Raw genomic sequence first — 57,671 nt, forward strand, 5'->3', positions numbered from 1 at the left:
TCCTTATCTACAAAAATATCTTTAAGAGATTGACATATCTTTGCTCTGATACTAAATTCAATATCATGTTCAAAGCAATAATCAATAATACTGGCTTGATAGCCTGCTGCGTCTATTCTAAGTTTTTTGATGTTAGTGCCTTTAGGTAATGCGTCTTGAGAGATTTTGATAAAGTCAAGGTTGTCTTTTGCTGGTGATACATTACCCGCCCTAAAGTTAGTGGCAACAATCTGCCCTGTTTGGGCGATATGTCCTATTATTGGCATATAGCCCTTGTGTTTCTTATAAGTCCACTGAGCATCAGCTTTATTGGCAATGACTTCACTGGCATCAATATCAAGGGTGATGTTTTTGCAATGATTAAGCGTGGCTTTAAGCACAGTTTTATTGACCTTTTGTAAGGCTTTGATTCCTTGGTTGTCTTCACCTAAACGCCGAAGCCAAATGCCAATAGCCTGTGGGGTTGGCACGCTTTGATTGGTGATTAAGCGTAGCGCCTTGTCTTTGGCAATGTGGGTAGTATCATCTAAGCACTGACCACCTTCATGTTGACTTAATATCAAGGTATTGATAAAAGTGGAGGCTTTGAGTGCACAATTGCTACCAAGGGCTGGGAAGTGTTGATCAATGGTATTAGACAAACTCAATGTGTTAATGGTATGTGCAGTAGCAAGTAATCCAATGCGAGCGGTTAAAAGTTCGTTGGTAGAGGACAGTTTGTAGTTTAAAATTTTCATAAACGCAGTAAGGTTTGGTTGTGTATAAAAGGGATGTGGTTGTCTTTTGTGTTTTCACCCAATGGGTGAAGCGGTTTTTTGGTTGAAATCATTATACCAGTTGGGGTTTGTGTGTTTTTTTGATTTCTATTTTTGGATTAGGGAAATAAAGAAAACGCAGCAAAAGTGTTTCAATTGCTGATTACTTAGGCTATGATGTGCTGGTGGTTAATTATTTAACAGGTGAATCCATAAATGGTAGGTATCAAGGATGTTTGGGTTCTCTTAAAACGAGACTATCATGACATTTTCCATCACTTCTCAGATAATATCTACATTGAGCGCTTCTGGCAAAGATCTATCTAAATACACACCAGTCTATTGGTGGATTAATCACTAATGTAGATGACTATATTGATTTTTACAACNATTTAACAGGTGAATCCATAAATGGTAGGTATCAAGGATGTTTGGGTTCTCTTAAAACGAGACTATCATGACATTTTCCATCACTTCTCAGATAATATCTACATTGAGCGCTTCTGGCAAAGATCTATCTAAATACACACCAGTCTATTGGTGGATTAATCACTAATGTAGATGACTATATTGATTTTTACAACTACAGAAGATTCCATCAGGCCCTAGATTGTTTTATAATGTCTAGTTTGTTTATCTTGTTATTTTTTTGCTATGAATAATCAACAAATTGATTGCGGATGCGATACAACACCACAACCTCTACTTTCTATTGATGAGGCTTTAGAATTGTTGATTAATTCTGTTCAAATTACCAATAGCACTCAGTTGTTAGAACTTCACAATGCATTAAATAAAATTCTAGCTGTTGATGTGCAAGCTAGTATTTGTGTCCCTGGTTTTGACAATTCTGCCATGGATGGTTACGCCATTAATCTTCAAGAAGAACAAATAAATATATCAGGTGGAACGACATTTAAAATCACCGACCGTATTCCTGCAGGCAGCACTGGAAATACACTAGCATCAGGTTGTGCGGCACGACTATTTACGGGTGCACCTATACCAAAAGGCGCCAATACAGTGGTTATGCAAGAAGAATGTGAGTTGATTGAAAACGAATCAAGAATTGAAATTTATCAACCTATTACGCTCAATGAAAATATTAGACCAATGGGCAATGATATTCAATCTGGTGATGTTATTTTATCCAGAGGAAAACAACTGCAACCACAAGACATTGCATTAGCAGCTTCTGTGGGTGTAGGAAAGCTCAAAGTATTTAATAAAATTAAAGTAGGTGTGTTTTTCACAGGCGATGAGCTCATTGAACCTGGAAAATCCCTAAAACAGGGGCAAATTTTTAACTCTAATCGTTATGCACTAGTGGCATTATTAGATAAGCTTGATTGCGAAGTGATTAATTTAGGTAGTATTAAAGATACACTTGGTGCCACTTGTCAAGCACTAGAAAAACTAAAATCTAGTTGTGATTTAATCATAACCACGGGTGGTGTTTCTGTTGGTGAAGAGGACCATGTTAAGCCTGCTGTAGAAAAATTAGGCCAACTAGATTTATGGCGCATTAAAATGAAGCCAGGCAAACCTTTAGCTTTTGGTAGTATTGGCAATTGTGCCTTTATTGGTTTGCCTGGTAATCCAGTCTCAGTGATGGTAACTTTTTTACTTCTTGCCCGACCTTTTATCAAAAAGATGCAAGGTGCAAGTAATTATTTGAATACTACCTTTAAGGTTGCAGCAAATTTTGATTGGCATAAAGCTAAACTTAGGCGTGAGTTTGTGCGCGTACGCCTTGACCGTACAGTTATTCCTATGCAGGTCAATCAATACCCAAAACAAGGATCAGATGTTTTAAGTTCTATGGTTTGGGCAGATGGACTGGTCGAAATACCAGAAAAAAGAACTTTTAAACAGGGTGAAATTTTAAATTTTTATCCACTCAATGAGATGATGCTATGAACAAATTAACCCATGTAAATAACAAAGGTGAAGCCAATATGGTGGATGTATCCGATAAAGACAACACCACGCGTATTGCTAAAGCAAGCGCTAAAGTGTTAATGAAATCAGAGACCTTGCAAAAAATTAAAGATAATGATTTTAAAAAAGGAGATGTGCTATCAGTTGCAAGAATTGCTGGCATTATGGCAGCGAAGCAAACCCACCATCTTATTCCAATGTGTCACAGCCTTAACCTTTCAAAAATTAGTGTAGATTTTGAATTCATTGAAAATGGTGTTCAAATTACCACACTGGCTAAGCTAAACGCTCAAACGGGTGTAGAAATGGAAGCACTAACTGCCGCAAGTGTTGCAGCACTTACGATTTATGATATGTGCAAAGCGCTAGAGCGCTTTATCAAAATTACAGACATCCAGTTATTGGAAAAAGAAGGTGGTAAATCCGGTCATTGGACAAGCGATACACAAGCGGCCCTCCCTCTGTGAAAAAACTTAAAAATGCCTAAATTAATTGACAAATTTGGTAGAGAGATTACCTATTTAAGGCTCTCGGTTACTGAGCATTGTAATTACCGATGTTTTTATTGCCGTGATGATGAGCATGTGCCAAATTGCAAACGAGAGGATATTTTAAGTTACGAAGACATTGAAAGGATTGTTCAGATTTTTGCCGAATTAGGGGTCACTAAAGTCCGATTAACAGGTGGAGAACCTTTGTTACGAAGAGGTATTGTTAAAATTGCCAGACTCATCAGTCATGTTGATGGTATTGACGACCTGCCTTTATCTACTAATGCACATTTGTTAGAAAAATTTGCTAAAAAATTGCATCAAAATGGGGTTAACAGGGTGAATATTTCTATTGATTCACTCATCCCTGAAAGGTTTAAAAAAATTACCCGTGGTGGTGATGTAACCGAAGTTATTAAAGGCATTGATGCTGCCATACAAGCAGACATGAATCCAGTCAAAATTAATGTGGTGGCAATGCGTGGTGTGAATGATGATGAAATTGAATCAATGGTTGATTTTGCCATTACCAAAGGTATTGATGTGCGTTTTATTGAAACTATGCCAATTGGATCAGTAGGTATAGAAGCGCTTGAACAGCATATTAGCGAAAAAGATATTTTTGCTAAACTCAATAAACATCTTGGTAGTAGATTAAACCCTATTAACGCTAGCAGAACAGATGGTCCTGCACATAATTTTAAAATTAAAGGTACAAATTCTACCGTGGGTATTATTAGTGCTGTATCTAACCATTTTTGCCAAACTTGTAATCGTGTTAGGTTGACTGCTAAGGGGGATTTAATTTTATGTTTAGGTCAAGAAGATGCAATCTCATTAAAAGATGCAGTGCGTTCAGATTTAACCAATGATGAAATTAAGAATATGATTGTCAATACAATCCATAAAAAACCTGAAAAGCACGAATTTAACACTGTTGTTGATAATATTAGCAACCAACAAATGGTGGAAATTGGTGGATAAATATTTAAGTTGGACTAACAAATGAAGATTTATTATTTTGCTTCGCTTAAAGAAGCTTTAAAAATTCCCAGTGAAGAAATAATATTGAACGCTGATATTACAGTAGCGCAATTAAGAAAAAAATTGGTTGACAAGCACGGTGAATACCATTTTCCAGACAATATTCTTTGTGCGGTTAATCAAGAAATTGCCAATGATGATATTGTTATCGATGAAGCAGATGAAGTGGCTTTTTATCCGCCCGTAACAGGAGGGTAAATCAGCGATTTAGTGGATTATAAATAATCTTCAAATGGATTTTTATCTCTAAAACTACCCACTGCAATAGCGACGACAAGCAATATTAAAGAATTGAAGAAAATAGGCATAATAACAAATACATAGCCTAACTGATGTATTGCTTCGCCACCAATAATAGCGGTTACTGCTGTTGCGCCACCAGGTGGGTGCATACATTTTAAAAAGTGCATAGCAACAAATGCTAGTGGAATAGCAATTGAGGTTGCCAATAGGGCGTTAGTAATCAAATAAAAACAACTAACGCCAACAATAGCAGAAACGCCGTGCCCAACAATTAAGTTTAGCGGGTGAGAAGTTGCAGCATGTGGTGCGCCAAATATTAATATTGCTGAGGCACCTGCTGAAGCAATAATTAAGGGGGAATTAGCACTTTGTAGAATAACATTGGAAAAAAATCCAGTTGCAATAACAGCTATAAATACTCCAATCGCTGAAATTAATAATTCTTTATTATTCACCACCCTCCCCCTTAGTAGTTTAACAATCTATATGTTGTTTTAACCTGTACTCCAGCCTCTTGGGCGTCTCATTCCAGCAATCTTACAAGTTTGCTTGACATAGCCGTAAGGAAACATTTTAAATAATTTAGTTTTTGCTACTTTTTTATCAACCCCCAAATCAACCCCCATTTGTTTCGCTGTATGTCGAACATCAGGTGCTGCTCCGTGCTCATTGTAGTAAACCCTCATAAAGTCAAATATAGGCCAATACTCATCAGTTAGTGTTATATTTTCTGATTTGGCTAACTCTAAGGCTACCTCTTTATCCCAGTTTTCTGGGTGAACCAAATAGCCTTCAGCGTCTAGTTCTATTTCTTTATTATTAATATTCATAATAGTATAAATTTTATTGTATTTTTATATTCATCGCACTAGGGTCTTTAAAATCAAATCCTTTTATATCTGCATCAGCAGCAAGCACATTAATATATTCCTTAATACCAGAAGTGCTAGATTGGTTCTGCAAATACTCTCTAATGTGCTCTTCTACCATTATAAATGACAAAATTTCATTTCGCTCCTTATCTAAAAATTTAACTTTATTGTTGTCATAATAACGCTGACAAGACTCTATACTCGCTATAGGAATGATGACATTATCACTGATCAACTGGTTAATCTTTTCTTCTTCATTAGCATCATTTTTTTTAATACCAGCTTCTTGTAGTAATAACTGCTGAACCACCAAGGCTTGCGCTGCTTTAAAAATAACCTCTTCTATATTTGAAGCATCTGTTTGATATTGCATTTCTTGAAATACATCATCATCGCTAATTTCTACATCATTAATTTTAATAGGCATAAGTAGCTACCTTTTTCTAACTATCTGGTAATTTGTGCGTGTTAGATATTGTACTGGCACACTCCAGATATGCACCAACCTGGTAAATGGAAAAATAACAAAAAGTGTCATGCCTAATACTAAATGCAATTTAAATACCCAAGCCTCAGCTACAATAAAATCAGCAGCACCCGTTCTAAATGTTACAACATGTTGCGCCCAATTTGCTAAGGCAATCATTGAGCTACCATCTAAATGTTGTGCTGAATAAGGAATAGTTAATAAACCTAATAATAATTGTGCGAATAAAAAAAGCAGGATGAAAGTATCGCTAAATTTAGAGGTTTTACTAATACGCTTATCAAACAAACGCCTGTTTAATAAAATCAATATGCCAATCAAGCACATTGTGCCAAAAATACCACCAGCAGTCATTGCCATTATTTGCTTAGTACCAGCACTCATAAATGGGTGATACACCCATTCTGGGGTTAATAAACCAACAAAGTGACCAAAAAATAGTAGAATAATGCCAATATGGAATAAATTACTGCCTAATAACATACCTTTTTTTCGTAGTAGTTGTGACGAGTCTGCTTTCCAAGTATATTGGTCCCTGTCATAACGCAATGCACTACCAGCAATAAATATTGTCATCGCAATATAAGGATAGTAACCGAAAAAAAACTGTTCTAAAAAAGTATTCATAATATATCTCCTAGTGTGTTAGTGTAGCACTGGTCTCACAAGTGCCACATTCTGATGATTCTCCGCCAAAGGCTTCTTGCTCTTGCCATAACTCATCTAATTCTTCTAGTGTTTCTGGCTCTTTGGGGCTATTTTGTATTGCTTCTGCTACTTTAAATTTATTTACTTTAGCATTAGATAACGCCTCTAATGCAGAAAAAATAACATGGTAAGGTGATTCATTTTTTTTCAGTTGACCACCAATTAAAGCAATAATATCAATCGTATCACCTAATGACTCTATGGCTTCTTTATCATCGCATAAAGATAAATACTCTAAAAACACAGGCAAATAATCAGGTAATTCCTTCTTACCAACAAACAAATTTTTCCTTGCATACATCTGTGCTAAATCAACCATAGCAGGTCCACGGTCGCGTGATTCGCCATGAATATGCTCAAATAAATTTAAACAATGTGCACGACTTCTGTCAAAAGTTGATACAAAGCGTTCTTGTAATTCTAAGAAATCTTTATTTTTGTAATCTTCTATAAAAGACAATAATTCTTTTAAAGTTTTTTTAGATAATAAAGATTCCTGTTTTAAAGCCTCAGCCAACTCATCAATATTTTTATAGACATTGATATCTGGATAAGACAGCAAAACAGCTAAAACTTTAAGTGTTTTCATGGAACTTTCCCATTCATAGTGTTGGCATGTGTTTTTCCACCAAACAAAGTGGCTGTAGTAGAGCCCTCAGAACAACCATTACCAAAGCTAAATCCACAAGAAGAACGAATATCAAAAGCAATTTCATTATCAAAAGGTGTCTCACCCGCATATTCCTTGTGGTTAGTGGGGATAACGAATCTATCTTCATAAGCAGCAAGCGCCATAGTTCTATACATATCATTAACCATATCTTCTGTTAAACCCACTTCATCCAACACTTCTGTCAGGACAACATTATCAACACGTTTTGCGCGCATAAAATTACGCATTGCAATCATACGCTTTAATGCAAAAATAATAGGCTCATCATCGCCTGCAGTCAACATATTGGCTAAATAGCGAATTGGAATACGTAATTCTTCAACATTCGGAATAGGGCCTCGATGGTCAATCACACCTTTTTCAACCGCATTTTGAATTGGCGATAAAGGTGGCACATACCAAACCATAGGCAATGTTCTATATTCAGGATGTAATGGGAATGCCACCTTCCAGTCAATTGCCATTTTATAAACTGGAGAGTTTTTAGCCGCTTCAATCCAACTCTCAGGCACACCATCTTTTTTAGCTTGTGCTTGTACAGCTTCATCATTTGGGTCTAAGAAAATTTTTAATTGAGCCTCATATAGATCTTTCTCATCGTTCATATTTGCCATTTCTTCAATTTTGTCCGCATCATAAAGAATAACACCCAATGAACGAATTCTGCCAACACAGGTTTCAGAACAAACAGTTGGCTCTCCAGATTCTATTCTTGGGTAACAGAATGTGCATTTTTCTGATTTTCCAGATTGCCAGTTGTAATAGATTTTTTTATAAGGACAAGCGCTCACGCACATTCTCCAACCACGACATTTGTCTTGGTCAATTAAAACAATACCGTCTTCTTCGCGTTTATAGATAGCACCAGATGGACATGCTGCCACACAAGCCGGATTAAGACAATGCTCGCATAGGCGTGGCAAATACATCATAAATGTATTCTCAAATTGTCCATAAATCTCTTTTTCTATGGTTTTAAAGTTGTAATCTTTTGAGCGTTTTTCAAATTCACCACCCAGAATTTCCTCCCAGTTAGGTCCCCATTCTGGTTTTTCCATAACTTCTCCAGTAATCATAGAATGTGGTCTTGCTACCGGTGGCGTTGGCATTTCAGGTGCATTTTGTAGGTGTGCATAATTAAAGGTAAATGGCTCGTAATAATCATCAATTTCAGGTAAATCAGGATTGGCAAATATTTTTGCTAGCAATCTAAATTTACCGCCAATCTTAGGCTGTAATTTACCATTTTTAGAAACCCAGCCACCATTCCATTTATCTTGATTTTCCCAATCAACAGGATAGCCAATGCCAGGTTTTGTTTCTACATTATTAAACCAAGCATATTCCACACCTTGACGTGAAGTCCATACATTTTTACAAGTGACTGAACATGTATGACAACCAATACATTTGTCCAGATTTAGAACCATTCCTATTTGCGCTCTTATTTTCATAATTGACCTCCTGTTACTGGTTCATCTTTCCAGTCTACTTTATCCATTTTTCGTACAACAACAAACTCATCACGATTAGAGCCTACGGTGCCGTAATAGTTAAATCCATAAGACAATTGCGCATAACCACCAATCATATGTGTTGGCTTAGTGATGGCTCTGGTGACTGAATTATGAATACCCCCTCTAAAACCTGATTTTTCTGCCACTGGTGTGGTGGTAATTTTTTCTTGAGCGTGATACATCATTGACATGCCTTCTGGCACTCTTTGTGATACAACTGCTCTAGCAGCAATTGTGCCATTCACATTGTACAGTTCAATCCAATCATTATCCTCTACACCAATTTTCTTGGCGTCAATCTCACTTATCCATACTACTGGACCACCACGATTAAGAGTAAGCATCAATAAATTATCAGAATAAGTTGAGTGAATGCCCCATTTTTGGTGTGGTGTAATCCAATTCAAAACAACTTGAGAGCGTCCATCGTTATTCTCATTGATAATAGGTGCAATTGTTTTGGTATTAATAGGCGGCTTGTAAGTACATAAATTCTCACCAAAATCTACCATCCATTTGTGGTCTTGGTAGAATTGTTGTCTACCTGTAAGTGTTCTCCAAGGAATATATTCGTGCACATTTGTGTACCCTGCATTGTAACTCACATGCTCATCTTCAAGTCCTGACCAAGTCGGTGATGAGATGATTTTTCTAGGCTGTGCCTGCACATCTCTAAATCTAATCTTTTCATCTTCTTTTGGTTTTGCTAGATGTGTATGGTCTCTACCTGTTATTTTTCCTAGTGCCTCCCAAGCTTTAACGGCCACTTGCCCGTTGGTTTCTGGTGCAAGAGATAAAATAACTTCGGTTGCATCAATATCAGTTTCGATTTTAGGTAGCCCCTTAGAGACGCCCTCCTCTCTAACAACACGATTTAAATCAGCAAGCAAGGACACTTCATCTTCGGTGTTCCAGGCAATACCCTTACCACCATTACCTATCTTAGACATTAATGGACCGAGTGAAGTAAACTTCTTATAGGTATCCGGATAATTTCTTTCAACCTCAATAAAGTTTGGCATAGTCTTACCAGGAATTGCTTCACATTCGTCATCAAACCAAGCTTTAACATCCGTTGCTTGTGCCATCTCTGCTGGCGTATCATGCAAAATAGGCAAGGCAACCACATCTTTTTCTTTGCCTAAATGCCCTGGGCAAAGTTCTGAGAATTTCTTGGCTAAGCCTTTATAAATATCCCAATCACTTCTTGATTCCCAAGCAGGATCCACTGCTTTAGAGAGTGGATGGATAAAGGGGTGCATATCTGAGGTATTTAAGTCGTTCTTTTCATACCATGTCGCTGATGGCAGAACAATATCTGAATACAAACAGGTGGTTGACATTCTAAAGTCTAGCGTTACAAATAAATCAACCTTACCTTCTGCGCCATCACGCCATTTAACCTCAGAGGGTTTTTTATCTGTTTCATTGCCTAATACTGCATTTTGCGTACCCAGTAAATGCTTTAATAAATACTCATGTCCTTTACCACTAGAGCCTAATAAATTAGAGCGCCAAATAAACATATTATGAGGGAAGTTTTTTGGATTATCAGGGTCCTCACAAGAGAACTTAAGCTCCTTAGATTTAAGTTGCTTAACAATATAATCTTTAACATCCATGCCTGCTTTTTCCGCTTGCTTGGTAATTTCTAATGGATTTTCTTCAAATTGTGGCGCTGAAGGCAACCAACCCATTTTTTCACTACGAACATTACAATCTATCATGGAATAATTACCCCATTCTTTCTTGTCAGCCAGTGGCGATAAAATATCATCAACCTCAAGTTTCTCGTAGCGCCATTGGCTAGAGTGATTATAAAAGAAGGAAGTTCCGTTCATATGGCGAGGTGGCCGATGCCAATCCAAGCCAAATGCTAAGGGTTGCCATCCTGTTTGTGGACGAAGTTTTTCTTGCCCCACATAATGTGCCCAGCCACCGCCAGATTTACCGATACAACCACACATCATCAACATATTGATAATGCCACGATAAATCATATCCATGTGATACCAATGATTAACAGCAGCACCTAAAATAACCATTGATTTACCTTGCGTTTTATCCGCATTTTCTGAGAATTCTCTAGCAATACGAATGGTTTGCTCACGCGGAACACCTGTCACCTTTTCATTCCATGCTGGCGTATAAGGCACATTATCATCAAATGAAATCGCAACATTATCACCGCCCAACCCTTGGTCAACACTATAATTTGCCATCATTAAGTCAAATACTGTTGCCACTTTAACTTCTGATCCATCAGATAATTTAAACTTCTTAATTGGCACATTTCTCATCAAAATAGAATCATGCTCTGTACTGGTAAATATTTCTTGCTCATGCTCTTGATTGTTAAAATACGGGAAACCAACAGAGACAATTTCATCATTATCATCTTTAAGTGTGGTTTTCGGATCAATATCTACACCATTCATGGCGTTTTTATTTTCAATATTCCACTTTCCAGAGCCGTCCCATCTAGAACCAATTGTTCCCGTTGGCACAACCATTTTATTGGTAGTACTATCAATCAATAGTGGCTTCCATTCGGTATTATTTTTTTCACCTAAGCTATCATCAATATCTGAAGCTCTCAGTGTTCTGCCAGCTGCAAGCACACCTTGTTTTTCTTCTAACATGACCAAGAATGGCATATCCGTATATTGCTTGATATAGCTGGTAAAGTATTCACTCTTATTGTTAAGGTGATACTCTTTTAAAATAACATGACCCATTGTCATTGCCAAAGCAGCATCTGTGCCTTGAGTTGGACTCATCCACTCATCAGAAAGCTTGGCGACCTCACTAAAGTCTGGTGTTACTGCAATTGTTTTAGTGCCGTTATAACGCGTTTCTGTAAAGAAGTGTGCATCTGGTGTACGGGTTTGAGGCACATTAGAACCCCACGCCATAATGTAAGAAGAGTTATACCAGTCAGCACTCTCTGGTACATCAGTTTGTTCGCCCCAAGTTTGCGGAGATGATGGTGGCAGGTCGCAATACCAATCGTAGAAACTTAAACAAGTGCCACCAATGAGTGATAAATAACGAGAACCTGCTGCATAAGACACCATTGACATCGCAGGAATTGGAGAAAAACCAACCACCCTATCTGGACCATAAGTTTTTGCAGTATAGATATTAGAGGCTGCAATAATTTCATTAACTTCATCCCAGTCAGCACGAATCATGCCACCTAATCCACGAACTTTCTTGTATTCCTGCGATTTTTCTTTATCCTCCATAATAGACTTCCAGGCATTAACTGGGTCACTGTGTTGTTCTTTAGCGCTACGCCAAATGCGCAATAATCTAGAACGAATTAAAGGATATTTAAGACGAGTAGCACTGTACAGATACCACGAATAGGTTGCACCTCTTTGGCAGCCTCTAGGCTCATGGTCTGGCAAATCTGGACGTGTTCGCGGATAATTCGTTTGCTGCGTTTCCCAAGTTACCAATCCATTTTTTACATAAATTTTCCAACTACATGAACCTGTGCAATTTACACCATGGGTTGAACGCACAACTTTATCATGTGCCCAGCGATTACGATAAGCTCTTTCCCAATCCCTATTCTCATGCACTAACTTACCATGTCCATCAGAAAACTCTTCAGGTTTTGTCTTGGTAAAAAAAGATACTCTATCTAATAAATGACTCATTTTCTCTCTCCTATAAATTGCTTTTTATTAACTAACCTATAAAATTATGGGTTGTGGAATTCAGCATTCTTACGCAAATAAAACCACCAATTAATAACCATACATATACCGTAAAATACTGCAAAACCATACAGTGCATTTTCAGGTGTTGTTAGTTTAATTTGCTCACCAAATACTTTAGGAATGATGAATGCACCATAAGCGGCTACTGCAGATGTCCAACCTAGAACTGGACCAGCCTGCTCTTTGTTAAACACTTGAGAAATTGTTCTAAAAGTAGAGCCGTTACCTAAACCTGTCATTGCGAATAACACCACAAATAATATTAAAAATGGCCAGAAGAATTCTTCTGGTGTTGCACTGGCATAAGCTTGCTTCATAAAGTAAGCAACACCTAATGCGGATAACACCATCACACCAGAGATGATCTGTGTTACCTTTGCACCGCCAATCTTATCGGCAATCATGCCACCAAGAGGTCTAATAAGCGCACCAACAAAAGCACCCATCCAAGCGTAAGTGAGCGCTGAAGGTCCATTCGGATTGACAGCATTATGCGTCATAACACCATCAACCATAATATGTTGAAAACCAAAAATAACTTTGATAGATAAAGCTAGCGTCGCAGCATAGCCAATAAAAGATCCAAATGTCATTACATAAATAATCGTCATCGCCCAAGTATGCTTGTTTTCAAAAATTTTATATTGACGCTTTAAACCTTCTTTATAATCAACACCTAAAGGTAAAAACTTTAATAAAAACACTGTTAAGGCAATAATAATAGGCAATGCCACCCATTTACTTACCATTAGTCCAGAACCATAAGCGACTTCAGGCAACATTAACCACAAACCAAAAGCCGCAGTTGCGAGACCTAAAATTAACATCACAATAATTTTAATAAACGCACCTAAAGTTGATCCAATCTTAGGAGAAACATGCTCCTCGGTAATATTATTCATACCTAACCAAGAGGCAATAGCAAGTGGAATTAAAATAATCAACCAAACATAACCTGCATTTTGCAAATAGGTATCAGTGCCGGCAGAAATCTTGCCAATCAAAGTACCTGAGGAGATTTGCAATTCTGTTGGATTACCCAACACTGCAAGGGTCATCACTAATGGAATCACAATTTGCATAGTGGTTACACCGAAGTTACCTAAACCAGCATTCATACCTAACGAATAACCTTGAATTTTCTTTGGAAAAAAGAATGAAATATTAGACATTGAAGAGGCAAAATTACCACCACCAAAACCAGATAATAAAGCTAAAACTTGGAATGTCCAAAATGGTGTATCAGGGTTTGATAAAGCCATACCTAAACCCAGTGCTGGCAATATCAAAAGTGAAGTGGTCAAGAAAATGGTGTTTCTACCACCTGCTAAACGAATAAAGAAGGTTGATGGAATCCTTAAAGTGGCACCAGACAAACCTGCAATCGCCGCTAAAGTAAATAGCTGAGATTTATCAAAACCACCGTAACCCGTATTTAACATTTGCACCGTGATAATGCCCCACATTAACCATACAGCAAAACCTGATAATAAACTTGGAATAGATATCCATAAATTACGATTGGCAATTGCCTTGCCTGTGCTTTCCCACTCAGATGAATCATCTGGGTTCCAGTTTTTTATATCTTGAGACATCACGGACTCCTTTATTTAAAAATTATTTATTTGATATTGCTGCTGCAATATTTTTTGCCTTTTGTTCTTTGCCAAATGTAAAGTACATCCAAACCAAAGAAACTGCTGTTGCACCATACAACAACATAAATATCACACTATTAATACCTATATAGTCAATCAACATACCAAACATAATAGGCAGTAAGAAGCCGCCCATGCCACCAGCCAAACCAACAATGCCAGAAACTACACCCATATTGTCAGAATATTCATCTGATAAGAATTTAAATACAGATGCCTTGCCAAAACCCCAAGCGATACCAAGCACAAACAAAAAAGTAGTAAACACCCAAACATTTAAGCTTAAATCAAACATTGCTTCGCCTGTGGTTGTTTTAATAACTAAAGAAGTTTGTGGGTAAGATAAGAAAAATAAACAAATCAATGAAGTCCACATCACCCACCAGGTTACTTTATAAGCGCCATATTTATCCGAAAACCATCCACCCAACGCACGAATAACACCTGAAGGCAATACAAAAACTGCCGCTAGCAATGCTGCAGTGGTTAGTTTAAACCCATACTCATTAATGTAATACTTTGTCATCCATAAGGACAGGGCGACAAAACCACCAAATACCAAAGAATAATACTGCATATATTTCCAAAGTTTTGGATCATTCAATGCTTTTAATTGATCTTTCATAGTAACTGTTGAGGCAACTTTATGTTTTGGGTCTTCATAAGTAAACATCCAATACATAATGACAACGACAATCATAGCGACTGCATAAATCTTCGGCACTGCTTGCCAACCATAAGCCACTACCAACGAAGGCGCAATAAACTTAGTTAATGCTGCCCCTGCATTTCCTGCGCCAAAAATACCCATGGCAAAGCCTTGATGTCCTTTGTCAAACCATTTGGCAGTATAAGCGATACCCACTGAAAATGAAGCGCCTGCAATACCCACAAATAGACCTAATACTAAGAATTGCCAATACTGCGTTGCATCGCCAATAAACCACAGCGGAATAATCATGGCAAGTATCAGGATGAAATAAACAATGCGACCGCCAATTCTGTCAGTCAACATACCCACTGGCAATCTAAATAGTGAACCTGTGAGAATAGGGGTAGCCACCAACAAGCCAAATTGAGTTTCTGATAATTGCAATAATTCTTTGATTGGAATACCAATAATTGAGAACATTACCCACACAGCAAAACATGCTGTAAATGCAATAGTATTCGCTGCTAAAACAGAATTGGCTTGCGCAGTTTGACTTTTAATTGTAGAGATACCCATAGTTAATCTTATTTAATTTTTTCTAAGTTTATATTCTATTTGCTTGTTTTTAGATTTAAAATATGCCTTTTTATCAAAAGTGTGATTTATGTCACATAATATTACTTAATCATGCGACAATTACAAATACTTAGCAATACATTTCACGCATTACAAAATGAGCGTGGCTTTGCAATGCTCTACTTACGAGAAAATACAATGCAATCTCGACAAGAGATGTTGGGTTATTTTGCTAAAAGTAATTTGAGTATTAAGCAATTAAAGCTAGACATTGCACAACAAAAAAACATTAATCAGACGGATTTAGAGCAACAAAAGTTAATTCAAACTATTGATAAAAGTTTAAAAAAATTAAAAACCAATCGTTTAGCGTTACTACATTTAAAGCTAAAATCTGGCGCTGTATTTGATTTGTATTCTTATCAGCTTATTTCTCCCATTATCCAATTGATAACGCATTTAATCTTAAAAATCAAAAATACTCATCCTAGTGCAGTTAGTGCTTATTGTTTTTTTCTACAATGGAAGGAAAAAGTTGGTTTGGAGCGCTCCATTATTATGCGTGGCTTTATTGAAGGAAATTCTAGTAAAAACGAATGTATTGAACACATTAAAGTTTTAATTAATGAACAAAAGTATTATAAAAAATCATTCTTATCCTTGGCTACAATTGAGCAAAAAAGTTTTATTGATGCCATTTATCAAACGCCTGATATAGATACATTGCACACCATTCACCAACAACTCACTACACAAGGAAAATCAGACATGCTTTCTGAGATGAGTGCTAAAGATTGGTTTGCGCTTATTTCAGAAAAAATAAACAAACTACACAGTATTGAAGAGAAACTACGCCTTACTTTAGAAGGAGATCACCAATTAAGTAAACAAAAAATTAACACGCCTAGCACCTCAGAGCGCTTGGCATACAAAATCACTCTTTTTCAAGATATGCCTATCAACAAAGTGGAACAAATTATTAGCCATTCTAAAATTTATCAAATCCCAAAAAATAAAACGCTTATTTTAGAAAACAATTCAATAACACACCTGTATATTGTTTTAATGGGTTGGGTTAAAATATTTAAACAAAATAAAATTTTACAAATTATTAGTAATAATGAAACTGTGTTGGAGCACTGTCTGTTTGCACATCAAGTTTTTAACGCAAATGCTAAAACTATTACTGATACATTAATGCTATCTATTCCAATTAATGTACTCAACCATACATTGGAACAATCCTCTAAATTTGCACACAACCTCATGGTTATGAGTGCACAAAAAACCAATACTGCTTTACAAAATCTTCAATCTATTAAACATAAAAACACCGAACAAAGAATGGGGGAGTTTTTTCTAAAATTACTCAATGATAAAAAATGGCAATCTAATACTATCCAATTACCTTATAACAAGTCTCTTATTTCTTCTTATTTGGGCATGAGCAGAGAAGTATTCTCGCGCAACCTGAAACGCCTATCTCTTCAAGGCATCAGTATTACAAAAAATACTATTACCATGACCGATAAAGAAAAATTATGTAAATATTGCCATTTTGATACCAATAATCAATGTTATAATTTTCAACATAATCAATGCTATCGTGATGAACAAAACAAAAATTAAAATCGGATTTATTACCATTTCAGACCGTGCTGCTCGTGGTGAGTACAAAGATATTGGCGGTCCTGCTATGCAAACTTGGATTCAACAGGCAGTATTATCACCTTACAAAGTTGAGTCTATTATTATTGAAGATGATCAGGCTTTGATTGAGCAGACCATGATAGATTTTGCAGACAATAAAAACTGCAATCTTATTCTTACTACTGGTGGCACTGGGCCTACGACTCGTGATGTTACGCCTGAAGCCACGCACACTGTTTGTGAAAGAATTTTTGATGGCTTTGCACAACAGATGCGCACTGTTAGCTTAAGGACTGTTCCAACTGCCATTCTTTCGCGACAGACAGCAGGATCGCGTGGAAAAAGTTTGATTATTAACTTGCCTGGCAAACCAGATGCAATTGCTGTATGCTTAGGTGCGGTATTCTTAGCGGTGCCTAAATGTTTAGAGTTATTGGATGACTCTAATATTCAAATTGACTTGGATTTTGTAGAACAAGAATTCTAAAAAATAATTCTTTTGAGTAAGAAAAAGATTGCCATACCCAAAGTTTTTTCCATTGTTTGTAGGCTGAATTTAAATGAGCCCATCTAAGAACCTAAAAAACCACCAATCTTGAATGAAAAATTATAATTTACAAACTTACAAATTATAGCCGATTTCTTCGTGAGCACTGATGTCCAACCCTTGCTGTTCTTCTTCTGGACTCACTCTTAAACCAACCATCATTTCAACAACTTTAAGAATAATATAAGTCGCAATCGCTGTATAAGCAAAGGTTACCACCACACCAATAAATTGCACTCCCACTTGTGAAGCGATAGTCATGCCTTCAGCCAAGCCTTGTCCACTGAACAAACCAAGCTCACTTGAAGCAAATACACCTGCCATCAATGTACCTAAAATACCGCCTACACCATGCACTGGAAATACATCCAGTGAATCGTCAATTTTGAATTTCTGCTTAATGATAATAACTGCATTAAAACAAACAAGTCCTGCAACAATACCAATCACCAATGCGCCTGCAGGGCCAACAAAACCTGATGCTGGGGTAATCGTACCTAAACCAGCAACCATACCTGTTACTGTACCTAATGCAGTTGGCTTGCCAAATTTAATCCATTCATAAAACATCCATACCATTGCTGCAGTTGCTGCCGAGATATGCGTGACCAACATCGCCATTGCCGCGTCGCCATTCGCTGCCAATGCTGAACCCCCATTAAAACCAAACCAACCAACCCAAAGCATACCTGCACCCGTAATCACCATGGTCATATTATGTGGTGGCATTGGTGTTTTTCCAAACCCCTTGCGTGGACCGACAACCATTGCTGCTACCAAAGCACCAACACCTGCAGTGACATGTACAACTGTGCCGCCAGCAAAATCTAACAAACCCATTTCTTGTAGCCAGCCACCACCCCACACCCAGTGTGTAATCGGTGCATAAACCACAATCAGCCAAAACGCACTAAAAAGTAACACAGCTGAAAACTTCATTCGTTCAGCAAAACCACCAATAATCAACGCTGGGGTAATAATAGCAAATGTCATTTGGAAAAGTACAAATAAACTCTCAGGAATGTCGCCACTTAACGAATCCTCCAAAACACCTGAAAGCATAAACTTAGACAAACTACCAAAATAAGCGCTACCATCGGAAAAAGCGATTGAATAGCCAACCACTAACCATAAAACTGAAACAATACCTGCGATAGCAAAACATTGCATAAGTACTGATAGAATGTTTTTGCTACGAACCAAGCCACCATAAAATAAGGCTAAACCTGGCAAGCTCATCAACAACACCAATGCTGTTGAAGTTAAAATCCACGCTGTATTCGCGCCATCCAAACTATTGACGCCCTCAGCAAACACACTCATTGGCATTAAAGTTAATAAGGCTAATATTTTTTTCATTCCTACCTCCTTACAGTGCGTCTTGGTCGGTTTCGCCGGTACGAATACGGACCACTTTTTCTAAATTACTGACAAAAATCTTGCCATCGCCCACTTTACCAGTATTGGCAGTTTTGCTAATTGCTTCAATAACACTGTCTAATTCTGACGCTGCAATCGCGATTTCTAACTTAACCTTTGGCAAAAAATCAACTTGGTATTCTGCACCACGATACATTTCTGTATGTCCTTTTTGACGACCAAAGCCTTTAACTTCGGTAACAGTAATACCAGACACACCCGCTTCTGATAACGCCTCTCTCACATCATCTAACTGATGTGGCCTAAGAATTGCACTGACAAGTTTCATTTCTCTCTCCTATGGAATGTGCTTATTAACTAATGTGTCTTATTATACAAAAAATATTGACTATTTTTTTAGTAAATCAGGGCGTTTTTTATGGGTACTTTGCTCTGCTTGTTCTGTGCGCCAAGCATCAATCTTTGCCTGATGTCCACTCAATAGAACCTTAGGGACACTTTGCCCATCAATGGTTTCTGGACGCGTGTAATGCGGATAATCTAACAAGCCATCGGCAAACGAATCATTCAAAGAATCTTGATTGCCCAATACCCCTAAAATTTGTCGGCTAACAGTATCAATTAATACCATCGCAGCTAATTCACCGCCACTAATGACATAATCGCCAATAGAGATTTCTTTATCAACATCGCTGTCAATAATACGCTCATCTACACCTTCATAACGCCCACATAATAAGGTGAGTGTTTCAAGTTTGGATAATTCAGCAACCAATTTATTGTCTAATTTTTCCCCTTGTGGTGAGAGATAAACAACTGTTGTATTTGGATTTTCTTGTTTGATTTTACGAATGCAATCACGAATAGGCTTAACTTGCATCACCATACCCGCACCACCACCATAAGGCGCATCATCAATATTGCGGTGCTTGTTATCTGAAAAATCACGCAACTGCCAAGTGTTAACAGATAATAGCGATTTTTTGATCCCACGGGCAATCACACCCTCCTTTGTAATCGCGCAAAACATTTCAGGAAATAGCGTAATGATATCAAAGCGCATTATTTCTAAAGAAGAATATTTTTAAGGATTTGATAATAAATAATACTTAAATCCTCTAAATCTTGCACACTCACACACTCATCAACCTGATGAATAGTGGCATTTAACGGGCCAAGCTCCACCACTTGTGCCTTTAATATTGGCGCAATAAACCGCCCATCAGAAGTACCACCTGAGGTGGAGAGTTTACTATCAAGCCCTTTAACAATTTTGATTGCTTCTACGCAAGCATTAACCAAATTACCTTTTGGCGTTAAAAATGGATAACCTGAATGCTCCCAATCAATTTTGTATTCAAAATTATACTGCGCTAAAATTGCCAAAACTCTTTGTTGTAAATCTTCATGAGTAGACTGCGTTGAATACCGGAAATTAAACACAACTTCCACCGTACCAGGAATAACATTAGTCACACCCGTGCCTGAATTGATATTGGATATTTGAAAACTGGTCGCTGGAAAATAGTCATTGCCCTCGTCCCACAACTCATTACACAAAGCATCAAGTGCTGGCATTGCTAAATGGATTGGATTATTGGCCAAATGTGGATAAGCAATATGCCCTTGTTTGCCAATCAAAGTCAATCTGCCATTCAATGAACCACGACGACCATTTTTAATCACATCACCCAAATATTTACTTGATGATGGCTCGCCCACCAAACAATAATCTATCGTTTCTTTCTGTGCTTTTAAATACTCACACACTTTAACTGTGCCATGAGTAGCGGGGCCCTCTTCATCGGAAGTAATTAAAAAACCAATGCTACCTTTATGCTTTGGAAAATCCACAACAAACTGCTCAGTTGCAGTTATCATTGTCGCTAGCGAACCTTTCATGTCTGCCGCACCACGACCATACAACATACCATCAATTACCACTGGTTTGAATGGGTCAGTTTTCCAATTATCACCCACTGGTACAACATCGGTATGCCCTGCAAACACAAACATAGGGGTGTTATTACTACCATCCCTACGCGTCGCCCAAAAATTATCCACCTCGCCAAATTTTAAGTTATCAACTTCAAAACCGATTTTTTTTAGCCTATCAATCATCAATATTTGACAACCTTTATCATTTGGGGTTAGCGAATCAATAGCAATTAAATCTCTGGCTAATTGCAGTGTGTTGCTTGTCACAACTTTAATTCTACTGTTGGATTATCTCTCACATCAATAACCTGACTAACTGCTTCAATATCACCCACTTGTCGTATTGCCGAACCTGACTTACTGAGACGCACTACAGCAAGGACTTTTGAGGATTGAGATAATTTTCTGGTTGGCATGACCGAGTTTTCATCGGTTAAAGTAACAACACCCGCAAAATCTTTTACCTTGATTTTCACAATGGCAATCGGCATCGGTCTGCCACGCATAGCTTTAACATAAATCATCAAATAATGATTTTGAAACTCTGCCTGATGCAAACGCTTAGATAATGTGATATTGAGTGTTACTTGATGTTGTTGTGCTGGCTGAATATCTTCATTTTGCGTTTGCGATAATTCGTTCAACATACGCTGTAAAATCACTCTTTCTGGTTGGTTTTCAGGTAATAATGATAGTGCCTTTTGCCAAAGTTTTTGTGTTAAATCAAACTGCTGTACACTGAGCGTTACCCAGCCTGCTAGATACAAGGCGTCTGATGAATTCGCATTAATTTCCAACGCCTCACGCACCAAGGTAGAAACACGACCTGTAAACTGATTGTTTTGAGAAGTTGCCAAAGTTGAAGCATACTCAACCAACATTTCAACATTTTTTGGCGCTAATTGATAAGAGCGTTCATACGCCTCTAAAGACTGACTAATCTCATCAGACTCAAACAATGCCAAGCCTAATATTCTCCATGCCTTGGCATCATCAGGCTTTTCTTTTAAGCGCTTTTTGATGCTAACAATACTTTGTGCTAATGTTGGTGGTTTTTGTGCTTGCAAGGTTTGCATTGTTGCTACATTCTGCGCAGTGATTGATTGTGAGGTAAGTGAACGGTACACAAACAAAGAAGCCCCAAACAAAAATACCACAATCAGCGCAATCAGCCATATTGGAACACTTTGTTGAGTGCTGTCAATAGTATCACTTGTTTGCTTTATCTCAATACTTAAAGTTTGTACGATTTCATCTTTTGCTTGTTCAAATACTTGCTTATCAATCAAGTCACTTTGCAAGTCTTGTTCTAACTCTGCCTGCTTTTGTCTACCCAATACGATATTGGATTTTTCAAGATTAAGTGCACTGGTCTTTAACGGACGACACAAAAACCAAATCAGCCATAGCGCTGAAACCACCAACATAAGCGCAAACCACAGATATAAACTCATGACTTTGCCTTCACTTTAATGCGGTAGCGTCTGTCAAACGCTGCCAATAAGGCGCCAAATGCAATAAAGAGTCCGCCTAACCAAATCCATCTAATCAATGGCTTGTAATACAACCTTAAACTCCATGCACCCTCACCTAAAGACTCACCTAAGGCAACATAGATATCTCGATAAAATGATGGGTCAATTGCTGCTTCTGTCATTGGCATACCTGTCACATATTGGCGTTTCTCAGGCTCCAAAGTCGCAATTTTACCCCCTTGATACGCCACTTCAATCACACCTTTATGCCCTGTGTAATTCTGCCCTTTAAAATCATCAACACCTTTAAAAGTAAAGCTATAGCCCTCAATTTCCACCGTTTCATTTGGACTCATCTTAATGTCTTTTTCCACGCCATATTGCGTGGTAACGGTTGCACCTAATAAAAAGACAGCAATACCAATATGTGCCAATAGCATACCCAAGAAAGCGCCATTGATATTGCTTTTTCTAATCAGTCTTTGTGCTAACAACAACAATGAATGCAATACAACCCAAACAAACAAAAACACGGCCAATACCACAGCAATATTATCTAGTGACAAATAGGTAATTAGCGTTATCGTAAAGGCAACAAACGCCGTATGTATAATGACATCAGTCACTCTGTCTACGCTGTCTTTTTTCCAGCGTAAGAATGCACCAATTGCCATCACCAACACCGCTGGTATCATCACAATAACGAACATGAAATCAAAATAAGGTGCGCCAACTGAAATTTTACCTAAGCCCAATGAAGCAAATAAAAGTGGGTACATTGTTCCTAAAAATACAACCAATGTTGCTGCTACCAATAAAATATTATTAATCAACAAGACACTCTCTCTGGATAACGGTGCAAATTGATTGCCACTACGCATTAAGCTGGCACGCCGTGCATATAAACCCAACGAACCGCCAACCACAATCATTAAAAATATCAAGATAAATAAACCACGCTCTGGGTCTACAGCAAATGAATGCACCGAAGTTAAAATACCTGAGCGCACCAAGAAAGTACCCAGCAAACTCAAAGAGAAACCTGAAATAGCGAGCAATACCGTCCAATGTTTAAACGCACCACGCTTTTCACTCACACTGAGTGAATGCACCAACGCAGTCGCTACTAACCACGGCATGAATGAAGCATTTTCTACTGGATCCCAAAACCACCAGCCACCCCAACCAAGCTCATAATAAGCCCACCAAGAGCCCAATACGATACCAAAAGTTAAAAATGCCCAAGCAACCAATGTCCACGGACGCGACCATCTTAGCCATGTAGAATCCAACTGCCCACGAATAAGCGATGACAAAACAAAAGCAAACGGTACTGCCATTCCCACATAACCCATGTACAACATTGGCGGATGGATAATAAGTCCAAAATCTTGCAACAACGGATTAAGTTCACGCCCCTGTGTCGGCACAATATCCAAACGCTCAAATGGATTAGAGGTGAGTAGCAAAAACAACAAAAAACCAATACTAATCAGCCCTAATATAATTAGAATATGATTTAGAACTTGCGTTGGTAAGCGCTTAGAAAAAATAGATACTGCCACACTCCAAGCCGATAATATCAATGCCCATAACAACAAAGAACCTTCATGTGCACCCCAAACAGCAGACACCTTAAACATATCAGGCAACTGAGTATTAGAATTATTGGCAACATATTTGACGGAAAAATCATCCATCATAAAGGCATTCATCAGTAGCGCAAATGACACCGCAATCCAAAAGAACTGCATCCATAATAAAGGTCTGCTAAGTTGCATTAAAGCAACCGACCCGCGCAACATTCCCACACTTGGTAACACCACTTGCAAAACGGCTGCTATCAAAGATAGAATTAACGCAAAATGTCCAATTTCAGGCAACATAACTATAACTTAACCATCGAAAAAATCTATCATTATATCTAAACCGCCAAAGTCAATAACTATATTTGCTTGTTTAGCAACAATGGGTTTTGCGTGATAAGCAACAGATAACCCTGCAATTTTCATCATTTCTAAATCATTCGCACCATCACCTGCCACAATTGCCTGAGACAAAGATATCTGATATTGCCTGCACAACTGGGTAACAAACTTAGCCTTAGTCGTAGCATTAACAATATCACCATCCACCTTGCCTGTTAATTGATTATTCTTAATTGTCAATTCATTTGCATGGTCATGGTCTAAGCCGATATCTTGCGCTAATCGTTGGGTGAAATATTTAAAACCACCTGAGACAACTGCTGTTTTTATCCCCTGCGTTTTAAAAAATTGAATCAGTTCTCTACCACCAGAACTCACCCCCAAACGCTCAGTATAAACTTGATTCAACACCGACACATCCAAACCCTTAAATAAAGCAACCCGCTCAATCAAAGACGCATTAAAATCCAACTCCCCTTGCATCGCCCTCTTAGTAATCGCAGCCACTTGCGCTTTAAGATTGACAAAATCCGCAATCTCATCAATACACTCAATATTAATCAAAGTCGAATCCATATCACTGACAAACAACCCTGCCTTAGAAAAATCAAACGCAGGCAAGTAATTAATATCCACGCTCAATGCCTCGCGTAGGGGTGCGATATTAATTTTCTTATCCATTGAAAAACGAAAATGCGTCGCTCGAGACTCAAACTCCACACCAACAGCATCCGCCATTTTATTGGCAATCACTAAATCTTGGGTATGTAGAATAATGGTGTTCATTAATAGAGATTTTACCCAAGCACACCCTAAGGAATTAATATAAATATAAATCGTGTCATCCAATATATGGGCAAAGGACTACAAAACAGATAAAAATCTAACACCGTAGAATAGTGAAAGACAAAAAAACCCAGTTACGGTTTATTCGTAACTGGGTTTTTTGTCAAAAAATGGTGCGGAAGGAGAGACTCGAACTCTCACGTCTTACGACACTGGAACCTAAATCCAGCGTGTCTACCAATTCCACCACTCCCGCTTGGAAAAGAGCATTATACCCAAATAGAGTTTTTTGTATATGTTAGAATGTGAAACTTTACAACTACGAAGGATAAGACAGTGACAATAAACAATACAGTATCAGCAATAGCAGGAATTTTTATTATGTGCTCACTATTACTTAGTGGCATCAGTTTTGATGAACCAAACTGGCTGTGGTTAACTTTCTTTGTTGGCTTTAACTTATTTCAATCCGCCTTTACTGGCTTTTGTCCAGCAGCTAAAATCTTTAAGGCAATGGGCATGAAAGATGTCAATTGTTGCTAAATAGTTCTTTAGCTTTCAGCATAAAACCAGTTTAATTTTTCTCTGAGTTTAACCACTTCGCCAACGATAATGAGTGTTGGCGCATGAATGGTTTCATTTGCCACCAAATCAGGAAGTTTTGCCAAGGTAGTGGTATGCACTTTATGCTCAGGCGTGGTGCCCTTTTCAACTAAGGCTACTGGCATATCACCACGCATACCATGTGCTTGCAATTGCTCTGAAAGGTGTTTAGAACCTTTAAGTGCCATATAAAAAACGATGGTTTGTTGCTCAACTGCTAACTCATCCCAAGGCAAATTCATCGTACCATCCTTTAGATGCCCTGTAACAAAGCGACAAGATTGTGAATAATCACGATGCGTAAGTGGAATACCTGAATAAGTGGAGCAACCAGAGGCGGCGGTAATACCTGGCACAACTTGAAATGGCACGCCATTCTCAGCCAAAGTTTCGATTTCTTCTCCGCCTCGCCCAAAAATAAATGGGTCGCCACCTTTGAGGCGACAAACGCGTCTGCCCTGCTTGGCTAAATCCACCAATAATTGATTAATACCGTCTTGTGGGACGCTATGATTATCACGCTCTTTGCCGACATAAATAAGCTCTGCATCGCGTCTAACCAATTCCATAACTTCATCTGATACCAAACGGTCGTACAAAATCACATCGGCTTGTTGCATTAGTCGTAATGCTTTGAAAGTCAATAAATCTGGGTCACCTGGACCACCGCCAACCAAATAAACTTCGCCCATTTCACTATCAGTGCTCTTATCAAGTTGCGTTTGTAAATCTAGCTTTGCTTCATCGGTCTTGCCTGAGAAAACTTTTTCTGCAACCACGCCTGAAAAGGCTTTTTCCCAAAAATAACGCCTATCTTCGATATTGTTAAATTTGGCTTTTACTTGTGCTCTAAAACTACCTGCCAGTTCTGCCAATTTACCATAAGCGTTTGGAATGGTGCTTTCTAATTTTGCACGAATCAGTCGCGCCAATACGGGTGCTTTTCCTGCTGATGAAATAGCAATCACAATTGGACTTCTATCCACAATAGATGGCATAATAAAAGTACACAAATCAGGAGAGTCCACCACATTCACAGGAATGTTCGCATTTTTTGCTAAATCTGATACTTGTGCATTTAGCGCCCTATCATTAGTGGCAGAAACAATAAGTACTTGCGACTTAATATCACTTGGCTCAAAGGCTTTTTCAATAACTGTGATTGTGTTGTTTTTTGCTAACTGAGTAACACCATTGCAACACGCTTGCGCAACACAGCTCACTTGTGCATTTGCTTTTAATAATAGGTTAATCTTACGATAGGCAATATCACCACCGCCCACAACCAAACAGGGCTTTTGCGTAATATCAATAAAAATTGGTAAATAATTCATGGAGTGTTATTATAATGTAGTTATGACAAATAAACATCACACCTGTCCTTTCTCGCATCTAATTTTAAGTGGTCGTTGCGGCTGTGAGTTTTCTGCAAAAGACTGCGTGGCTGAAAAAGAATTTGGCACTTGTTTGAATGAAGATGCTTCAAATAACTGCCAATCTCTGTACCGTCATCTAAGAGACAATAGCGATTTTGTCTTAAAATCTCATCATCAATCCAATTTATCAGTTGGGCAGCAATCAAAAATTAAAATGGGTGGTTTGCTTGCCTTGCAAGAAATTATTAGCCACTCATTTGTTGATACAATTGACAATATTACGATATTGGTTGATGCAGTTAAGAAGGAAGTTGGTGATTTTGAAAAAATCCCATTCTCTCAATTAATGCCAAAGATTGCTAAATTCAAGTTTAGAAGACGCTAAATTAATGACGCAAAACCCAAATCTATAAAATACTTTGCTCTAATTTTAATAAGCGTTTCTTAATGGGTAATCCTCCACCATAACCAACCAAATTCCCATCGCTTCCAATAATACGATGACAAGGAATGATTAAAGCAATGGCATTTGCACCATTTGCACTGGCAACTGCTCGAACAGATTTTTCATTCCCGATATCTTTTGCCAATTGCAAATATGTTGATGTCTCGCCATAAGGGACTTCTATGAGTGCATTCCAGACATTTTTTTGAAAATCGGTTCCTACCATTAATAATGGAATATCAAATTTTTTTCTGTATCGATCAAAATATTCATCAAGTTGTTTTCTTGTCTCCTTTAAAACTTTATCATCTTGTTCTACAAATTCAGCTTTCAGATTTTTCTTAATTCTGCTATCAACAGTTTTTCTCATCTTTCTATATTCAAAATCAAGAATACAAAGTTTGCCATCAAAAGAGCCAAGTATCAGTTTTCCTATTTTTGTTTTGTAATGCTGAATATTAATTTGATTCATTTTATGCGCCAATATTCTATAACACTTGCTTGATTAGTGGGACAGTAATACCTGTTTTTTTCTGCAATGATGCCTCGTCTAATTGTTCAATAGCACTGAGTATTTCGCTTAAATCTCTTGAATAATGTTTGAACAAATACGCATATATTTTGTCATCAATATGAATATTTTTATCCGCCATTTTGTTTTGCAGAATGGTTGTTTTTTGTTCATCACTTAAATTTTCAAGGGTGAAATTAACGGCTAGAGACAATCTGGTTTTTAAATCTTTTAATAAGTCTAATTCGCTTGGTAAATTTTGTGCACTGACAATGAGTTTAGTTTGCGTATGTTTGATTTGATTGTACAAATCAAACAATTCTTGTTGTTGCGTGTCGCTTGCATCTTCAATATTATCAATACACACCCAATCAACTTCAGACAACTGGGCAATAAGACCTTCGGGACATTCTTCTTTAATATCAATATAAACAGCGTTCAATTGTTTGTCCATTGCCGCAAAAGTGCAACCTTGCAAAAGATGCGTTTTACCACTAGATTTATCACCAGATACCATAACAGCACTAGAGTTACTATTGGTAAATAGTGTGTCAATAAAAGTTAAAATTTGAGCATTTTTATCACCGATGAAATTATGCAGTCGCATTTTTGCATTCAATAGTACGGGAAGTCCGAGTTGTTTCATTTTTGCTTTTGCTTCTCCTGCGAGATGGCTTTTTCAAACCAAATCCAAATATAGTCAACGCCACTCAAAACAGTAGATGTAGCAACAATAATAAAGAAAGCCATGCTCCACTCAGATAATATTGGATACAACTTTGTTGTCACCAAAAACAGCACCAGTACAATTTGTAAGGCGGTGTTGAGTTTTGATAACTTTGATGGTATTAATAAACCATTGTCGGATTCCCCATTACCCATAAAACTACCAACTGTACCTGAAACAATCATTAAATCTCTCAAGAAAATCAACAATAACAACCACAAGGGCAACAAGCCAATAACACTTAGCGTGATAAAACTACTGACCAATAATAATTTATCGGCAACTGGGTCAAGAATAGAACCAAGTCTAGTTTGATACGAATAACGCTTCGCAACCCAACCATCTAAAGCATCTGTAATACCGGCAACAAAAAATAGCATTATTGCCAAAAAAAAATCGTGATTTAACAAAGTTAAAACCACGGGCACTGTTAAAATAATGCGTAAAATTGACAGTGCGTTTGGTAGGGAAGAAAGGTTCATTTATCTGCGTGAAAAATAACTAAATTATACGGAAAAAAAATTCTATGTCATCATTGACTTACCAAGACGCTGGCGTTGATATCAACAAAGGTAATGATTTAATCGAGCAAATCAAACCCATCGCAAAATCTACCACTAGAGAAGGTGTATTAGCAGGGTTGGGTGGTTTTGGTGCAATGTTTGAGTTGCCGACCAACAAATACAAAAATCCTGTTTTAATCTCTGGTACTGATGGCGTTGGCACAAAACTTAAAGTCGCTGAGATGTTGAATAAGCACGACACCATCGGTATTGATTTGGTGGCAATGTGTGTGAATGATTTAATCGTACAAGGTGCTGAGCCTTTATTCTTTTTAGATTATTACGCCACTGGCAAACTCAATACTGATATTGCGGTTTCTGTTATCTCAGGCATTGGTGAGGGCTGCAAGCAATCAGGTTGCGCACTGATTGGCGGTGAAACTGCTGAGATGCCTGGTATGTACAGTGGTGAAGATTACGATTTGGCGGGTTTTTGTGTTGGTATTGCTGAAAAAGCAGATGTGATTGATGGCACTAAAGTCAAAAATGGTGACCGCATTATCGCACTTGGCTCATCAGGTCCACATTCCAACGGTTACTCACTCATTCGCAAGGTACTAGAGCGCACTGAGCCAACTGATCATCAACTACAACAATTGATAGAACCAACCAAAATTTATGTTAAATCCGTTTTGTCTTTACTTAAAAAACACTCAGTACATGCCATCTCGCATATTACTGGTGGTGGCTTGTTAGAAAATATCCCGAGAGTATTGCCTGATAACTTGGCGGCAAAATTAGACAATAGCTCATGGCAGATGCCTGAAATTTTCCAATTTTTACAAGATAATGGCAATATTGAGCTAACAGAAATGTATCGCGTATTCAATTGTGGCGTAGGCATGGTGTTGGTAGTAAGTAACGATGAAAGTACAGATGTTATCAAACACCTAGAAACGCAAGGCGAAAAGGCTTGGCTGATTGGTGAAATTGTTAAAAAAAGTCACAATGGCAAACAAGTCATTATCTAATATTGTTGTTTTAATCTCGGGTTCAGGCTCTAACCTGCAATCCATTATTGATAATGCCGACGATATTGGTGTCAATATTCAATCTGTCATCAGTAATAAAGCCGATGCTTTTGGTCTACAGCGGGCAAAAAATGCAGGCATTTCCACCAAAGTTATTGAGCATACGCACTTTGCGTCGCGTAAAGACTTTGACCATGCCTTGATAAGATATATTAATACCCTTAATCCAGAGATCGTTGTATTGGCGGGTTTCATGCGTATTTTATCCGCTGATTTTATTGCTGCATTTTCTACAAATACTAGCAAAATTCTTAACATCCACCCTGCACTTTTGCCAAAATACAAGGGGCTCAATACACACCAACGCGCTATTGATGCTGGTGATTCTGAGGCTGGTGCTAGTGTACATTTTGTTACCAATGAATTGGATTCAGGCGAGGTAATATTGCAAAAATCAGTGGTAATTGACCCGAGTGATAATGCAGATACTTTGGCAAAAAAGGTGTTAAAACAAGAGCATGTTCTCTATCCTGAAGCCATTAAAAAGGTTTTACAAAAATGAGGTTTTTATTACTCTTATTGTTTTCTTCTTCAGTATTGGCGCTTAAGCCACACATGGCGACCTATACACTATCAGCATCAAACTTTGAAATTGGCAAAGAAGTACGCACATTACATAAAGAAAAAAATGTGTATTACTACACCGCCCATGCTGAAACCACAGGCTTAGCAAGCCTTATTAAAAATTATGAAATACACTCAAAATCTACTTTTATTATTGATAAATCTGGGTTACACTCAAAACATTATCAAAACTTTGAACGCGACGGTAATAAGATAAAAAAAGACTTTAATGTTCGTCCAACAGGGCAACAAGTGGATTCACTAAATCGACTGCTTGCTATTACTTATGAATTAGAAAACAATCCAGAAAAGAAAGATTTTCAGTTGTTGGTACATGATGGTAGCGCCCCAGAAAAACAATATTACCAGCAGCTGCCAAGTGGCGATGATAACTTAATTAAAGTAACCAGCAAAGAAAGAAACCTTACGGCTTTTTTTGCTAAAGACAAGTATTATTTGCCAGTCTTGGTGCGTAGAAATAAATTTACTTACAAACTTGATACCATTGAGTTTAATTAAACCGTGGCTTCGTTCATTATGGTTTTGGTCTAACAAGTATTTTATTTAAGTAATGGTTGCAAATATTGCCCTGTATAAGATTTCTTAACTTGTGCTATTTCTTCAGGCGTGCCAGTGGCAATAATATCACCACCCTTATCACCGCCTTCAGGTCCTAAATCCACAATCCAATCAGCAGTTTTAATCACATCTAAATTATGCTCAATAATCACAATGGTGTTTTCACGCTCGCGCAAGCGACTGATCACCGATAATAATTGCTTGATATCATGAAAATGCAAACCTGTAGTAGGTTCATCAAGAATATACAAGGTGTTACCTGTGTCTAATTTAGACAATTCTTTGGCAAGTTTAATACGCTGTGCCTCACCACCCGACAAGGTAGTAGCGTTTTGACCCAAGGTAATATAAGACAAACCCACATCCATTAAAGTTTGTAATTTTTGTTTAATTTTTGGAATTGCCTCAAAAAACTCAACCGCTATTTCAACAGTCATATCCAACACTTGTGCAATGGTCTTACCCTTATAAGAAACCTCAAGCGTTTCGCGATTGTAACGGCGTCCACTACAAACATCACAAGATACATAAATATCAGCCAAAAAATGCATTTCAACTTTAATCAAACCATCGCCCTTGCACGCTTCACAACGACCCCCTTTGACATTGAAACTAAATCGCCCCGCCTTATAACCACGAGAGCGTGATTCCAATGTTTGTGCAAACAAATCACGAATCAGTGAAAACACGCCCGTATAAGTGGCTGGGTTCGAACGCGGTGTACGCCCAATAGGACTCTGGTCAATGTTGACCACTTTATCAAAATGATTCAAACCCTTTATTGACTCATAAGGTGCTGGGACAACTTGAGAACGATTTAAATCTCTAGCAACCAATGAATATAGAGTGTCATTAATCAATGTGGATTTTCCAGAACCAGAAACACCCGTAATACAAGTCAACACACCCACAGGAATGGATAAATCAACTTTGTTTAAATTATTACCAGTTGCGCCTTTGATACGCAGCCACTTAGTGGCTTTTTTGCGTTTTTTCGGCACGGCAATACTTTGACGGCCACTGATGTAATCACCCGTAATTGATTTAGGGTTATTAGCGATTTGCTCTGGTGTGCCAACAGCAATAATTTCACCCCCATGCACACCCGCACCAGGACCAATATCAATAACGAAATCTGCTTGTTTGATGGCGTCTTCGTCGTGCTCAACCACAATCACAGTATTGCCAATATCTCGCAAGTAAGTCAAAGTATTGAGTAGTTTTTGATTGTCTCGCTGGTGCAAACCAATAGACGGCTCATCCAATACATACAATACACCCATCAAACCTGCACCAATTTGACTTGCTAAGCGAATACGCTGCGCTTCACCGCCTGATAGTGTGCCAGCACGACGATCCAAACTTAAGTATTCTAAGCCAACATTTAACAAAAATTCTAAACGCTGAATAATTTCTCTAAGAATCTTTTGTGCAATTTCACCACGCACACCTTCCAATTTTAAATCTTTAAAAAATCTGTAACTATTGACAATCGAAAGTTTAGTGATATTTGATAAATTATAATCAACAATAAACACATTTCTGGCAGACTCATTTAGTCGGCTGCCGTCACAACTTCCACAGTTTTTGCTCACCACATAACGCGACAATTCTTCACGCACACTACGAATTTCACTCTCTTCATAGCGACGCATCATTCTAGGAATCACTCCTTCAAATGGCTTGGGTTTATTTGACCAGCCCTGGCGTCCTTTAATTTTTGAAAAATCAATCGTGTCTTGACCGCTGCCGTACAATACAATTTTTTGATGCTCGGCGCTTAATTCTTTATAAGGTGTGTCCACACTAAAATCATAATATCGCCCAACCAAAGTTAAGATTTGATAAAAATAAGCATTCGAGCGACCCCAGCCATAAATTGCACCATCAGCCAAACTTGCCTCAGGATTGCCAACAACTTTGTTTTCATCGAAAATATCTTTAACACCCAAGCCATCACAACTTGAACAAGCACCAACAGGGTTATTAAATGAAAACAATCTAGGCTCAAGTTCGGTCAAAGAATAACCGCATTCCACACAAGAAAACTTAGCTGAAAACACTAATTCTTCTTGTTTAGACTCTTCATCCATTGAGGCAACACGCACTAATCCAGCGCTAAGATTTAACGCGGTTTCTAACGACTCAGACAAACGCAAGGACACATCTTTTCTCACCTTAAGACGGTCAACAACAATTTCAATGGTGTGGCGCGTTTTACCATTCAACTCATTCAACTCATCCAAATAAACCACTTCGCCGTCCACTCTAGCACGTAAAAATCCTTGATTAGAAAGCTCATCTAACATTTTTGTATGACTGCCCTTGCGGTTTTGCACCACAGGGGCCAATATCATAATTTTTTCACTTTCTGGCAAGGTTAAAATGCTATCCACCATTTGTGAAACGGTTTGCGACACCAAATCAATCTTATGTTCAGGACATTTTGGCACACCAACACGAGCAAATAACAACCTTAAATAATCATAGATTTCTGTAATCGTACCTACCGTTGAACGCGGATTATGCGAAGTGGCTTTTTGCTCAATTGAAATAGCTGGCGACAAGCCCTCAATATGATCCACATCAGGTTTTTCCATTAATGATAAAAACTGTCGCGCATAGGCTGACAATGACTCAACATAACGACGCTGTCCTTCGGCATAAATCGTGTCAAATGCTAACGATGATTTACCCGAACCAGATAAACCTGTAATCACTACCAGTTTATTCCTAGGAATATCAATATCAATATTTTTTAAGTTGTGAACTCTAGCGCCTTGTATGCTGATTTGTTCCATAAAATTTTATATCGGACAAAGGGTTAATTATAACGCCCGCACACGGTAAAATCATCATTAATTTGATTTTATCGGCACAAAAGCACTCACGCTATGAATAAATATAAACGCATTCTATTAAAACTCAGTGGCGAAGCACTTGCTAAAGACGGCAATACAGTTGACCCAAATACACTTAGCCAAGTAGTAGATATTATTAAATCCGCACTTAAGCAAAAAGTTGAAGTGGGTATTGTTGTTGGTGGTGGTAATATTTTTAGAGGTGCAGCCCTTGCACAAGCAGGTATGAATCGTGTGACTGGCGACCACATGGGTATGTTGGCCACAGTGATTAATGCTTTGGCAATTGGCGATGCTTGTAAGCGTGCAAATATTGATGCGATAGTCATGTCGGGCTTTCCAATTGGTGGTGGTGTTTGCGACCCTGTTGACCACAATAAGGCAAAACAAGCGCTCAGCATGGGGAAGGTTGTGATTTTCTCAGCAGGTACAGGATCTCCATGCTTTACCACTGACACAGGTGCAGTATTGCGTGCCATTGAGATTGAGGCAGATATTGTCTTTAAGGCTACTAAAGTTGATGGTGTTTATACGCATGATCCAATGAAAAACCCTAAAGCAACGCGCTATAAAACACTCAGTTTTAATGAAGCGATTGAGAAAAACCTGCAAATTATGGACACGGCAGCATTTGCCTTGTGTCGAGAACATGGTTTAGATATCTGTGTTTTTAGTATGCTTGAGGATGCTAACACATTATCTGATATTTTAGATGGTAAACCTTCTGGCACCATTGTCCACCTTTAAAGGAGAACAACAATATGTTAAACGAAATACAACAAGATGCTAAAGCCCGCATGACAAAAAGCCTTGCATCATTAGAAAATGATTTTAGTAAAATTAGAGCAGGTCGTGCACACCCTTCTCTACTTGAACAAATTCAGGTTGATTATTATGGTTCGATGGTACCGATTTCACAAGTTGCTAATATTAGTGCAGAAGATTCTCGCACACTTAAAGTATCACCATGGGAAAAAGAAATGGTAGCAGTCGTTGAAAAGGCCATCATCACCTCTGATTTAGGGCTAAATCCACAAACCCTTGGTCAAGTTATGCGTATTCCTCTGCCTCCGCTCACTGAAGAACGCAGACGCGAATTAGTACGAATAGTAAAAGACGAAGCCGAACAGACAAAAGTTGCTGTTCGCAATATTCGTCGTGATGCCAATTCTGACTTTAAAGAATTGTTAAAAGATAAAGAAATTTCAGAAGATGAAGCACATAAAGCAGAGGAAAACATTCAAAAACTCACTAATGAATTTATTAAATCAATCGATGAAAAGTTAGATGAAAAAGAAAATTCACTACTTGAAATTTAAGCTTTCAATAGTCAATAAAAAAGCCCGCTAATGCGGGCTTTTTTATTGTGTCTGTGTTAATTTAAGTATTAACCACCATGTACTTCTACACAATCCAAGTATGCATCCCATCTCTTAGGAGAGAATACTGTACCAAGCGATTCAATTGGACCTGTGTTATATAAATAACCACCAGATTGCGCCTTTTTAAAAATAGCAATATTACTTTCAGATAAACCAATCTTACCTTGACAAGCAATATGTGCACGAACAGATACCGCTTTACCGCCTACTGTGAGTTTTGGCTCTTGATTGCCAGCAGATTTTTCAGTAGTTGGTGCCATTGCATCCAATGACTCTACTGGACCTCTATCACGCTCATCACCACCCGCAATAACACTTACTGACAAAACTAACGCCCCTACTAATATTAAAATATTTTTCATTACTTTCTTTCTCCTATTGATTAAAATGTTATCTTACCAGTGCATTTTATATTACTATAACTCCTATGATTAATAATTTTATAAAAACATGTGCGCAATCAAAGTTATCCTCTATATATGAGGAATTGCTTGATACATCAAAACAAGCACTGGCTGTTAATAATGGCAATATAGCTAAATGGGAAAGCGCCATTGATGAACTCAAAAAACACAACAAAGGTGGGGTTAATTATCAACCCCCTTATATAAATATCAACACTTCAAACAGTGATACTAAACTAATACAACAATCTTTAAAAAAACTAACGCCATGGCGTAAAGGCCCTTATCAAATAGGAGACCTGCAACTAGATAGCGAATGGCGTGGTGATATGAAATGGGATAGATTGAAAAATCATATTCAACCACTCAAGGGGAAAACTGTATTAGATGTCGGCTCTGGTAATGGTTACTTTACTTATTTAATGGCGCTATCGGGCGCGCAAATAGCATTAGGCATTGAGCCATTTTTACTATTTAACTATCAGTTTATGTCCATTCACACCCTCATTAACAATCCACCAAATGCATTTGTTCTACCGCTCAAACTGGAACAAATGCCGAAAGAAGCAGTATTTGACACAGTGTTCTCAATGGGCGTTTTGTATCATCAAAAAGACCATTTATTACACTTGCAACAACTCAAAACTCTACTAGTAGATGATGGAGAACTGGTCTTAGAAACTTTGATTATTGACAAAAAACATGGCAAACAAATTATTCCCAAAGACCGTTATGCCAGAATGCGTAATGTTTGGTGTCTACCATCAACGGATACAATCCACACTTGGTTAAAAAAAGTCGGTTTTAAAAACATTAAACTACTAGATATAACAAAAACCACGCCACAAGAACAACGCGCCACACATTGGATTGGCAATAACACACAATCAATCAAAGATTTTTTAGACCCTAATAATGATAAGTTAACTGTTGAAGGTTTGCCAGCACCTCTGCGCGCAATATTTACTTGCCAAAAGTAGTATAATCTTGGTCTTTTATTAAGAACAGTATTATTATGTTACGCATCGCTTTAATCTTTTTTCTAATGAGTGTCAATGCACTAGCAACACCTAATATTGTTGTTAGTATTAAACCCATCCACTCAATTGTTAGCAATATCACCCAAGGTGTGACTACGCCAAAGTTACTCATAAAAGACAATCAATCGCCACATCATTTTCATCTTAAACCCTCGCAAATGTCTTTGGTGGGTCAAGCAGATTTACTTATTTCTGCACACCCAAGTATTGAAGAAGGGATTGCTAAAGTACTTGATAATATTGATACTCAGCGTAAGCTATATGTTGTTGAAAAACCAACTCAACAACTCAACAATGAGCACGAGGAGCACGAACATCATGGAGCTCATGAAGATTATCATATTTGGCTGAATATTAATGCCATACAAGAATTTTCAACAAGATTAACAAATAAGTTAATTGCAATTGATATTGACAATCGTTTAATATATCAGTCAAACTTATCAGTATTCAATAAAAAATTAGATGCACTCAAAACACAGATTAAAAAGCAACTTCTACCTTATCAAAACACTCCTATGGTTACTTATTCAAACGCTTTTGAAAATTTTATACAGACAAACCAACTTAACACTCTTGCCATAGTGGTAAATAATCATGAACAAAAACCAAGCATCAAAAATATTTTAAACGCCAGAAAAATCATCCGCTCTAAAAACGCTCAATGCTTAGTATCAACCATAGAAATTACACCAAAAAGAGTCAGTAATATTATTGAAAACCTCAACATGAAACATGAAAGCATTGATATTATTGGCTTTAAGCAAACTCAAGGTGTCTCGCAATATCCTGCCTTAATGCAAAATATTGCCAATGCGTTTGAAAAGTGTCTGAAATAAGATCAGCATTCAATAAAGCATCATCTCGATATGATGAACATGCATTTTTACAAAAGGAAATTGCCACACGCCTTGATGCAAAATTAGAAGTAATTTCTAGCAATACTGATGTTATTTTGGATTTGGGCGCAGGCACCGGTTTATTATCCCAATCTTTATTGCAACGCTTTCCAAGTTCAAAAATTATCTGCTTAGATTTTGCGCAAAAATCACTTAAAAACAATCCGTCAGCATACAAACTATGCGCCGATGCTAGCCACCTACCTTTAGCTGACAATAGCGTTGATGTTATTGCTTCCAATTTAATGATGCAATGGTGTCCGAATCTCAATCAATTATTCAATGAATGCCATCGCGTGTTAAAAAATAATGGACTAATACTATTTTCTACCTTTGGCCCCAATACGCTTAAAGAATTGAAAAAAAGTTGGGCAGTGATTGACAATAAAACACATGTTAATACCTTTACTGATATGCACGACATCGGCGATCAACTATTGCAAAGCGGTTTTCAATCGCCAGTAATGGAAATGGAAAACTTAACCTTAACCTACCAAAGCGTAACAGATTTATTGAGAGATTTAAAGGCCATCGGTGCGCAAACTGTCAGCACCCGTTCTAAATCACTCACAGGTAAGGACAAATTCCAATCAATGATTAAGATGTATGAATCTTACCGCCAAGATGGCAAACTACCTGCCACTTATGAAGTAGTTTATGGACATGCTTGGAAGCAAGTCAACGAAGTTGGGATAAAACTTGACAATCAATAAGAGAATTTGTTTGCACTATGGAAAAATCTTTATTTTGGGTGTTTGCAAAAATCACCGCACTTAATTTATTTCCATAAACACAACCCGTATCAATACCCAGCGCATATTTATTTATTTTCACCTCGTCAAACACCTGATGCCCATACACAACAAATCCTTGATCGCCATTATATACATCCGCCCAAAAAACTGACTCTTCATCCTCTTGACCAAAACTAACAAAATTATGATTCTTATCCAAGAAGCGCATTCGCATAATTTTTGCTTGATCTTTTTTGCTAACTTTGTCTATATTTTGGCGGTTTTGTAACCCACCATGCAAAATAACAATATTACCAAACTTCATTATCAGTGGCATATTTTGTAAAAAATCAATATCAACACTTTTCAGAGTATCGATAATATCTTTTTCATCGTCATTTAAAACAATTGGATTTTGTTTGTTGATTTTTTGATGATTCAAATAACGAATAAGTTTATCTTCATGATTGCCCAAAACAGATTTAATGTTGTTACTTTGTAGATACCTAAGTGTCTTAATAGAATCTTTGCCACGAGTAATAATATCTCCAACACAAATTTCTATATCATTTTTTTTTGGATTTATCTTTTGCCTTAATCTAACTAGTTCATCATAACAGCCGTGAATATCACCATAAATTATTAACTTACTCATCTAATTTATTTTGTAATTCATCCAGATATCCTTTATGTTTTAAGATATCTTTCCTTAATTTTTTACAATATTCGTCATCAAATTCAATATTATCTCCACCTTTTTTAAAATATTTTCTGCCACTATCTTGAATAAGTTTGGCGTGGGCAAACTGGTTTCTAGGAGTTATGATTTCATCCTTATATTCTTTGGAAAAATCATTTAATTCAATTTCTTGCAATATCCAAGATAACGCTTCTATCTTTCTTGCTGAACTAAACAGCACATTATCTTTTATTATCTGTTTAAGTCCATCTTCTTTAGCGTCAAAATCTTGATATTTATTACATTTCTCGTCTACGAATAATTTAATTTCTTTTAAAATTTCATCTTTCAAGCCCTTTGTTTCTAAGGAATTTTTAGAATTTATATACTTCTTTAAAATTTCAACTTTCTGCATATCCAAATCACTTGTTTCTTGCATAATCATGCCACGCATAGCAACTATGTCTTGAAATTTTTTAACGGTTAAATCAATTAGTTTTTTAGTTTTATCAACAACTTCTTCTTCATGATTTGTTGTTGTTTCCAAGAAAGAAATTCTATCTAATTTTTTAGTATCTTCTAAATCGGCTTTTGCTGTATAAAATAAAATTTCGGTAAAAATAGATTTTTCTCTTATTTTCTCAACCACTTTATCGCCATCCAAGCCATTCATATGATAATCGGTAAGAATTAAATCGTAAGTTTCATCTAATGCACTAAAAAAATCTTCTGAGTTGTCTTTAGTATCAATTGTTGTGTCAAATCCTTGATTAGTGACATGTTTTCTAATATCCTCAATATACTCATCATCAATAAATGCATTAATATCATCATCTAACCATAAAATCTTATACTGCAATTTCATTTTCTAATCCTTATGTGAAAAGTAGTTTTTTTTCCTTTAATCGACTCAACGCTAATATCGGCATTACACATGTCGCTAATTGTTTTTTTAATACTACTCAACCCTATTCCAGAACCATTAGTTGTCGTAAATCCAAAATCAAATATCTTGTCAATATTCTCTTCTTGAATGCCATCACCATCATCTGTAACAAACATATTAAAAACATCATTTTCAACCCCAAGTTTAAATTGTAAATACCTTGCATTGGCTTTTTTAGAATTCTGAATAAAGTTATCAATCAGCGTTGTGATTTCTAGTGGTCTTATTCTTACAACAAACTCATTACTTGATGCTGTTACACTGAGTTGAGTTTTTGACTTGTCAATAATTTTCCCATTAGACAAATAAAGCTCTTCAATATATTCTTTTACGAAAGAAACTAAGTTCACTTTGATTTCTTTTGTTGTTAAATTAAAATTGGCTTTGGTCACAAAATTAGCAATAGAATTTACCTTGGTTGCTTCGGCAATAATAACGCTAATATATTTTTTCTGCTGCTCTGTAGGAGTCGTGTTAAAAGTTTTTAATAGTAATTTTGTATTTCTATTAATTCTACTTGAAGAATGTCTAATCTGATGTTGCAATCCCAATATTTGTTCTTTTTCTGTTCCAATTAATGATCGTTGAAAAATATTCTGTTTCTTTTCAATCTCCAAATTTTTACTTAATTGCTCAGTTCTTTGTTGTTCTTTAGTTATCTTTTTTTTTAAATCCTTATTGCCCCGCTCTAGTTTCTTGATAATTTTTCGAGTTTCGTTTATTTTATCAATCAATTCTTGATTATTAACATCATGAGCAATTTTAGATAATTTTGAAACAATTACTTCTGAAGGTTTTTGCTCATCAAAGAGATTGATAAAATTAGCATCAAAATCTTTAATTTCAACTTTGTCTTTATTGACTAAATTAGTTATTATGTCAATAATCCCGCTTTGGCTAATTGTATTGTCTAATATTGAAAAATCATCAGAATCACCATCCTTATTTCTAATGACCTCATCTAATGACCATTGCACACTAACAACATATTTTTCTAGCCTTTTTAAAGCTTTATCCCAAAATGTATCATATAACTCCTTGTAGCCATTGGTTTCAATCAGCCCACTGTCTCTACTGGATTTTTCTCTAAACTCATCAGAATATTCATTAACATTAATGCTGCCAATTAAATTTCTAGTAGATAAATATCTACTATGTCCTTGCTGATGTCTTCTGTCAATACCTAGGCTATCATCAGTTGGCTCCCCATAAGGGTAAACTCTAAATCCATTGTTATAAAGCATAATGTTGCCAAAGTTTACAGCTTTGACTTGCATTAATTTGGTGAAATTTATTTTGGCTTTTGTATTTAAATATAAAAGTGTTATGGAGGTATTTTTTAAGTGTTGATAATGATTTTCCTCTTCAATCTCATAAATTAAAGTACCTCTATCCGTTAATTTTGACTCAATAGTATTGCTGAGTATTTCGATTTCTAATTTTGTGGTTTTTAAAGTTAAAATAGATAGTAAATCATTGCCAATTTGCTCAATGTCATTATCTTGTTTAGTTATATGAATTTGAAAATTGTTAGAATTTATATTAATTTCAAAAGGATTGATTAACTTACTTAAGGATTTTTTTAACTCCTCTATCTTGTCATTATCCCATTCTGATTTTAGATTAGAAATCTCAAGAATCACGCCATGGTCAAAATCTTGATATTCGTTTGTTGACAATTCAGTATGCTTGACACTGATTTCAACAAACTCTTTTTGTGAATTATTTTCAAAATCTTTCCAATTAACCTCTAATTGGTGGGCATTGCTTGCATTAACATTTTTGGCGATTAATTTTAAATTTTCACCAATTTTATCAGCCGAAAATCTACCAATCCCCTTAGCACCAGCAAATCCTCTTTTTAAATTGATTTTATTGCGATAATCTTTATACCTTTCATCAGACTCTAATTCTTCATCTTCTTTCTCGTCTTTCTTTGCCGAATAAGCAACAAATAACCATTTATTTTTTAGGTCATCAAGACTCATTCCCTTGCCGTTATCTTTAATGGTAATTTTATCTTCTTCAAAAACTATATCTACTCTGGTTGCATGAGCATCGTAAGAATTTTTAACTAATTCAAATACTGCAACTTGATCATTAACGATTAAATCTTGCCCAATAATATTTTTTAATTCTGAGCTAATTTTAAATTTCATTACAACATTTCCTTTAATGCAATACCTGCTTGTTCACTAAACAATGGCGGAATAGCATTACCAATTTGAGTGTATCTAGGAACATCAATCCTTCTTCGCTCACCACCTGTTGTGTACTTTCCCTTGAATTCATAACTGTCTGGAAAAGATTGAATGCGTGCATATTCTCTCACTGTCAATATTCTGGGTTCAGAATAGTGAATATAATCATCTGGCAAGGTAGTTAAAGTTGGCGTACAGGACTCTTTACACAAAGGAACAATAGTGTGTTTTTTTAGGTTGTATTTTTTTCTTACTGCGTCACTTATGGTTAAATTGGCTTTAGAGTGATCTAGAATATATTGGAAACGCTCAATAGTATCGGCTCTATGTCGTGCAAACCTGTGACTATCGGCAATTTTATTTGTTAAGGGCTTTCCTTGTCGCATTAACTTTTGATAATTACTTTTTGGTCTTGAATAAATGCCTGCTTGAAAACTTTTACTATCTGGAGACTCTTGCGTTCCATTCTTTTTAACCAAATCAGATATCGCATCACTTAAAGATGTTTTATCTGTTATTTTTTTAGATTTAAAAAATTCTGCTCTATTTTTTACAATAAAATCAAAAAAAGTTTGGGCTCTTTTCCCTTTAGTTGCAACCAAAATAAACCTTTGTCGTTTTTGTGGGACGCCAAATTCAGAGAAATTAACAATCTCACCATGGACATTATATCCAAGCCCCTCCAACTTACTCCAAACATATTTAGAGTAAGCCTCGCCCCTCTTGTTGTCTTTTTTAAAGCCAATAGTAAAACCTTTAACATTTTCAAAAAATAATACTTTTGGCTGGACTAATTTAACAAATTCAATATAAGAGTCAATCAGTTTATTTCTATTATCTCCTTCATTTCGTCTGCCAGCCATAGAAAACCCTTGACAAGGAGGCCCGCCTGCTACAAGGTCTACAGTGCCACGCAATGATTTTAATTCAGCTGTATATTGAGATATGACAACATTAATATCATGATTTTTCTTTGGTAGCCAATTCGGCCAGTTAAAATGATTATTGACATTAATTAAATTATGTTCTAATGTTAAAAAAGCATCAGAGCTTTTTTCAATAGCAAACAATCCTTTCCAGCCCGCCTGTTGCAATCCTAGAGACAATCCGCCACAACCAGAAAACAAGTCAATATATTTCATAATGCTTGGAATTTTACCCAAACACTGGGCAACACTTTAATGAAAAATAGTAATATTTAACTTAACTATTGTTAAACCTTGAATTAATTCAAACTAAAACAAAGATAATGTTAATTTCATCCAAAAGTCCGGGAACAACCCAACAACTAAGATTAATACGGCATTAATTGATAAAACCAACTTCATATCCATTGGTGCGTTGACTGTTATTTCTTTATCACCCTCTTCAAAATACATTGATTTAATAATTTGCAGGTAGTAATAAGCGCTGATAACAGCAAATACAACGGCAATGATTGCTACCGTGATCATGCCGCTGGATATCACTTGTTGTAAGACGAATAATTTTGCATAGAAGCCGATAAATGGTGGCACACCTGCCATTGACAACATAATCATTAACATCATAAGCGCAAACCAAGGTGAGTGCTTGCTTAGCCCTTTGTAGTCGCTAATCAAATCAGCTTCAAAGCCCTTTTTATTGAGCAAGATAATAATACCAAATGCGGCTAAACTCATCAACACATAAGCCAAAATATAAAAAACTGCTGAACTATAACCTGTAATCACGCCAGTCACAAAACCCAGTAGAACATAACCAATATGTGAAATGGTTGAATATGCCAACATTCGCTTAATATTGGTTTGCATCAGTGCCACGATAGAGCCAATGGCAATAGATAAAATCGCCAGCACCATAAATAAATCCGACCAATAAGGCTGCATTGATCCTAGCCCATCAACCAGTAAGCGCACCAACATTGCAACTGCAGCAATCTTTGGCACCGTTGAAATAAATAGTGTGACTGAAGTTGGTGAGCCTTGATAGACATCTGGCACCCACATATGGAATGGCACCGCACCTAGCTTAAAAGCAATACCAATTACTAAAAATACCAAGCCAAAATTAAGCACCAGTATTTCTCTTGAAGCTAATGCTGTGCTATTGGCAAAGGTGGCAATCTCAGCAATATTAAGACTGCCACTGATACCGTAAACCATGCTCATGCCATAAAGCAATAAACCCGAGGCAATCGCACCCAAGACAAAGTATTTAAGTGCTGCTTCAATCGCACCGGCTCTATTTCGTGCAATAGCGATGAGTGTGTAAAGCGATAAGGATAAAATCTCTAAACCCAGATACAAAGTTAGCAAACTGTAGCCTGAAACCATAACCATCATGCCCAGTATTGACAACATAACCAAAACAAAATACTCGCCCTTAAATAAAGAATGTTGTATTAAATAATGACGCGAATAAACCATTGCCACCATCGCTGCTGCCATCATAAAGACTTTAAATACTGACGCCAAGTCGTCCAAGACAAATGAATACCCAAAAATGATTGTCTCTGGCTGCCCAATGAGATTAAACGACAATATACCTGTGATTAGTAAACTTAACTGCGTTAAGTAGTAAGCTACCTGCTTGAATGGTTTGGTTAAAAATAAGTCTAATAACAAAACCACAACAATTGCACTCAATAAAAATATTTCTGGCAAGGCTACCATTAATGAAGCTGTGTCAAATTGGACAGTATTTATCATTATTTAAACTCCTCTTACAATTTAGACGTTAATGCTTGATTGAGCAAATGCTCAATTGAAGTGTGCATGACTTCAATCATTGGCTGCGGATATAACCCTACCACTAGCACAGCAAGCGCTAATATTGCTAAAATAGAGAATTCACGACCGTTAATATCGTTAAGTGTTTCTACAGCTGGATTGGTGACAACACCCCAAAATACACGCTTAACCATCCATAATGTATAAGCTGCACCCACGATTAGCGTGGTGGTGGCTAATACCGCATACCAAATGTTGGCTTGCACAGCACCCAAAATTACCATAAATTCACCCACAAAACCTGAGGTGCCTGGCAACCCTGCATTTGCCATTGCAAATAACACCGCAAAACCCGTAAACTTCGGCATAGAGTTAATCACACCACCATAGGTTGAAATTTCTCTTGAATGCAAGCGGTCATACAAAACACCAACCACTAGGAACATCGCAGCCGAGATAAAGCCATGTGAAATCATTTGCACCATTGCACCTTCTAGACCAAGGAAGGCACCTTCTGGCGCCTGTGAGTCGTAAGCTAAGAATAAAGCAAATACGCCTAGCGTTACAAAACCCATATGTGAAATTGAAGAATAAGCGATTAGTTTTTTCATATCCCTTTGCACTAAAGCAACAAAACCAATATAAACCACTGCAATAAGCGATAAAACAATCACCACATCTGAGAATTGCAAAGAGGCATCAGGCGTAATTGGTAGCGAGAAACGGAAAAAACCATAACCACCCATTTTCAACATAATCGCTGCCAGTATGACAGAACCACCCGTTGGTGCTTGAACATGTGCATCAGGCAACCAAGTATGCACAGGAAACATCGGCACTTTAACAGCAAATGCCATAAAGAACGCCCAGAAAATCCACGCTTGCTCTGTTGCTGTTAAACTAAGATTATGCCATTCTAGAATTGAGAATGAGCCACTTTTGTTGTACATATAAATAAGTGATATCAGCATAAATACTGAACCTAAAAAAGTATATAAGAAGAACTTAATCGCCGCATAAATACGATTATCACCCCCCCAAATGCCCACAATGAGTAGCATTGGAATCAATGATGCTTCCCAAAAAGTGTAGAACAAAATCCCATCAAGTGCTGAAAATACACCAACAATCAAGCCTTCCATCATTAAGAAAGCTGCCATATAATGTGCCGGTCGTTTTTGAATGACTTCCCAACCTGCCCCAATCACTAAAACAGTTGAAAAAGTTGTTAGAATAATCAACGGCATAGAAATACCGTCAACACCTATATGATAATTAATATTGAATTGTGTAATCCAAGCACTCTTTTCAACAAATTGCATAAGGTGTGTTGATGAGTCAAAGCCCGTCCATAGACTAAGTGACATGAAAAATACTAAAATAGCAATGGCCAAACTCATCCAACGAGCCGTAGTCGCTCGTTCATTGCCCAACACAATAACCAGCCCGCCACCTAAAATTGGCAACCAAATTAATAAACTAAGTAGAATATTTTGCATAATTATATAAAAACCTCAAATCTCAAGTAATGGCTTGTCGCCCATAAATAGCGCCCAAGTTAAGATAACTAATAAACTAAAAATCATAAAGAAAGCATAATGATAAACATAGCCCGTTTGAATTGGACGAATCACAGAACTAACAAAGCCAACGAATCTAGCGCTACCATTAACTATCATTGAATCAATTATTGTAGAGTCAGATACTTTCCATAAAATATGCCCCAATTTTTTAATACCATTAACGAATACAATTTCATTAAAACGATCAAAACCATATAACGATTCCAATACATAGTTAGTGCGCTTAAAAGTCAAGCGCACCCAAATAGCCCACTGCGTTCTATACAATGAGAATATCCAAGCAGCCACGATACCGCCAATCATCATCCAGAATGGTACGGTTTGTAGCGCATGAGAAATCATTCCTAATGCGCTGTGGAATTGTTGTTTTAGCTCAGCCACAGACATATGATTTGATGTAACGGTAATAGCCTCATCCAGCCAACCCTTGAATAACATGGGTTCAATGGTTAAGTAGCCAATAACAGCCGAAGGAATTGCCAACATTATCAATGGAAAGGTGATTGACAATGGTGACTCATGTAAGTGTTTGGTAGTTTCGTGTTTAACGCGCGACTTGCCGTGGAATACCAAGAAAAACATTCTAAATGAATAGAATGCGGTAATAAATACACCGGCAACTACTGCATAATAAACCCAATCAGCATAAGGTAATTGAGAGAAGTGTACCGCCTCAATAATCATATCTTTTGAATAAAAACCAGAAAATCCAGGGAAGCCAATGAGTGCTAGTGTGCCAATCAAAGCCGTCCAGTAAGTAATTGGCATGTATTTTTTTAAACCACCCATTTTACGAATATCTTGCTCGTGATGCATAGCAACAATCACCGAGCCTGCACCTAAAAATAACAACGCCTTAAAGAATGCGTGTGTCATCAAGTGAAAAATTGCCACTGAATAAGCACTCACACCTAAAGCAACTGTCATATAACCCAACTGCGATAGAGTTGAATATGCAACCACTTTCTTAATATCATTTTGCACGATACCAAGCAAGCCCATAAATAAGGCTGTGATTGCACCCACTATCATCACTACTGTAAGCGCTACATCACTCATCTCAAACATCGGAGACATGCGCGACACCATAAAGATGCCTGCAGTCACCATAGTTGCTGCGTGAATAAGTGCTGAGATTGGCGTTGGACCTTCCATTGAACCTGGTAGCCAAACATGGAGAGGTACTTGTGCTGATTTTCCCATAGCACCAACGAACAACAACAAACAAATTACAGTGATTAAATCCGTACCCCAAAGTGTCTGATTGAATGTGTTATCAAGACTGGCAAATACCTCTGCATAGTCAAGTGAGCCACTAAACGCTAACACCAAGCCAATACCCAATAAGAAACCAAAATCACCCACACGATTAACTAAAAAGGCCTTGAGATTGGCCTCAACAGCACTTTCTTTATGGTGCCAAAAGCCAATCAGTAGATAAGAAACTAAGCCCACCGCCTCCCAACCGAAGAACAACTGCATAAAGTTGTTGCTCATCACCAACATAAACATCGAAAAAGTAAATAGTGAGATATAACTAAAGAACTTGGTGTAATCCTTGTCATGGCTCATGTATCCAATAGTGTAGATATGCACCATTAAAGAGACAAATGACACCACTACCAACATCACAGAAGTTAAATTATCTACCAAAAAGCCAACGCTAATATTGAGCCCACCAATTTGCATCCAAGTGTAGAGATTTTGATTAAAAACCGCGCCTTGCTCCAATACATGATAATCAAACACCACTGACGCAAGCACAGTAGAAACCAATACACCCAAAATCGTAATCGTATGCGTGACATGTCGACCCAATGTTCGACCAAAAAATCCTGCAATAATGGCGCCTAGTAAAGGTGAAAGTGCAATTGTTAAATAAATTTTTTCCATAACTTACTCTAATTTATCCTTTTAAACTGTTAGTGACATCAACACTGATAGAGCCTCTAATTCTAAACAATAAAGTTAGAATCGCTAATCCAATTGCAACTTCTGCTGCTGCTACCGTCAAGATAAAGAAGACAAAGATCTGCCCTGCTTCATTGCCCAAAAAATAAGAAAAAGCAATAAAATTAGTATTTACCGCTACCAAAATCAGCTCAACACACATCAACAAGGTGATGATATTGGTTCGATTAACAAAAATACCGACCAAGCCAATACAAAAAATAATGGCGCTTAGAATTAAATAATCACTCAAACTAATCATTATTTATTCTCCTTGTTTTTTGGGGTAATTGAAACCAAACGCACTCTGTCTTTTGCTTGAACTTTAACCTGCTCTGAAATTGATTGACCTTTGCGATTAACTTCTTTACGGTGCACCAAGGTAATTGCTGCAATAATCGCAATTAATAACAGTACTGCTGCCAATTCAAATGAATAAATATAGTCAGTATAAAGTTGTAATGCCAAAACGGTAATATTGCTATAGTCTGCGCCGTGTCTTGCTGGTGCTGCCATCACACCCAAACCAAACTGGTTATAACCCAATACCATTGCCATTTCAGTAACAATGATAGCTGCCACCAACAAACCAAGCGGCAGATAACCAGCAAACTTTGCACGCAAAGTAGATTTATCAATATTCAACATTTTAATAACAAACAAGAACAATACCATGACTGCGCCAACATAAACCAAAATCAAAGTAATTGCTAAAAATTCTGCCTCAAGTAAAAGCCAAATACTTGCTGCGGAGAAAAATGCCAAAATTAAAAATAGCACAGCTTTCGCTGCATTACGCGAGAAAATCATTGCCAACGAACTGGCAATAAACCAAAATGAAAATATATAAAAAATTATTTGTTCAGAATTCATCATTTACCTGTATTTTGCATCTTCTGCTCTAGCTTCACTAATGGCTTTTTCGTTATTATCACCAACTTTCAATAAGCGCTCTTTGGTCATAATACTACCTTGCCTTGAATCAATAAATACATAATCAAAAATTTGCGTTTCAACAATTGCGTCAACGGGGCAAGCTTCTTCACAAAAACCACAAAAAATACACTTGAATAAATCGATATCATACTGCGTGGTACGACGCGAGCCGTCTTCACGCATTTCAGATTCAATGGTAATCGCATTTGCCGGACAAACCGCTTCGCACAGTTTACAAGCAATGCAACGCTCTTCACCATTTGGATAACGACGCAAGGCATGCAAACCTCTAAAACGCGGTGAAATCGGTGTTCTTTCCTCTGGAAATTGCACCGTAATTTTTTTGTTAACGAGTTCTTTGGCAGTGATTTTCATACCACTGCGTAACTCACTAAGGCTAAAATCTTTAATTAATTTTTTAATGTCAAATATCATAGTAAATTATTTCCAAGAAAAGCTTTTCAAAACCAAGGCCCTATTTTAAATTGCGTCATTAATGCTACAACAAAAATCCAAACAATAGTCCATGGCAGAAATACTTTCCAAGATAAGCGCATAATCTGGTCATAACGAAAACGCGGAAAAGTCGCACGAATCCATAAATACAAAAACATAAAAAAGGTTGATTTTGCTAATAACCAAATAATGCCCGGTACCCAAGAAAATCCTGCCCCTAAATAAGCAATCCCTTCAAATGGAGAGTGCCAACCGCCAAAAAACAGTATCACTGCCAACACTGCCATAAAAATCATATTGGCATACTCTGCCAAGAAAAATACTGCAAAAGTCATACCTGAATATTCAACATGCGTACCGCCCACAATCTCAGATTCTCCCTCTACCACATCAAAAGGTGCGCGGTTAGTCTCCACCAAAGCAGAGATAAAGAAGATAATCATCATTGGGAACAATGGAATAAAGTACCAATTTAACACCCCACCTTTTTGTGCCATTACAATATCGTTAAGGTTAACACTACCTGCAATCATCACCACCGTTACCAAAGCAAAACCAATAACGATTTCATAAGAAACCAACAACGATGCACTACGCAATGCACCTAACAATGGATATTTAGAGTTTGATGCCCAACCTGCTAAGATAATGCCGTAAACGCCTACTGAGCCAATTGCCAAAACATATAACAAACTAATATCTAAGTTAGCAACATACATGCCTTCATCAAAGGGAACTACCGCCCAAATAGCAATCGCAGGCGCAATAGCCAATACAGGTGCTAACAAGAATAGATAAATATTTGCCTTACTTGGAAAAATAATCTCCTTAGTCATCAACTTAAAAGCATCTGCAATCGGTTGCAACCAACCTTTCGGACCAACACGGTTAGGCCCGATACGCAACTGCATATAGCCAATCACTTTTCGTTCTGCATAAGTAAAGTAAGCCACCACCAACATTAGTGGCGCCACCAAAGCCATCGCCTTAATTAGAATAATAACGATACTAGCGAATACACCATCAAACCAAGGGAACAATTCATATATCCACTGCCAAAATTCTGTCATGATTTATCTCCAGTTGACTGGTTTGCATGAACAAAGATGCAATTATTAGCTACTTTTTCAGTAATAATAACTGGCACGCCTAGATATTGTCCGCCTTCTTTGATACCTTCCTTCTTCGCGGTGGCTTTGTTCATTAATGCGTTGTGCATTTGACCAATCTTTGTCGCTTGCAGTGCAGTTGCATGTCTTGATAACACATCAATTGCATAAGGTGATTTCTGCCAAATGACACTCACGCCTCGCTTTGCCGTAATATTAATTTCTTTATTGTCTATTTTTTGCTTATGGCTTTGATTTGAAATTTCACCGGTAATTTGCTCAGAGTTCGCATAGTGAAAGCCTGACAATTCTAACAAATCTGCCAATACTTTTAACACTTTCCAAGCTGGCTTAGACTCACTTGGTGCACTGACTGCTGCTGCAAATGATTGTATAACACCTTCAATATTTATATGCGAGCCTGAGGTCTCATAGAAACTTGCAATTGGCAACATTACATCTGAATATCGCGCAACCTCTTTATCTCTAAAGCTATTCATTGAAACAACAAAAGTATTTTTATTATCTAATGATTTAATCGCTTGTACAGAATTATGAAAATCATACTGCGGATAAACATCTAACAAAATATAAGCACCCAAGTCTGCTGCTAACATTGCATTTGCATTCAAGCCACCTTGACCTGGAACAAAATTTACCATTTCAGCCGCCATTGAATTTGAGGTTGCACTAACATTTAGCGTTGTAGAACCCGTTTGTTGTGCAATCTCACTAATTAATTTTGCAATGCTGGCAGCTTGTGGGTTGTTAATTGCATGTTCACCTAAAATAATCACTGAATTATTTGACTCTAACAACTCATCTGCGATACACTTCGCCACATCACCTATTTTAACTTTACCTAGATATTTTGGAATCTCAGCACAAGAACGCTCTAAGATTGATTTCAATACCTCTGCTAATATTGCCACTGTTTGACCTGGTGAAACAATATTTTCACTATTGGTGCGATAATTAAAATCAAACGACATGGCATTAATCACATCAATACTTGCACCTGCTAAGGCTGCCTTACGCAAACGATGATTGATCATTGGCTGCTCTAAACGCAGATTAGCGCCAATAATCAAGCTGTGGTCAACCTTTTCTAATTCTACTAATTTAATAGTGGATTCTAAGTTAATCACATTGTCTAAATCTTTAACATTAAGACGATAGTCTATATTTTCAGAACCTACTTCTCTTAACATTTTTTGCAATAAATGAAATTCTTCAAGCGTTGCCGTATTTGAAGTTAATGCACCAAGTTTATTGCCACCACCTGTATTCAATGCATTATCAACCAAACCACGCACTGCAAACTCTAATGCCTTATCCCATTCTACTTCTTTCCATTGTCCATCCATCTTAATTTGTGGCTTAAGCAATCTATTTTCATGTGCCAAACCTTCATAAGAAAAACGGTCTCTGTCAGAAATCCACGTCTCATTCACGCTGTCATTATCTCTAGCAACAATTCGCTTAACTTTGCCTTTGTATGTTTGCGTGAAAATATTAGAACCCACCAAGTCGTGTCTCGCAATATTTGCCACAGAATGCATCTGCCATGTTCTTAGTTCGTAACGGAATGGCTTAGAAGTTAATGCGCCCACTGGGCAAACATCAATCATATTACCTGATAACTCTGAGGTAATACCTTCTTTCAAGAATGGCTCAATCTTCAAATCTTCACCACGACCCGTACCGCCCATTTCCATAATGCCGCCAATCTCACTACCAAAACGCACACAACGGGTGCAATGAATACAGCGCGTCATATCGGTATGAATTAATGCACCAATATCGCTGTTGGCAACAATACGCTTGCCTTCCGTAAAGCGCGAGACATCTGAGCCATAGTTCATTGCCACATCTTGTAATTCACACTCACCACCTTGGTCACAAATCGGACAATCTAAGGGATGATTAATAAGTAAAAACTCCATGACTGCTTTCTGTGAAGCCTTGGCTTTCTCATTTTGGGTGTGGACTTTCATGCCTTCGTTAATCGGCGTAGAACATGCAGGTTGTGGCTTTGGCGCACCTTCAACATCTACCAAACACATACGACAATTTGCTGCTATCGATAATTTCTTGTGATAACAAAATCTTGGCACACTGATGCCTTCTCTGTCAGTAACAGCGATTAGCATCTCACCTGCTTTGGCTTTGACTACATTGCCATCAATTTCAATTTCAATATCAGCCATCTAGTATCCTTTCACCATGCTCTCACCATGCTCAATATAGTATTCAAACTCCTCACGAAAACATCGCAAAAAACTCTCCACTGGCATTGCCGCTGCATCACCGAGCGCACAGATTGTATTGCCCATAATTTTGTCCTGAACACTCAACAGTAAATCAATGTCCTCAGGTTTTCCATCACCGCCCATAATACGCTTTAACACACGATACAACCAACCTGTGCCTTCACGACACGGCGTACATTGACCACAGGACTCATCGTAATAAAAGTGTGCAAGTCGCGTCAATGCCCCGACCATACAAGTTGAGTCATCCATTACAATCACTGAACCTGCACCCAACATTGAGCCAGCAGCCTCAATCCCGTCATAATCCATCGTCATTGCCATTGCTGCTTCTGCAGTCAATACTGGGGTTGATGATCCGCCTGGAATCACGGCTTTTAGTTTTCGCCCTTTGCGTAGTCCGCCTGCCATTTTAAGCAAATCTTTAAACGGTGTACCCATTGGCACTTCAAAATTCGCTGGATTTTGCACATGGCCCGTCACTGAAAATAATTTACAACCGCCAGAATTTTCCACACCAATATCGGCAAACCATTGTCCACCTTGTGCCAAAATATCAGGCACAGAAGCAAAACTCTCAGTGTTGTTAATGGTGGTCGGCTGACCAAATAGCCCTACATTTGCAGGGAATGGTGGCTTAAACCTTGGCTGGCCTTTTTTGCCTTCAAGTGATTCTAACAATGCGGTTTCTTCACCGCAAATATAAGCGCCAGCACCTAAATGTGCGTACAGGTCAAAACTCACACCACTGTTCTCAATATCTTTGCCTAGCAATCCTGCTTTATAAGCCTCTTTCAACGCACCTTCAAAACGCTTGAACGGCTCCATGAACTCACCACGGATATAGTTATAACCCACACTTGCATTCATCACAAAACCGCCAATTGCCATACCTTCAATCACCGCATGCGGGTTATACCTAAGAATATCTCTGTCTTTACAGGTACCTGGCTCACCTTCGTCAGAATTACACACCACATATTTTTGCACATCAGACTGGCGAGGCATGAAACTCCACTTCAATCCAGTAGGGAACCCCGCACCACCTCGACCACGCAGACCAGATGCCTTTAATTCACCAATAATTTCTTCAGGTGTGATTTTGCCTTTTAAGATTTTACGCCAAATCTTATAACCGCCACTTTTCTCGTACACTTCAAGCGAATGGCAGTTTTTCTTATCTAAATTCTTGAAGCAAACTTCATTCATTTGAGATTGTCCACAATGTCATCAATTTTTTTCTCGGTTAGATTTTCGTAATAAGTATCACCAATCTGAAACATTGGTGCACCAACGCAAGCACCTAAGCACTCAACTTTTTTCACATTAAGCAAACCATTTTTTGTTACTTGACCCGTTTTCACACCAAGCTTCTTCTCTAAATAAGACACCAAATCGTCCGCACCATTTAGCATGCATGAAATATTGTGACAAATGCGAATGGTGTGTTTGCCTACTGGTTTATGATTATAGTTCTCATAAAATGTTGCGACTTCGGCCGCTGCAATGCTTGACATGTCTAAATAATCAGCCACCTCAGCAATAGCCTCAGCACTCAAGCTGTTCTCATTTTCTGCCTGTACAATCTTCAACGCCTCCATCACTGCAGAACTTTGCCGCCCTTTTGGATATTTTTGTATCCAAGTATCAATTTGTTTTTTTGCTTTATTCGAAATCATAATTTTTACCTGTCAATCTCACCAAAAACAATATCCTGTGTCCCAATAATGGTCACCACATCAGACAACATATGCCCTTTTGCCATCTCATCCATTGCTGCTAAATGCGCAAACCCTGGGGCGCGTATCTTCACACGATAAGGTTTGTTTGCACCATCAGAAATTAAATAAATACCAAATTCACCCTTAGGATGCTCAATGGCACAATAAACTTCGCCTTCTGGCAAACAATAACCTTCAGTAAACAGTTTAAAATGATGAATGAGTGACTCCATATCATCTTTCATCTCAGTGCGTTTTGGTGGCGCTACTTTCTTATCGTTGCTCATCACTGAGCCTGGGTTTTCTCTCAACCAATCAACGCATTGCTTGATAATACGATTGGATTGACGCATTTCTTCCATACGCACCAAGTAACGGTCATAGCTGTCACCTGTAGCACCGACTGGAATATCGAATTCTAATTTATCGTAAACCGCATATGGCTGATTTTTCCTCAAATCCCACGCCACACCAGAGCCTCTGAGCATAGGCCCAGTAAAACCTAATTGTTTGGCACGACTAGCAGAAACAATACCAATGTTTACCAAGCGTTGTTTCCAAATACGGTTGTCTGTCAATAAGTCATCATATTGTTTAATGTTTTTTGGGAATTCTTTGACAAAGTCATCAATAAAGTCTAATAACGAACCTTGGCGATTTTTGTTCATCGCCTCTAATTCTTTAGGTTTGCGGAAATCATTTTTTAAATATTGTGGCATCTTCTCAGGCAAATCACGATACACACCCCCTGGGCGATAATAAGTCGCATGCATTCGTGAGCCTGATACCGCCTCATAGCAATCAATTAACTTTTCTCGTTCACGAAAAGCGTACAAGAAAATACTCATAGCGCCCACATCAAGCCCGTGTGTACCCAGCCACATTAGATGATTAAGGATGCGAGTGATTTCGTCAAACATGACACGAATATATTGAGCGCGTTCAGGCACTTCTAACGCAAGCATGGTTTCGATTGCTCTAACATAAGCATGCTCATTACACATCATAGAAACATAATCTAATCTATCCATATAACCAATAGATTGATTATAAGGCTTGGACTCTACGAGTTTTTCAGTGCCGCGATGAAGTAATCCAATATGTGGATCAGCGCGCTCAATGACTTCGCCATCAATTTCCAAGATAAGACGCAAAACACCATGCGCCGCAGGATGCTGCGGACCAAAGTTAAGTGTATAGTTACGAATCTCTGCCATTTTATAAACCTTATTTCCTAATTACTTTTGGTACATTAACATTTGGCTCAATACTCACTGGCTCATAAACCACTCTACCCAGTTCTTCATCATAACGCATTTCCACTTCACCAATCATCGGGAAATCCTTGCGTAATGGATGACCAACAAAACCATAGTCGGTCAAAATACGGCGCAAATCTGTATGGTTTTCAAACAAAATACCAAACAAATCAAAAGCTTCTCGTTCATACCAATCCGCTGCCGCCCAAATACCTGTAACGGTTTCAATCATCGGTTGTGCTTCGTCAACAAATGCCTTTACACGCAGTCGGTAATTCTTATTCACCGACAATAAATGATAAGCCACAGCAAAGCGTTTTTCATGCCTATCTTCACCACCACACGCCTCACGACCTCTGCCAAAACCTGAAGAACTGGCATTAGCATCCCAATCAGATTGCCCATAAGTCAAATAATCCACACCACATAAATCAACCAAAGTATCAAACAAGAAAGACTCTCTGAGTTTTAAGCAAGACTTGATAATATCACTAACATCAACTGTTAAAGTCAATTCGCCAAATGCATCAATAATATTGCCTTCGCCAAATTCTTCAATGAGTTGTTCTTTTAAGTCTTGCATTAGGTTCTCGCAATAGTATTGGTACGACGAATCTTATCTTGTAATTGCAAAATACCGTAGAGTAGCGCCTCTGCCGTTGGCGGACAACCAGGTACATACACATCCACTGGCACAATGCGATCACAACCACGCACCACGGCATAAGAATAATGATAATAACCACCGCCATTTGCACAAGAACCCATTGAAATCACCCAGCGAGGCTCAGGCATTTGGTCATAAACTTTCCTAAGTGCTGGCGCCATCTTATTCGTCAGTGTACCCGCTACAATCATCAAATCAGATTGGCGTGGTGTTGGTCTAAAAACGATACCAAAACGGTCAAGGTCATAACGCGAAGAACCTGCTTCCATCATCTCTACCGCACAACAAGCTAAGCCAAAAGTCATTGGCCACAATGAACCTGTTCTCGCCCAATTGATTATCTTATCAAGCGATGTGGTTACAAATCCTTCTTTCATTAAGCCTTCAATTGCCATAATTACCCTTGAAT

Annotated in this window: 56 protein-coding genes and 1 tRNA gene; 16 read left to right on the forward strand and 41 right to left on the reverse strand. The window is 37.6% G+C overall.

Translation table 11 applies throughout. The annotated features are described in order from the left end of the window. Window positions 1-737, reverse strand: a 737-nt coding sequence (locus tag BHECKSOX2_RS09025) for a transposase (RefSeq protein WP_139683384.1), incomplete at its 3' end; no start/stop codon positions are given. Between the two features lie 672 nt (window positions 738-1,409). On the opposite strand from BHECKSOX2_RS09025, the gene BHECKSOX2_RS09030 reads away from it, so the two are divergent. The 4 genes from BHECKSOX2_RS09030 to moaD are packed head-to-tail and all read left to right on the forward strand — an operon-like array spanning window position 1,410 to window position 4,429. Continuing rightward, window positions 1,410-2,675, forward strand: coding sequence for a molybdopterin molybdotransferase MoeA (locus tag BHECKSOX2_RS09030; RefSeq protein ID WP_139683297.1), 1,266 nt, complete (start codon window positions 1,410-1,412; stop codon window positions 2,673-2,675). Continuing rightward, window positions 2,672-3,163, forward strand: a complete 492-nt coding sequence (gene moaC / locus BHECKSOX2_RS09035; RefSeq protein WP_139683298.1) for a cyclic pyranopterin monophosphate synthase MoaC — start codon at window positions 2,672-2,674, stop codon at window positions 3,161-3,163. The genes BHECKSOX2_RS09030 and moaC overlap by 4 nt, the downstream gene beginning before the upstream one ends. Before the next feature lie 12 nt (window positions 3,164-3,175). After that, a complete protein-coding gene (moaA, locus tag BHECKSOX2_RS09040; protein ID WP_139683299.1) occupies window positions 3,176-4,171 on the forward strand; it encodes a GTP 3',8-cyclase MoaA in 996 nt (331 codons plus the stop codon). A 21-nt stretch (window positions 4,172-4,192) separates the two neighbouring features. Next, window positions 4,193-4,429 (forward strand): molybdopterin converting factor subunit 1, encoded by a 237-nt coding sequence (gene moaD / locus BHECKSOX2_RS09045; protein WP_090715602.1) that lies wholly within the window; start codon window positions 4,193-4,195, stop codon window positions 4,427-4,429. A gap of 17 nt (window positions 4,430-4,446) precedes the next feature. Here moaD and BHECKSOX2_RS09050 read toward each other — a convergent pair whose 3' ends face one another. From BHECKSOX2_RS09050 to BHECKSOX2_RS09090, 9 genes are read right to left on the reverse strand one after another with little or no spacing between them, the layout of a single operon-like run. Beyond that, on the reverse strand, window positions 4,447-4,929 hold the full coding sequence (locus BHECKSOX2_RS09050) for an HPP family protein (protein ID WP_245391369.1): 483 nt from the start codon (window positions 4,927-4,929) through the stop codon (window positions 4,447-4,449). Window positions 4,930-4,968: 39 nt separating this feature from the next. Beyond that, window positions 4,969-5,304 carry a TusE/DsrC/DsvC family sulfur relay protein gene (locus BHECKSOX2_RS09055; protein ID WP_090715830.1) on the reverse strand — a complete coding sequence of 112 codons (336 nt, stop codon included), beginning with the start codon at window positions 5,302-5,304 and terminating at the stop codon, window positions 4,969-4,971. Between the two features lie 13 nt (window positions 5,305-5,317). Next, on the reverse strand, window positions 5,318-5,773 hold the full coding sequence (locus BHECKSOX2_RS09060) for a hypothetical protein (RefSeq protein ID WP_139683301.1): 456 nt from the start codon (window positions 5,771-5,773) through the stop codon (window positions 5,318-5,320). A 6-nt stretch (window positions 5,774-5,779) separates the two neighbouring features. Further along, window positions 5,780-6,460 carry a respiratory nitrate reductase subunit gamma gene (narI, locus tag BHECKSOX2_RS09065; protein ID WP_139683302.1) on the reverse strand — a complete coding sequence of 227 codons (681 nt, stop codon included), beginning with the start codon at window positions 6,458-6,460 and terminating at the stop codon, window positions 5,780-5,782. A gap of 10 nt (window positions 6,461-6,470) precedes the next feature. Then, window positions 6,471-7,130 (reverse strand): nitrate reductase molybdenum cofactor assembly chaperone, encoded by a 660-nt coding sequence (gene narJ, locus BHECKSOX2_RS09070; RefSeq protein WP_090715838.1) that lies wholly within the window; start codon window positions 7,128-7,130, stop codon window positions 6,471-6,473. Further along, window positions 7,127-8,668, reverse strand: coding sequence for a nitrate reductase subunit beta (gene narH, locus BHECKSOX2_RS09075; protein ID WP_139683303.1), 1,542 nt, complete (start codon window positions 8,666-8,668; stop codon window positions 7,127-7,129). Before narH ends, narJ begins: the two co-directional genes overlap by 4 nt. Next, on the reverse strand, window positions 8,665-12,399 hold the full coding sequence (locus BHECKSOX2_RS09080) for a nitrate reductase subunit alpha (protein WP_139683304.1): 3,735 nt from the start codon (window positions 12,397-12,399) through the stop codon (window positions 8,665-8,667). Before BHECKSOX2_RS09080 ends, narH begins: the two co-directional genes overlap by 4 nt. Window positions 12,400-12,443: 44 nt before the next feature. Continuing rightward, on the reverse strand, window positions 12,444-14,057 hold the full coding sequence (locus BHECKSOX2_RS09085) for an MFS transporter (protein WP_139683305.1): 1,614 nt from the start codon (window positions 14,055-14,057) through the stop codon (window positions 12,444-12,446). A 22-nt stretch (window positions 14,058-14,079) separates the two neighbouring features. After that, the gene (locus BHECKSOX2_RS09090; RefSeq protein WP_139683306.1) at window positions 14,080-15,348 is read right to left on the reverse strand and encodes an MFS transporter; all 1,269 of its coding nucleotides are present in this window, start codon (window positions 15,346-15,348) and stop codon (window positions 14,080-14,082) included. Between the two features lie 111 nt (window positions 15,349-15,459). Here BHECKSOX2_RS09090 and BHECKSOX2_RS09095 point away from each other — a divergent pair, with 111 nt between their 5' ends. After that, window positions 15,460-16,977, forward strand: a complete 1,518-nt coding sequence (locus BHECKSOX2_RS09095) for a nitrate- and nitrite sensing domain-containing protein (protein WP_139683307.1) — start codon at window positions 15,460-15,462, stop codon at window positions 16,975-16,977. Then, window positions 16,958-17,485 (forward strand): molybdopterin adenylyltransferase, encoded by a 528-nt coding sequence (gene mog, locus BHECKSOX2_RS09100; RefSeq protein ID WP_090716297.1) that lies wholly within the window; start codon window positions 16,958-16,960, stop codon window positions 17,483-17,485. The genes BHECKSOX2_RS09095 and mog overlap by 20 nt, the downstream gene beginning before the upstream one ends. Window positions 17,486-17,620: 135 nt before the next feature. On the opposite strand, the gene BHECKSOX2_RS09105 is transcribed toward mog, so the two are convergent. From BHECKSOX2_RS09105 to BHECKSOX2_RS09140, 8 genes are all read right to left on the reverse strand, one after another. Then, window positions 17,621-18,904: an ammonium transporter gene (locus BHECKSOX2_RS09105; RefSeq protein ID WP_139683308.1), complete on the reverse strand. Its 1,284-nt coding sequence runs from the start codon at window positions 18,902-18,904 to the stop codon at window positions 17,621-17,623. A gap of 10 nt (window positions 18,905-18,914) precedes the next feature. After that, window positions 18,915-19,253: a P-II family nitrogen regulator gene (locus BHECKSOX2_RS09110; protein ID WP_139683309.1), complete on the reverse strand. Its 339-nt coding sequence runs from the start codon at window positions 19,251-19,253 to the stop codon at window positions 18,915-18,917. Between the two features lie 60 nt (window positions 19,254-19,313). Next, window positions 19,314-19,988, reverse strand: a complete 675-nt coding sequence (gene trmD / locus BHECKSOX2_RS09115) for a tRNA (guanosine(37)-N1)-methyltransferase TrmD (protein WP_139683310.1) — start codon at window positions 19,986-19,988, stop codon at window positions 19,314-19,316. A gap of 5 nt (window positions 19,989-19,993) precedes the next feature. Then, the gene (dapE, locus tag BHECKSOX2_RS09120; protein ID WP_139683311.1) at window positions 19,994-21,130 is read right to left on the reverse strand and encodes a succinyl-diaminopimelate desuccinylase; all 1,137 of its coding nucleotides are present in this window, start codon (window positions 21,128-21,130) and stop codon (window positions 19,994-19,996) included. Next, window positions 21,127-22,317, reverse strand: a complete 1,191-nt coding sequence (gene ccmI, locus BHECKSOX2_RS09125; RefSeq protein WP_139683312.1) for a c-type cytochrome biogenesis protein CcmI — start codon at window positions 22,315-22,317, stop codon at window positions 21,127-21,129. The genes dapE and ccmI overlap by 4 nt, the downstream gene beginning before the upstream one ends. After that, complete coding sequence (locus BHECKSOX2_RS09130; RefSeq protein ID WP_139683313.1) at window positions 22,314-24,224, reverse strand: heme lyase CcmF/NrfE family subunit; 1,911 nt, start codon at window positions 24,222-24,224, stop codon at window positions 22,314-22,316. Before BHECKSOX2_RS09130 ends, ccmI begins: the two co-directional genes overlap by 4 nt. A gap of 9 nt (window positions 24,225-24,233) precedes the next feature. Further along, a complete protein-coding gene (gene serB / locus BHECKSOX2_RS09135; RefSeq protein WP_139683385.1) occupies window positions 24,234-25,052 on the reverse strand; it encodes a phosphoserine phosphatase SerB in 819 nt (272 codons plus the stop codon). A gap of 171 nt (window positions 25,053-25,223) precedes the next feature. Continuing rightward, window positions 25,224-25,308: transfer RNA gene (locus BHECKSOX2_RS09140), tRNA-Leu, on the reverse strand. An 80-nt stretch (window positions 25,309-25,388) separates the two neighbouring features. Here BHECKSOX2_RS09140 and BHECKSOX2_RS09145 point away from each other — a divergent pair. Next, window positions 25,389-25,595, forward strand: a complete 207-nt coding sequence (locus tag BHECKSOX2_RS09145; RefSeq protein WP_090717144.1) for a YgaP family membrane protein — start codon at window positions 25,389-25,391, stop codon at window positions 25,593-25,595. A gap of 8 nt (window positions 25,596-25,603) precedes the next feature. On the opposite strand, the gene cysG is transcribed toward BHECKSOX2_RS09145, so the two are convergent. Further along, entirely contained in the window at window positions 25,604-26,989 is a 1,386-nt protein-coding gene (gene cysG / locus BHECKSOX2_RS09150) for a siroheme synthase CysG (protein WP_139683314.1), read from the reverse strand. A gap of 22 nt (window positions 26,990-27,011) precedes the next feature. Between cysG and BHECKSOX2_RS09155 the strand changes: the two genes are divergently transcribed. Further along, window positions 27,012-27,416: a hypothetical protein gene (locus BHECKSOX2_RS09155; RefSeq protein WP_139683315.1), complete on the forward strand. Its 405-nt coding sequence runs from the start codon at window positions 27,012-27,014 to the stop codon at window positions 27,414-27,416. Between the two features lie 22 nt (window positions 27,417-27,438). Here BHECKSOX2_RS09155 and BHECKSOX2_RS09160 read toward each other — a convergent pair whose 3' ends face one another. Genes BHECKSOX2_RS09160 through BHECKSOX2_RS09170 form a run of 3 tightly spaced genes read right to left on the reverse strand, consistent with a single transcriptional unit; the run spans window position 27,439 to window position 29,196 of the window. Further along, window positions 27,439-27,948 (reverse strand): methylated-DNA--[protein]-cysteine S-methyltransferase, encoded by a 510-nt coding sequence (locus tag BHECKSOX2_RS09160; protein ID WP_139683316.1) that lies wholly within the window; start codon window positions 27,946-27,948, stop codon window positions 27,439-27,441. 16 nt (window positions 27,949-27,964) lie between these two features. Beyond that, window positions 27,965-28,633, reverse strand: coding sequence for a DnaA regulatory inactivator Hda (gene hda / locus BHECKSOX2_RS09165; protein WP_139683317.1), 669 nt, complete (start codon window positions 28,631-28,633; stop codon window positions 27,965-27,967). Continuing rightward, window positions 28,630-29,196, reverse strand: coding sequence for a CDP-alcohol phosphatidyltransferase family protein (locus BHECKSOX2_RS09170; RefSeq protein WP_139683318.1), 567 nt, complete (start codon window positions 29,194-29,196; stop codon window positions 28,630-28,632). Before BHECKSOX2_RS09170 ends, hda begins: the two co-directional genes overlap by 4 nt. Window positions 29,197-29,240: 44 nt before the next feature. Here BHECKSOX2_RS09170 and purM point away from each other — a divergent pair, with 44 nt between their 5' ends. The 3 genes from purM to BHECKSOX2_RS09185 are packed head-to-tail and all read left to right on the forward strand — an operon-like array spanning window position 29,241 to window position 31,391. Continuing rightward, the gene (gene purM, locus BHECKSOX2_RS09175; RefSeq protein ID WP_139683319.1) at window positions 29,241-30,248 is read left to right on the forward strand and encodes a phosphoribosylformylglycinamidine cyclo-ligase; all 1,008 of its coding nucleotides are present in this window, start codon (window positions 29,241-29,243) and stop codon (window positions 30,246-30,248) included. Then, entirely contained in the window at window positions 30,226-30,810 is a 585-nt protein-coding gene (purN, locus tag BHECKSOX2_RS09180) for a phosphoribosylglycinamide formyltransferase (RefSeq protein WP_139683320.1), read from the forward strand. Before purM ends, purN begins: the two co-directional genes overlap by 23 nt. Further along, window positions 30,807-31,391, forward strand: coding sequence for a DUF3108 domain-containing protein (locus BHECKSOX2_RS09185; RefSeq protein WP_139683321.1), 585 nt, complete (start codon window positions 30,807-30,809; stop codon window positions 31,389-31,391). The genes purN and BHECKSOX2_RS09185 overlap by 4 nt, the downstream gene beginning before the upstream one ends. Window positions 31,392-31,432: 41 nt before the next feature. Here the strand turns inward: BHECKSOX2_RS09185 and uvrA are convergent, their stop codons facing one another. Further along, window positions 31,433-34,252, reverse strand: a complete 2,820-nt coding sequence (gene uvrA / locus BHECKSOX2_RS09190; RefSeq protein ID WP_139683322.1) for an excinuclease ABC subunit UvrA — start codon at window positions 34,250-34,252, stop codon at window positions 31,433-31,435. Window positions 34,253-34,345: 93 nt separating this feature from the next. On the opposite strand from uvrA, the gene pyrH reads away from it, so the two are divergent. Beyond that, on the forward strand, window positions 34,346-35,059 hold the full coding sequence (pyrH, locus tag BHECKSOX2_RS09195; RefSeq protein ID WP_139683323.1) for a UMP kinase: 714 nt from the start codon (window positions 34,346-34,348) through the stop codon (window positions 35,057-35,059). Window positions 35,060-35,073: 14 nt separating this feature from the next. Then, window positions 35,074-35,631, forward strand: coding sequence for a ribosome recycling factor (gene frr, locus BHECKSOX2_RS09200; protein WP_090715455.1), 558 nt, complete (start codon window positions 35,074-35,076; stop codon window positions 35,629-35,631). 68 nt (window positions 35,632-35,699) lie between these two features. On the opposite strand, the gene BHECKSOX2_RS09205 is transcribed toward frr, so the two are convergent. Further along, on the reverse strand, window positions 35,700-36,056 hold the full coding sequence (locus tag BHECKSOX2_RS09205) for a hypothetical protein (protein WP_090716076.1): 357 nt from the start codon (window positions 36,054-36,056) through the stop codon (window positions 35,700-35,702). 65 nt (window positions 36,057-36,121) lie between these two features. Between BHECKSOX2_RS09205 and cmoB the strand changes: the two genes are divergently transcribed. From cmoB to bioC, 3 genes are read left to right on the forward strand one after another with little or no spacing between them, the layout of a single operon-like run. Beyond that, window positions 36,122-37,078: a tRNA 5-methoxyuridine(34)/uridine 5-oxyacetic acid(34) synthase CmoB gene (gene cmoB / locus BHECKSOX2_RS09210; protein WP_139683324.1), complete on the forward strand. Its 957-nt coding sequence runs from the start codon at window positions 36,122-36,124 to the stop codon at window positions 37,076-37,078. 35 nt (window positions 37,079-37,113) lie between these two features. Beyond that, window positions 37,114-37,977 carry a metal ABC transporter solute-binding protein, Zn/Mn family gene (locus BHECKSOX2_RS09215; protein WP_139683325.1) on the forward strand — a complete coding sequence of 288 codons (864 nt, stop codon included), beginning with the start codon at window positions 37,114-37,116 and terminating at the stop codon, window positions 37,975-37,977. Then, the gene (gene bioC, locus BHECKSOX2_RS09220) at window positions 37,965-38,750 is read left to right on the forward strand and encodes a malonyl-ACP O-methyltransferase BioC (protein WP_139683326.1); all 786 of its coding nucleotides are present in this window, start codon (window positions 37,965-37,967) and stop codon (window positions 38,748-38,750) included. The genes BHECKSOX2_RS09215 and bioC overlap by 13 nt, the downstream gene beginning before the upstream one ends. On the opposite strand, the gene BHECKSOX2_RS09225 is transcribed toward bioC, so the two are convergent. The 17 genes from BHECKSOX2_RS09225 to BHECKSOX2_RS09305 form a co-directional block, all read right to left on the reverse strand. Next, window positions 38,716-39,426: a metallophosphoesterase gene (locus BHECKSOX2_RS09225; RefSeq protein WP_139683327.1), complete on the reverse strand. Its 711-nt coding sequence runs from the start codon at window positions 39,424-39,426 to the stop codon at window positions 38,716-38,718. The two genes, bioC and BHECKSOX2_RS09225, sit on opposite strands and share 35 nt — an antisense overlap. Next, window positions 39,419-40,315, reverse strand: a complete 897-nt coding sequence (locus tag BHECKSOX2_RS09230; protein ID WP_139683328.1) for a response regulator — start codon at window positions 40,313-40,315, stop codon at window positions 39,419-39,421. The genes BHECKSOX2_RS09225 and BHECKSOX2_RS09230 overlap by 8 nt, the downstream gene beginning before the upstream one ends. Continuing rightward, window positions 40,312-42,555, reverse strand: a complete 2,244-nt coding sequence (locus BHECKSOX2_RS09235; protein WP_139683329.1) for an ATP-binding protein — start codon at window positions 42,553-42,555, stop codon at window positions 40,312-40,314. Before BHECKSOX2_RS09235 ends, BHECKSOX2_RS09230 begins: the two co-directional genes overlap by 4 nt. After that, on the reverse strand, window positions 42,555-43,739 hold the full coding sequence (locus tag BHECKSOX2_RS09240) for a DNA cytosine methyltransferase (RefSeq protein WP_139683330.1): 1,185 nt from the start codon (window positions 43,737-43,739) through the stop codon (window positions 42,555-42,557). The genes BHECKSOX2_RS09235 and BHECKSOX2_RS09240 overlap by 1 nt, the downstream gene beginning before the upstream one ends. 93 nt (window positions 43,740-43,832) lie before the next feature. Further along, on the reverse strand, window positions 43,833-45,287 hold the full coding sequence (nuoN, locus tag BHECKSOX2_RS09245; protein ID WP_139683331.1) for an NADH-quinone oxidoreductase subunit NuoN: 1,455 nt from the start codon (window positions 45,285-45,287) through the stop codon (window positions 43,833-43,835). A gap of 14 nt (window positions 45,288-45,301) precedes the next feature. Next, window positions 45,302-46,807, reverse strand: coding sequence for an NADH-quinone oxidoreductase subunit M (locus BHECKSOX2_RS09250; RefSeq protein ID WP_090714520.1), 1,506 nt, complete (start codon window positions 46,805-46,807; stop codon window positions 45,302-45,304). Window positions 46,808-46,822: 15 nt separating this feature from the next. Next, the gene (gene nuoL / locus BHECKSOX2_RS09255; protein ID WP_139683332.1) at window positions 46,823-48,784 is read right to left on the reverse strand and encodes an NADH-quinone oxidoreductase subunit L; all 1,962 of its coding nucleotides are present in this window, start codon (window positions 48,782-48,784) and stop codon (window positions 46,823-46,825) included. Window positions 48,785-48,797: 13 nt separating this feature from the next. Next, entirely contained in the window at window positions 48,798-49,103 is a 306-nt protein-coding gene (gene nuoK / locus BHECKSOX2_RS09260) for an NADH-quinone oxidoreductase subunit NuoK (RefSeq protein ID WP_090714515.1), read from the reverse strand. Next, on the reverse strand, window positions 49,103-49,714 hold the full coding sequence (locus tag BHECKSOX2_RS09265) for an NADH-quinone oxidoreductase subunit J (RefSeq protein WP_090714524.1): 612 nt from the start codon (window positions 49,712-49,714) through the stop codon (window positions 49,103-49,105). Before BHECKSOX2_RS09265 ends, nuoK begins: the two co-directional genes overlap by 1 nt. 3 nt (window positions 49,715-49,717) lie before the next feature. Next, the gene (nuoI, locus tag BHECKSOX2_RS09270; RefSeq protein ID WP_090714513.1) at window positions 49,718-50,212 is read right to left on the reverse strand and encodes an NADH-quinone oxidoreductase subunit NuoI; all 495 of its coding nucleotides are present in this window, start codon (window positions 50,210-50,212) and stop codon (window positions 49,718-49,720) included. Window positions 50,213-50,238: 26 nt separating this feature from the next. Then, window positions 50,239-51,303, reverse strand: a complete 1,065-nt coding sequence (nuoH, locus tag BHECKSOX2_RS09275; RefSeq protein ID WP_180323743.1) for an NADH-quinone oxidoreductase subunit NuoH — start codon at window positions 51,301-51,303, stop codon at window positions 50,239-50,241. Beyond that, window positions 51,300-53,552: an NADH-quinone oxidoreductase subunit NuoG gene (gene nuoG, locus BHECKSOX2_RS09280; RefSeq protein ID WP_139683334.1), complete on the reverse strand. Its 2,253-nt coding sequence runs from the start codon at window positions 53,550-53,552 to the stop codon at window positions 51,300-51,302. The genes nuoH and nuoG overlap by 4 nt, the downstream gene beginning before the upstream one ends. Then, window positions 53,553-54,824 (reverse strand): NADH-quinone oxidoreductase subunit NuoF, encoded by a 1,272-nt coding sequence (nuoF, locus tag BHECKSOX2_RS09285; RefSeq protein WP_090714505.1) that lies wholly within the window; start codon window positions 54,822-54,824, stop codon window positions 53,553-53,555. Beyond that, window positions 54,821-55,294, reverse strand: coding sequence for an NADH-quinone oxidoreductase subunit NuoE (gene nuoE, locus BHECKSOX2_RS09290; RefSeq protein ID WP_139683335.1), 474 nt, complete (start codon window positions 55,292-55,294; stop codon window positions 54,821-54,823). The genes nuoF and nuoE overlap by 4 nt, the downstream gene beginning before the upstream one ends. A gap of 5 nt (window positions 55,295-55,299) precedes the next feature. Continuing rightward, window positions 55,300-56,553 (reverse strand): NADH-quinone oxidoreductase subunit D, encoded by a 1,254-nt coding sequence (locus BHECKSOX2_RS09295; RefSeq protein ID WP_139683336.1) that lies wholly within the window; start codon window positions 56,551-56,553, stop codon window positions 55,300-55,302. Window positions 56,554-56,563: 10 nt separating this feature from the next. After that, the gene (locus BHECKSOX2_RS09300; RefSeq protein WP_139683337.1) at window positions 56,564-57,178 is read right to left on the reverse strand and encodes an NADH-quinone oxidoreductase subunit C; all 615 of its coding nucleotides are present in this window, start codon (window positions 57,176-57,178) and stop codon (window positions 56,564-56,566) included. After that, window positions 57,178-57,657, reverse strand: a complete 480-nt coding sequence (locus tag BHECKSOX2_RS09305; RefSeq protein WP_139683338.1) for a NuoB/complex I 20 kDa subunit family protein — start codon at window positions 57,655-57,657, stop codon at window positions 57,178-57,180. Before BHECKSOX2_RS09305 ends, BHECKSOX2_RS09300 begins: the two co-directional genes overlap by 1 nt. Window positions 57,658-57,671 lie beyond the last annotated feature (14 nt).

Origin of the sequence: thiotrophic endosymbiont of Bathymodiolus puteoserpentis (Logatchev) (assembly GCF_900127505.1) — a bacterium.
GTDB lineage: Bacteria > Pseudomonadota > Gammaproteobacteria > PS1 > Pseudothioglobaceae > Thiodubiliella.

Excerpts from the sequence above, each read along its gene's own strand:
- BHECKSOX2_RS09030 (WP_139683297.1), top strand. The coding sequence starts at position 1,410 with ATGAATAATCAACAAATTGATTGCGGATGCGATACAACACCACAACCT.
- moaC (WP_139683298.1), top strand. The coding sequence starts at position 2,672 with ATGAACAAATTAACCCATGTAAATAACAAAGGTGAAGCCAATATGGTG.
- moaA (WP_139683299.1), top strand. The coding sequence starts at position 3,176 with ATGCCTAAATTAATTGACAAATTTGGTAGAGAGATTACCTATTTAAGG.
- moaD (WP_090715602.1), top strand. The coding sequence starts at position 4,193 with ATGAAGATTTATTATTTTGCTTCGCTTAAAGAAGCTTTAAAAATTCCC.
- BHECKSOX2_RS09055 (WP_090715830.1), bottom strand. The coding sequence starts at position 5,304 with ATGAATATTAATAATAAAGAAATAGAACTAGACGCTGAAGGCTATTTG.
- BHECKSOX2_RS09060 (WP_139683301.1), bottom strand. The coding sequence starts at position 5,773 with ATGCCTATTAAAATTAATGATGTAGAAATTAGCGATGATGATGTATTT.
- narI (WP_139683302.1), bottom strand. The coding sequence starts at position 6,460 with ATGAATACTTTTTTAGAACAGTTTTTTTTCGGTTACTATCCTTATATT.
- narJ (WP_090715838.1), bottom strand. The coding sequence starts at position 7,130 with ATGAAAACACTTAAAGTTTTAGCTGTTTTGCTGTCTTATCCAGATATC.
- narH (WP_139683303.1), bottom strand. The coding sequence starts at position 8,668 with ATGAAAATAAGAGCGCAAATAGGAATGGTTCTAAATCTGGACAAATGT.
- BHECKSOX2_RS09080 (WP_139683304.1), bottom strand. The coding sequence starts at position 12,399 with ATGAGTCATTTATTAGATAGAGTATCTTTTTTTACCAAGACAAAACCT.
- BHECKSOX2_RS09085 (WP_139683305.1), bottom strand. The coding sequence starts at position 14,057 with ATGTCTCAAGATATAAAAAACTGGAACCCAGATGATTCATCTGAGTGG.
- BHECKSOX2_RS09090 (WP_139683306.1), bottom strand. The coding sequence starts at position 15,348 with ATGGGTATCTCTACAATTAAAAGTCAAACTGCGCAAGCCAATTCTGTT.
- BHECKSOX2_RS09095 (WP_139683307.1), top strand. The coding sequence starts at position 15,460 with ATGCGACAATTACAAATACTTAGCAATACATTTCACGCATTACAAAAT.
- mog (WP_090716297.1), top strand. The coding sequence starts at position 16,958 with ATGAACAAAACAAAAATTAAAATCGGATTTATTACCATTTCAGACCGT.
- BHECKSOX2_RS09105 (WP_139683308.1), bottom strand. The coding sequence starts at position 18,904 with ATGAAAAAAATATTAGCCTTATTAACTTTAATGCCAATGAGTGTGTTT.
- BHECKSOX2_RS09110 (WP_139683309.1), bottom strand. The coding sequence starts at position 19,253 with ATGAAACTTGTCAGTGCAATTCTTAGGCCACATCAGTTAGATGATGTG.
- trmD (WP_139683310.1), bottom strand. The coding sequence starts at position 19,988 with ATGCGCTTTGATATCATTACGCTATTTCCTGAAATGTTTTGCGCGATT.
- ccmI (WP_139683312.1), bottom strand. The coding sequence starts at position 22,317 with ATGAGTTTATATCTGTGGTTTGCGCTTATGTTGGTGGTTTCAGCGCTA.
- BHECKSOX2_RS09130 (WP_139683313.1), bottom strand. The coding sequence starts at position 24,224 with ATGTTGCCTGAAATTGGACATTTTGCGTTAATTCTATCTTTGATAGCA.
- serB (WP_139683385.1), bottom strand. The coding sequence starts at position 25,052 with ATGAACACCATTATTCTACATACCCAAGATTTAGTGATTGCCAATAAA.
- cysG (WP_139683314.1), bottom strand. The coding sequence starts at position 26,989 with ATGAATTATTTACCAATTTTTATTGATATTACGCAAAAGCCCTGTTTG.
- BHECKSOX2_RS09155 (WP_139683315.1), top strand. The coding sequence starts at position 27,012 with ATGACAAATAAACATCACACCTGTCCTTTCTCGCATCTAATTTTAAGT.
- BHECKSOX2_RS09160 (WP_139683316.1), bottom strand. The coding sequence starts at position 27,948 with ATGAATCAAATTAATATTCAGCATTACAAAACAAAAATAGGAAAACTG.
- hda (WP_139683317.1), bottom strand. The coding sequence starts at position 28,633 with ATGAAACAACTCGGACTTCCCGTACTATTGAATGCAAAAATGCGACTG.
- BHECKSOX2_RS09170 (WP_139683318.1), bottom strand. The coding sequence starts at position 29,196 with ATGAACCTTTCTTCCCTACCAAACGCACTGTCAATTTTACGCATTATT.
- purM (WP_139683319.1), top strand. The coding sequence starts at position 29,241 with ATGTCATCATTGACTTACCAAGACGCTGGCGTTGATATCAACAAAGGT.
- purN (WP_139683320.1), top strand. The coding sequence starts at position 30,226 with ATGGCAAACAAGTCATTATCTAATATTGTTGTTTTAATCTCGGGTTCA.
- BHECKSOX2_RS09185 (WP_139683321.1), top strand. The coding sequence starts at position 30,807 with ATGAGGTTTTTATTACTCTTATTGTTTTCTTCTTCAGTATTGGCGCTT.
- uvrA (WP_139683322.1), bottom strand. The coding sequence starts at position 34,252 with ATGGAACAAATCAGCATACAAGGCGCTAGAGTTCACAACTTAAAAAAT.
- pyrH (WP_139683323.1), top strand. The coding sequence starts at position 34,346 with ATGAATAAATATAAACGCATTCTATTAAAACTCAGTGGCGAAGCACTT.
- frr (WP_090715455.1), top strand. The coding sequence starts at position 35,074 with ATGTTAAACGAAATACAACAAGATGCTAAAGCCCGCATGACAAAAAGC.
- BHECKSOX2_RS09205 (WP_090716076.1), bottom strand. The coding sequence starts at position 36,056 with ATGAAAAATATTTTAATATTAGTAGGGGCGTTAGTTTTGTCAGTAAGT.
- cmoB (WP_139683324.1), top strand. The coding sequence starts at position 36,122 with ATGATTAATAATTTTATAAAAACATGTGCGCAATCAAAGTTATCCTCT.
- BHECKSOX2_RS09215 (WP_139683325.1), top strand. The coding sequence starts at position 37,114 with ATGTTACGCATCGCTTTAATCTTTTTTCTAATGAGTGTCAATGCACTA.
- BHECKSOX2_RS09225 (WP_139683327.1), bottom strand. The coding sequence starts at position 39,426 with ATGAGTAAGTTAATAATTTATGGTGATATTCACGGCTGTTATGATGAA.
- BHECKSOX2_RS09230 (WP_139683328.1), bottom strand. The coding sequence starts at position 40,315 with ATGAAATTGCAGTATAAGATTTTATGGTTAGATGATGATATTAATGCA.
- BHECKSOX2_RS09235 (WP_139683329.1), bottom strand. The coding sequence starts at position 42,555 with ATGAAATTTAAAATTAGCTCAGAATTAAAAAATATTATTGGGCAAGAT.
- BHECKSOX2_RS09240 (WP_139683330.1), bottom strand. The coding sequence starts at position 43,739 with ATGAAATATATTGACTTGTTTTCTGGTTGTGGCGGATTGTCTCTAGGA.
- nuoN (WP_139683331.1), bottom strand. The coding sequence starts at position 45,287 with ATGATAAATACTGTCCAATTTGACACAGCTTCATTAATGGTAGCCTTG.
- BHECKSOX2_RS09250 (WP_090714520.1), bottom strand. The coding sequence starts at position 46,807 with ATGCAAAATATTCTACTTAGTTTATTAATTTGGTTGCCAATTTTAGGT.
- nuoL (WP_139683332.1), bottom strand. The coding sequence starts at position 48,784 with ATGGAAAAAATTTATTTAACAATTGCACTTTCACCTTTACTAGGCGCC.
- nuoK (WP_090714515.1), bottom strand. The coding sequence starts at position 49,103 with ATGATTAGTTTGAGTGATTATTTAATTCTAAGCGCCATTATTTTTTGT.
- BHECKSOX2_RS09265 (WP_090714524.1), bottom strand. The coding sequence starts at position 49,714 with ATGAATTCTGAACAAATAATTTTTTATATATTTTCATTTTGGTTTATT.
- nuoI (WP_090714513.1), bottom strand. The coding sequence starts at position 50,212 with ATGATATTTGACATTAAAAAATTAATTAAAGATTTTAGCCTTAGTGAG.
- nuoH (WP_180323743.1), bottom strand. The coding sequence starts at position 51,303 with ATGACAGAATTTTGGCAGTGGATATATGAATTGTTCCCTTGGTTTGAT.
- nuoG (WP_139683334.1), bottom strand. The coding sequence starts at position 53,552 with ATGGCTGATATTGAAATTGAAATTGATGGCAATGTAGTCAAAGCCAAA.
- nuoF (WP_090714505.1), bottom strand. The coding sequence starts at position 54,824 with ATGAATGAAGTTTGCTTCAAGAATTTAGATAAGAAAAACTGCCATTCG.
- nuoE (WP_139683335.1), bottom strand. The coding sequence starts at position 55,294 with ATGATTTCGAATAAAGCAAAAAAACAAATTGATACTTGGATACAAAAA.
- BHECKSOX2_RS09295 (WP_139683336.1), bottom strand. The coding sequence starts at position 56,553 with ATGGCAGAGATTCGTAACTATACACTTAACTTTGGTCCGCAGCATCCT.
- BHECKSOX2_RS09300 (WP_139683337.1), bottom strand. The coding sequence starts at position 57,178 with ATGCAAGACTTAAAAGAACAACTCATTGAAGAATTTGGCGAAGGCAAT.
- BHECKSOX2_RS09305 (WP_139683338.1), bottom strand. The coding sequence starts at position 57,657 with ATGGCAATTGAAGGCTTAATGAAAGAAGGATTTGTAACCACATCGCTT.